The sequence below is a fragment of the Paenibacillus sp. P4_E11 genome, assembly GCF_056401635.1.
In genome coordinates, this window is record NZ_JBFUIX010000027.1 from 1 (window position 1) to 57,671 (window position 57,671).

Annotated in this window: 46 protein-coding genes and 1 other annotated feature (1 of these 47 running past the window's edge); of the genes, 38 read left to right on the forward strand and 8 right to left on the reverse strand. The window is 51.5% G+C overall.

Annotated elements, in window-relative coordinates:
- On the reverse strand, positions 1-1,958 hold a 1,958-nt coding region (locus AC1DWB_RS12820; RefSeq protein ID WP_477541459.1), incomplete at its 3' end, for a DNA topoisomerase 3.
- A 181-nt stretch (positions 1,959-2,139) separates the two neighbouring features.
- Here AC1DWB_RS12820 and phnC point away from each other — a divergent pair.
- From phnC to phnE (AC1DWB_RS12835), 3 genes are read left to right on the forward strand one after another with little or no spacing between them, the layout of a single operon-like run.
- Positions 2,140-2,913, forward strand: a complete 774-nt coding sequence (phnC, locus tag AC1DWB_RS12825; RefSeq protein ID WP_477541460.1) for a phosphonate ABC transporter ATP-binding protein — start codon at positions 2,140-2,142, stop codon at positions 2,911-2,913.
- Positions 2,910-3,722 carry a phosphonate ABC transporter, permease protein PhnE gene (gene phnE, locus AC1DWB_RS12830; RefSeq protein WP_477541461.1) on the forward strand — a complete coding sequence of 271 codons (813 nt, stop codon included), beginning with the start codon at positions 2,910-2,912 and terminating at the stop codon, positions 3,720-3,722. The genes phnC and phnE (AC1DWB_RS12830) overlap by 4 nt, the downstream gene beginning before the upstream one ends.
- On the forward strand, positions 3,719-4,522 hold the full coding sequence (gene phnE, locus AC1DWB_RS12835) for a phosphonate ABC transporter, permease protein PhnE (protein WP_477541462.1): 804 nt from the start codon (positions 3,719-3,721) through the stop codon (positions 4,520-4,522). The genes phnE (AC1DWB_RS12830) and phnE (AC1DWB_RS12835) overlap by 4 nt, the downstream gene beginning before the upstream one ends.
- Positions 4,523-4,597: 75 nt before the next feature.
- Here the strand turns inward: phnE (AC1DWB_RS12835) and AC1DWB_RS12840 are convergent, their stop codons facing one another.
- Positions 4,598-5,512, reverse strand: a complete 915-nt coding sequence (locus AC1DWB_RS12840; RefSeq protein ID WP_477541463.1) for a phosphate/phosphite/phosphonate ABC transporter substrate-binding protein — start codon at positions 5,510-5,512, stop codon at positions 4,598-4,600.
- A gap of 135 nt (positions 5,513-5,647) precedes the next feature.
- Between AC1DWB_RS12840 and AC1DWB_RS12845 the strand changes: the two genes are divergently transcribed.
- The 4 genes from AC1DWB_RS12845 (at position 5,648) to AC1DWB_RS12860 (ending at position 9,750) form a co-directional block, all read left to right on the forward strand.
- Entirely contained in the window at positions 5,648-7,240 is a 1,593-nt protein-coding gene (locus tag AC1DWB_RS12845) for a bifunctional metallophosphatase/5'-nucleotidase (RefSeq protein WP_477541464.1), read from the forward strand.
- Between the two features lie 36 nt (positions 7,241-7,276).
- Positions 7,277-8,146 (forward strand): 5-oxoprolinase subunit PxpA, encoded by an 870-nt coding sequence (locus AC1DWB_RS12850; protein ID WP_477541465.1) that lies wholly within the window; start codon positions 7,277-7,279, stop codon positions 8,144-8,146.
- A gap of 484 nt (positions 8,147-8,630) precedes the next feature.
- A complete protein-coding gene (locus AC1DWB_RS12855) occupies positions 8,631-8,921 on the forward strand; it encodes a CD3324 family protein (RefSeq protein ID WP_477541466.1) in 291 nt (96 codons plus the stop codon).
- Positions 8,922-8,982: 61 nt separating this feature from the next.
- Complete coding sequence (locus tag AC1DWB_RS12860) at positions 8,983-9,750, forward strand: hypothetical protein (RefSeq protein WP_477541467.1); 768 nt, start codon at positions 8,983-8,985, stop codon at positions 9,748-9,750.
- Here AC1DWB_RS12860 and AC1DWB_RS12865 read toward each other — a convergent pair whose 3' ends face one another.
- Positions 9,751-10,299: a DUF6886 family protein gene (locus AC1DWB_RS12865; RefSeq protein ID WP_477541468.1), complete on the reverse strand. Its 549-nt coding sequence runs from the start codon at positions 10,297-10,299 to the stop codon at positions 9,751-9,753. It abuts the gene before it with no gap.
- A 163-nt stretch (positions 10,300-10,462) separates the two neighbouring features.
- On the opposite strand from AC1DWB_RS12865, the gene AC1DWB_RS12870 reads away from it, so the two are divergent.
- From AC1DWB_RS12870 to AC1DWB_RS12910, 9 genes are all read left to right on the forward strand, one after another.
- Complete coding sequence (locus AC1DWB_RS12870) at positions 10,463-10,654, forward strand: hypothetical protein (RefSeq protein WP_477541469.1); 192 nt, start codon at positions 10,463-10,465, stop codon at positions 10,652-10,654.
- Positions 10,655-10,737: 83 nt separating this feature from the next.
- On the forward strand, positions 10,738-11,121 hold the full coding sequence (locus tag AC1DWB_RS12875) for a response regulator (protein WP_477541470.1): 384 nt from the start codon (positions 10,738-10,740) through the stop codon (positions 11,119-11,121).
- A 26-nt stretch (positions 11,122-11,147) separates the two neighbouring features.
- On the forward strand, positions 11,148-14,186 hold the full coding sequence (locus AC1DWB_RS12880; protein ID WP_477541471.1) for an ATP-binding protein: 3,039 nt from the start codon (positions 11,148-11,150) through the stop codon (positions 14,184-14,186).
- On the forward strand, positions 14,170-15,909 hold the full coding sequence (locus tag AC1DWB_RS12885; protein WP_477541472.1) for a diguanylate cyclase: 1,740 nt from the start codon (positions 14,170-14,172) through the stop codon (positions 15,907-15,909). The genes AC1DWB_RS12880 and AC1DWB_RS12885 overlap by 17 nt, the downstream gene beginning before the upstream one ends.
- Positions 15,910-16,133: 224 nt before the next feature.
- Positions 16,134-16,532 carry a DUF2203 family protein gene (locus tag AC1DWB_RS12890; protein WP_477541473.1) on the forward strand — a complete coding sequence of 133 codons (399 nt, stop codon included), beginning with the start codon at positions 16,134-16,136 and terminating at the stop codon, positions 16,530-16,532.
- Positions 16,533-16,579: 47 nt separating this feature from the next.
- Positions 16,580-18,250, forward strand: coding sequence for a copper resistance CopC/CopD family protein (locus AC1DWB_RS12895; RefSeq protein WP_477541474.1), 1,671 nt, complete (start codon positions 16,580-16,582; stop codon positions 18,248-18,250).
- A gap of 114 nt (positions 18,251-18,364) precedes the next feature.
- Complete coding sequence (locus tag AC1DWB_RS12900) at positions 18,365-19,165, forward strand: sensor histidine kinase (RefSeq protein ID WP_477541475.1); 801 nt, start codon at positions 18,365-18,367, stop codon at positions 19,163-19,165.
- A 23-nt stretch (positions 19,166-19,188) separates the two neighbouring features.
- Positions 19,189-19,869, forward strand: a complete 681-nt coding sequence (locus AC1DWB_RS12905) for a response regulator (RefSeq protein ID WP_477541476.1) — start codon at positions 19,189-19,191, stop codon at positions 19,867-19,869.
- Positions 19,870-19,949: 80 nt separating this feature from the next.
- On the forward strand, positions 19,950-20,573 hold the full coding sequence (locus AC1DWB_RS12910) for a YcnI family copper-binding membrane protein (RefSeq protein ID WP_477541477.1): 624 nt from the start codon (positions 19,950-19,952) through the stop codon (positions 20,571-20,573).
- A gap of 72 nt (positions 20,574-20,645) precedes the next feature.
- Here AC1DWB_RS12910 and AC1DWB_RS12915 read toward each other — a convergent pair whose 3' ends face one another.
- The gene (locus tag AC1DWB_RS12915; protein ID WP_477541478.1) at positions 20,646-21,632 is read right to left on the reverse strand and encodes an MFS transporter; all 987 of its coding nucleotides are present in this window, start codon (positions 21,630-21,632) and stop codon (positions 20,646-20,648) included.
- 454 nt (positions 21,633-22,086) lie between these two features.
- Here AC1DWB_RS12915 and AC1DWB_RS12920 point away from each other — a divergent pair, with 454 nt between their 5' ends.
- From AC1DWB_RS12920 to AC1DWB_RS12980, 13 genes are all read left to right on the forward strand, one after another.
- Positions 22,087-24,135 (forward strand): ankyrin repeat domain-containing protein, encoded by a 2,049-nt coding sequence (locus AC1DWB_RS12920; protein ID WP_477541479.1) that lies wholly within the window; start codon positions 22,087-22,089, stop codon positions 24,133-24,135.
- Between the two features lie 50 nt (positions 24,136-24,185).
- Positions 24,186-25,322, forward strand: coding sequence for a GntR family transcriptional regulator (locus AC1DWB_RS12925; RefSeq protein WP_477541480.1), 1,137 nt, complete (start codon positions 24,186-24,188; stop codon positions 25,320-25,322).
- 488 nt (positions 25,323-25,810) lie between these two features.
- Positions 25,811-26,455, forward strand: coding sequence for a cyclase family protein (locus AC1DWB_RS12930; RefSeq protein ID WP_477541481.1), 645 nt, complete (start codon positions 25,811-25,813; stop codon positions 26,453-26,455).
- 44 nt (positions 26,456-26,499) lie between these two features.
- Entirely contained in the window at positions 26,500-27,468 is a 969-nt protein-coding gene (locus AC1DWB_RS12935; protein ID WP_477541482.1) for a C-terminal binding protein, read from the forward strand.
- Between the two features lie 22 nt (positions 27,469-27,490).
- The gene (locus tag AC1DWB_RS12940) at positions 27,491-28,258 is read left to right on the forward strand and encodes an SDR family NAD(P)-dependent oxidoreductase (protein ID WP_477541483.1); all 768 of its coding nucleotides are present in this window, start codon (positions 27,491-27,493) and stop codon (positions 28,256-28,258) included.
- A 225-nt stretch (positions 28,259-28,483) separates the two neighbouring features.
- On the forward strand, positions 28,484-29,488 hold the full coding sequence (locus AC1DWB_RS12945; RefSeq protein WP_477541484.1) for a zinc-dependent alcohol dehydrogenase: 1,005 nt from the start codon (positions 28,484-28,486) through the stop codon (positions 29,486-29,488).
- A gap of 61 nt (positions 29,489-29,549) precedes the next feature.
- Positions 29,550-29,816: a binding site (T-box leader), on the forward strand.
- A 49-nt stretch (positions 29,817-29,865) separates the two neighbouring features.
- Complete coding sequence (gene pheS, locus AC1DWB_RS12950) at positions 29,866-30,900, forward strand: phenylalanine--tRNA ligase subunit alpha (RefSeq protein WP_477541485.1); 1,035 nt, start codon at positions 29,866-29,868, stop codon at positions 30,898-30,900.
- 27 nt (positions 30,901-30,927) lie between these two features.
- The gene (gene pheT, locus AC1DWB_RS12955; RefSeq protein ID WP_477541486.1) at positions 30,928-33,372 is read left to right on the forward strand and encodes a phenylalanine--tRNA ligase subunit beta; all 2,445 of its coding nucleotides are present in this window, start codon (positions 30,928-30,930) and stop codon (positions 33,370-33,372) included.
- A 236-nt stretch (positions 33,373-33,608) separates the two neighbouring features.
- Positions 33,609-36,710 (forward strand): hypothetical protein, encoded by a 3,102-nt coding sequence (locus tag AC1DWB_RS12960; protein ID WP_477541487.1) that lies wholly within the window; start codon positions 33,609-33,611, stop codon positions 36,708-36,710.
- A 10-nt stretch (positions 36,711-36,720) separates the two neighbouring features.
- On the forward strand, positions 36,721-37,272 hold the full coding sequence (locus AC1DWB_RS12965; RefSeq protein ID WP_477541488.1) for a CvpA family protein: 552 nt from the start codon (positions 36,721-36,723) through the stop codon (positions 37,270-37,272).
- Positions 37,273-37,536: 264 nt separating this feature from the next.
- Positions 37,537-39,333 (forward strand): ABC transporter ATP-binding protein, encoded by a 1,797-nt coding sequence (locus AC1DWB_RS12970; protein WP_477541489.1) that lies wholly within the window; start codon positions 37,537-37,539, stop codon positions 39,331-39,333.
- Positions 39,333-41,162, forward strand: a complete 1,830-nt coding sequence (locus AC1DWB_RS12975; RefSeq protein WP_477541513.1) for an ABC transporter ATP-binding protein — start codon at positions 39,333-39,335, stop codon at positions 41,160-41,162. Before AC1DWB_RS12970 ends, AC1DWB_RS12975 begins: the two co-directional genes overlap by 1 nt.
- 149 nt (positions 41,163-41,311) lie before the next feature.
- The gene (locus AC1DWB_RS12980) at positions 41,312-43,246 is read left to right on the forward strand and encodes an ABC transporter ATP-binding protein (RefSeq protein WP_477541490.1); all 1,935 of its coding nucleotides are present in this window, start codon (positions 41,312-41,314) and stop codon (positions 43,244-43,246) included.
- A gap of 59 nt (positions 43,247-43,305) precedes the next feature.
- On the opposite strand, the gene AC1DWB_RS12985 is transcribed toward AC1DWB_RS12980, so the two are convergent.
- Both AC1DWB_RS12985 and AC1DWB_RS12990 read right to left on the reverse strand, forming a co-directional pair.
- On the reverse strand, positions 43,306-43,710 hold the full coding sequence (locus AC1DWB_RS12985; protein ID WP_477541491.1) for a cupredoxin domain-containing protein: 405 nt from the start codon (positions 43,708-43,710) through the stop codon (positions 43,306-43,308).
- Between the two features lie 158 nt (positions 43,711-43,868).
- A complete protein-coding gene (locus tag AC1DWB_RS12990; RefSeq protein ID WP_477541492.1) occupies positions 43,869-44,234 on the reverse strand; it encodes a phage holin family protein in 366 nt (121 codons plus the stop codon).
- Positions 44,235-44,487: 253 nt separating this feature from the next.
- Between AC1DWB_RS12990 and AC1DWB_RS12995 the strand changes: the two genes are divergently transcribed.
- From AC1DWB_RS12995 to cysK, 7 genes are all read left to right on the forward strand, one after another.
- Positions 44,488-46,851 carry an endonuclease MutS2 gene (locus AC1DWB_RS12995; RefSeq protein ID WP_477541493.1) on the forward strand — a complete coding sequence of 788 codons (2,364 nt, stop codon included), beginning with the start codon at positions 44,488-44,490 and terminating at the stop codon, positions 46,849-46,851.
- A gap of 153 nt (positions 46,852-47,004) precedes the next feature.
- A complete protein-coding gene (locus AC1DWB_RS13000; protein ID WP_477541494.1) occupies positions 47,005-47,685 on the forward strand; it encodes a PspA/IM30 family protein in 681 nt (226 codons plus the stop codon).
- A gap of 173 nt (positions 47,686-47,858) precedes the next feature.
- Complete coding sequence (locus AC1DWB_RS13005; RefSeq protein WP_477541495.1) at positions 47,859-48,278, forward strand: DUF350 domain-containing protein; 420 nt, start codon at positions 47,859-47,861, stop codon at positions 48,276-48,278.
- 107 nt (positions 48,279-48,385) lie between these two features.
- Positions 48,386-48,925, forward strand: coding sequence for a hypothetical protein (locus AC1DWB_RS13010; RefSeq protein ID WP_477541496.1), 540 nt, complete (start codon positions 48,386-48,388; stop codon positions 48,923-48,925).
- 194 nt (positions 48,926-49,119) lie between these two features.
- The gene (locus AC1DWB_RS13015; RefSeq protein ID WP_477541497.1) at positions 49,120-49,935 is read left to right on the forward strand and encodes a metallophosphoesterase; all 816 of its coding nucleotides are present in this window, start codon (positions 49,120-49,122) and stop codon (positions 49,933-49,935) included.
- Positions 49,936-50,175: 240 nt separating this feature from the next.
- Complete coding sequence (locus AC1DWB_RS13020; protein WP_477541498.1) at positions 50,176-51,471, forward strand: MFS transporter; 1,296 nt, start codon at positions 50,176-50,178, stop codon at positions 51,469-51,471.
- 86 nt (positions 51,472-51,557) lie between these two features.
- Entirely contained in the window at positions 51,558-52,487 is a 930-nt protein-coding gene (gene cysK / locus AC1DWB_RS13025) for a cysteine synthase A (RefSeq protein WP_477541499.1), read from the forward strand.
- Positions 52,488-52,657: 170 nt separating this feature from the next.
- Here cysK and AC1DWB_RS13030 read toward each other — a convergent pair whose 3' ends face one another.
- Positions 52,658-52,795: a hypothetical protein gene (locus AC1DWB_RS13030; protein WP_477541500.1), complete on the reverse strand. Its 138-nt coding sequence runs from the start codon at positions 52,793-52,795 to the stop codon at positions 52,658-52,660.
- A 138-nt stretch (positions 52,796-52,933) separates the two neighbouring features.
- Entirely contained in the window at positions 52,934-53,326 is a 393-nt protein-coding gene (locus tag AC1DWB_RS13035) for a hypothetical protein (protein ID WP_477541501.1), read from the reverse strand.
- A 181-nt stretch (positions 53,327-53,507) separates the two neighbouring features.
- Between AC1DWB_RS13035 and AC1DWB_RS13040 the strand changes: the two genes are divergently transcribed.
- Entirely contained in the window at positions 53,508-54,626 is a 1,119-nt protein-coding gene (locus tag AC1DWB_RS13040; protein ID WP_477541502.1) for an ABC transporter ATP-binding protein, read from the forward strand.
- Between the two features lie 78 nt (positions 54,627-54,704).
- Positions 54,705-57,671, forward strand: the 5' portion of a protein-coding gene (locus AC1DWB_RS13045) for an extracellular solute-binding protein (protein WP_477541503.1). It continues 30 nt past the right edge of the window; the window shows 2,967 of its 2,997 coding nt (coding positions 1-2,967); its start codon is at positions 54,705-54,707; the stop codon falls past the right edge of the window.

The following is a 57,671-nucleotide window of genomic DNA, read 5'->3' on the forward strand; positions in this document are numbered from 1 at the left end:
CGCTTGGCGGCGCCCGGCGCATCGGCCGCCGCCTCGAAGGCGGTCTTGGCCGCTTGCGGCTGCACGCGCACCTTGTCCACGATGGAGCGCGTGAACTTCTTGACGTTCTCCATGAACGTCGCGTCCGACGCTTGTCCACGCGAAATTTCATGCAGCCGGCGCTCCCATTGGCCGGTCATCTCCGGCGATGCGAGCAGCTCTACGCCTGCGCCGCGAATTAGCTCAATCGCAGCGCGACCCTTGGTCGTGATGAGGATGCGCTTGCCCTGCATGTCCACATAGCCGACCTGCTTCAGCCGTTCGATGATCGAGGCGCGAGTAGCCGGCGTGCCGAGCCCGGAATCCTTCATCGCTTCGCGAAGCGCCTCGTCTTCCATTTGCCGCCCGGCACTTTCCATCGCCTTCAGTAAGGTGCCTTCCGTATAAGCCTTCGGAGGCTGTGTCTCCTTCTCCTTCGTCTTGGCATCCGAACAACGGACCGGAGCCTGGGGATCAAGCGCGAATGGAGCCTCGACTAGCTGCTCCTCCGCATCACTGCTTCCTGCGCCTCCACCCTCTGAGGTTCCCTCAGCATCGGAAGAAGCGCCATCCTTCTCACCCTTTTTCCCGCCGCCTCGTTTGCCACGAGAAGAATGATCTTCGTCGCCCTCATAGACGACCTTCCATCCCTTGCTCAGCACTTGCTTGACGATCGTCTTGAACCGTTCCTTCTCTACCTCGGTAATGACCGTATGCACCTTATACTCCGCAGGCGGGTAGAAGTGGGACAGGAACCGCTTGACGATCAGATCGTACAACTTCTGTTCGTCGGGACTGAGGGCGCCGGCCCTCTTGCCTGTTGGCAAGATCGCATGGTGATCTTCCACCTTCTCCGGATTGCATACACTACGGTTGTTCACATGAACGAATCGCTTATTGGCACCTTGCACAAGTCCCGCATAGTCAGTTCCCCGCAGCGTATCCAGGGTACGGTGCATCTCCGGAATGTTCTGCTCATTTACATAGTTGGAGTTCGTCCGGGGGTAGGAGATTACTTTGTGCTTCTCATACAGCCCTTGTGCGACGTCAAGCGTCTTTTTGGCAGAAAAAGCAAACTTGGCATTGGCCTCCCGCTGCAGCAGCGTCAGATCATACAATTTCATCGGATATTCCTTCGTATCCTTGACCTCGTACTCGGCGACTATGCCGGGCTTGCCCTTGACCCGCTGCACGATATCGGCTGCTTTCTCCGGATCGGTCATCCGTTCGCCTTGCCAGTTGCCTTTGTATGTAAGCGGTTGTCCACCCTCGCCTTTCTGATCGAACCAGGCTTCCACTTCATAGAACTTCAGCGACGAGAACGCCTCAATCTGCTTCTGACGATCATAGACGAGCGCCAGCACCGGGGTCTGCACGCGTCCGACGGACAGCAGCTCCTTATGCTTGGTCGTAAAAGCCCGTGAGCCATTCATTCCGATCAGCCAATCGGCTTCGCTTCTCGCCCGTGCTGCCCGAGTCAGATTCTCATACTCCGCACCATCCTTCAACTGCTCGAAACCGCGCTTAATTGTCTCTGGTGTCAAGTCAGAAATCCACAACCGCTTCACGGGCTGACGCAGCCGGAGATGCTGCTGGATATAAGCGAAGATGAGCTGCCCTTCCCGTCCGGCGTCACATGCATTCACAATGGCATCGCAATCGGCCGCAAGCGTCTTGATTACCTGCAGCTGGTCTTTCGTTCTGATGTTCGGCAGAAGCTTGAACGCATCTGGAATAATAGGCAGGTCGAGAAAATTCCATTTTTTATATTTATCGTCGTACTTGTCAGGTTCGGCCAGCCCAATCAGATGCCCGATCGCCCATGTGATGACGTATTGCGAGCCTTCCAGGTGGGTACGCTTGTTAACAGCCCTAGGGTCAATCGCGGCGGCTATATTGCGTCCCATGTCCGGTTTTTCGGCTATAATCAATGTTTTCACTTCGTTCTCCCCAATATGGTAGGCATCGTTTGTACAGCTTGTCCTCCTGATCTTAACATAAATCGACCACAACCGTCAGGAGCAAGTCCGAAGCAAGCCCCTTTACAAAGCCAAAATAATAGACGTGGAGCAGGATGTCGAATAAAATAGGAATGTAGTCGAATTGACGGAGGGAACATGAATGATTGAATTTCGCAACGTATCCAAAGTATATCCTAACGGCACGATCGGGTTGAACAACCTGAATCTTAAGATTCAGCCTGGGGAGTTTGTCGTCATCGTCGGATTATCCGGCGCGGGCAAATCGACCATGCTCCGCTCGATCAACCGCCTCCACGATATAAGCCAAGGGGAAATCGTTATTAACGGGCAGTCCATCACGGCAGCCAAGGGTGAGACGCTTCGCCATATGCGGCGTGGTATTGGTATGATTTTCCAAAACTTCAATCTGGTCAAGCGTTCCTCGGTGATCCGCAACGTGTTGTCCGGTCGCGTAGGGTACCATCCGACTTGGCGTACGCTGCTCGGCTTGTTTCCGAAGCGGGATGTACAGCTATCCATGGAAGCGTTGGACCGTGTGAATATTGTCGAAAAAGCTTATATCCGGGCAGATCAGCTCTCGGGCGGTCAACAGCAACGTGTATCGATTGCAAGGGCACTCGCCCAGGAGGCAAAGATCATATTGGCGGACGAGCCTGTAGCCTCGCTCGATCCGTTGACGACCCGCCAGGTTATGGACGACCTGAAGCGGATTAATCAAGATCTCGGCATTACGACGATCGTGAACTTGCATTTTATCGACCTGGCCCGCGAGTATGCGACCCGTATTATTGGTCTACGAGCAGGTGAGCTAGTGTATGACGGACCGGTGTCTGAAGCAACTGACGATGTGTTCTCAGCTATATACGGGCGCGCCATCAAAAAGGACGAGTTGCTGGGAGTGAACGAGGCATGAATTCGACCAGCTCTGGTTCGGCTCCTAACACCCGTACACCCTGGCCGACGAAACCGCCCAAGACGAAAGCGATTGTTACGGCTGTCTTAATGTTAGCCCTGCTTATCGCCAGTGCCTATAAGACGGAAGCTACACCTTACGAGTTGATCATGGGTATTCCCGAAATGTTCAGCTTACTCGTGGATATGTTCCCACCCGACTTTTCATATATCGATGTGATCTGGAGTCCGATGCTGCAGACGATTCGAATGGCTGTGATCGGGACTACAATCGGGGGAATACTAGCGATTCCCGTGGCGATATTGTCAGCCCGCAACATTACGAAATCGCCGTTCTTGAACGTCCCGGCCCGGTTCATCCTGAACTTGGTACGGACCATTCCGGACTTGTTGTTCGCGTCTATATTCGTTGCCGTCTTCGGGATTGGGCCGGTGGCCGGTATACTGGCGCTTATCTTCTTCTCCTTCGGACTTGTCGCGAAATTGACCTATGAGTCGATTGAAGCGATCGATCCGGGTCCGCTGGAGGCGATGACGGCAGTAGGGGCGAGTAAAGTGCAGTGGATTCACTTCGGTGTGATTCCGCAAGTTACAGCCTCCTTCATGGCGTACTTCCTCTATACATTCGAAGTGAATGTGCGTGCTGCGGCTATTCTCGGGTTAGTCGGCGCAGGTGGGATCGGGCTATTCCTGGACCGTTCCTTGAATCAGTTGCGATACGATCGAGCAGCAATGATTATTTTGTTGACACTTGTGATTGTATTGATCATTGATTATGTGAGCACGAAGGTACGGGGGAAACTGCTATGAGGAATGGAACTGTGATGCCTGTCAAGCCCGCCAAAGGGCGAATTCGTTTCTGGCTCGTTGCTATATTTATACTGATCGTCTACATCTGGTCGTTCATGGGGATTCCGTTCGAGGGAATCAAGGAAACAGCGGGCGCCGTGTCCAAGGCGATTGGGAAGGGCTTCCTGCACCCGGATTGGAACTACATCTACTTGCGTGAAGGCGAAGATTTGCTGCGCGGTCTGTTGGATACACTGGCGATTTCCGTGCTTGGGACGTTCATCTCTGCGATCTTGTGTGTGCCGTTCGCCTTCTGGGCCGCTAACAATATGAGCAAACGCAACTCAGTCACAGCAACAGGAAAAGTAATGCTCAGCATCATCCGTACGATACCGGAGCTCGTCATGGCGATCTTGTTCATCAAAGCGGTCGGCCCGGGCGCATTCGCCGGTGTGCTGGCGCTAGGCCTGCATTCTATCGGAATGCTGGGCAAGCTGTATTCGGAGGCAATCGAGAATCTGGACCTGGGTCCTGCTGAGGCACTAACCGCAAGCGGCGCCAACCGTCTGCAGGTCATCTGGTTCGGGGTATTACCACAGGTGCTGCCGGAGTTCTTCTCCTTCACCTTGTACCGGTTCGAGATTAATGTGCGTTCGGCAGCGATCCTCGGGATGATTGGTGCTGGCGGGATCGGTACGCCGCTTATCTTCGCTCTGGAAGCGCGCAGTTGGCCGCGAGTAGCCATTATCCTGTACGGCATTATCATCATGGTTACGCTGATCGATTGGATTTCCGGTTATGTTCGGAGAAGATTGGTATAACGCCTGGCAATCCAAACAAAAGACGACCGGATTTCCGGTCGCCTTGTTTTTATCCTAATGTGTTAGCGAGCTTGCTTACTTTTGCCCAACTTTCTTGGCGTAGTCGCGGACGATGTCGAAGTTCTTGTCTTCCGAAGCTACGTAACCTTGGTGGGAGTATACTTCAGAAATAATTTTTTTGCCTTCTGGATCTTTACCGATCGCGATGAAAGCATCTTGCAGCTTTTTACGGAAGTTGGCATCCATATCGGAACGAACGCTGATTGTATCGTTAGGAATTTTCTCTGTGAACGCAAGTACGCGAGTTTTGGCAACAGCGTCTGGAACGTCCTTCATTTGCGCACGGATGTCCTGGAACACAGCAGCAGCGTCAACTTCGCCGTTCAGTACAGCCAATATCGCTTTATCATGACCTTTTACCGTGATTCCTGTTACATCCTTCTCTGGGTTAAGACCTTCTTTCAAAAGCGTGGCAGCCGGCCATACATAACCTGCGGAAGATGTTACGTCCTGCCAAGCAACTTTCTTCCCTTTCAAGTCTTTAACTGTTTTGATCGGGGAATCAGCTTTTACGACAATCATCGACTTGTAGTAATCTACAAGCTCGGTAGTAGGTTTGCCAGTTGCATCTTCGACTCCGAAGCGTTGAGCCTGAAGCAGAACGTCTGCTGCTTTCTTATCATCGTGCGCAAGAACATATGTGTTCGGCGGGAGGAAGCCCACGTCCACTTTTTTGGAAGCCATAGCTTCGATAATGGTGTTGTAGTTGGTCGAGACGGATACTTTCACCGGGATACCGAGTTGTTTCTTAAGCAGTTCCTCAAGGGGTTTCGCTTTTGCTTCTAGTGTCTCAGCATTTTGCGAAGGTACGAACTGCACATTTAATTCTTTTGGAACGTAGTTTCCTCCGCTCTTCTTACCACAACCGGCCAACATACCGGCAGCAAGAACGACGGACAAGCTGATGGCAGTAATTTTGCCAAATTTCATGTTTGAACCCCTCCATTGTATAGTGGACAACATAGGAATCATATCACGATTCGACAAAAAAGGGTATTGGTCCCTATGTTAAGCTATTGTAATTGTGTAAAAAATGTTGAATTATTTTGAAGGAGCTGCATGCAGTTGTCTAAATTCTCATCCAATCGTCGTCTTGTCGTGACCCTACTGGAAACGAGCGACGTACATGGCAATGTAATGCCCATTCACTACGCCAATAATAGGACCCATGAAGTGGGGCTGGCCAAATTAAGTACATTGATTCGTCAGGAGCGAGACAAAACGGGGCAGTTGCTCTGGATTGATAATGGCGATGTAATTCAAGGAACACCCCTTGCCTATCATCATGCCCGGTTGGACCCGCAGCCACCGAATCCGATGATTCTCGCTATGAATGCGATGAAAGCAGATGCGGCTGTACTAGGCAATCATGAGTTCAACTATGGAAGGTCATTGCTGGACAAAGCGATCGGAGAATCGAGTTTCCCCTGGCTGGCCGCTAATATTGTGAATCAGCACACAGGAGAACCTGCATTCGGCCAACCTTTTCTAGTAAAGGAATTGGAAGAAGGCATTCGCGTCGTTGTATTGGGACTTTGTACCCCCTTCATCCCGAATTGGGAAAATCCGCAGCATATAGAAGGACTGGAGTTTCAAGATGCGGTGGAAGCAGCCAAACACTGGGTGCCAAAGCTGCGGACTGAGCATAAGGCTGATCTGATGGTAGTCGCTTACCATGGGGGATTCGAGCGCGATCTCGATTCGGGACAACCCACAGAACCGCTGACGGGTGAGAACCAAGGGTACCAGCTATGCATGGATGTGCCTGGTATTGATGTACTGTTGACCGGGCATCAGCATCGAGCGATTGCAGGCAAACACATTAATGGCGTTGTAGTGGCTCAACCTGGGCATCGCGGTGAAAATGTAGCCAAAGTGAGTGTCACGATGGAGCAACGGGAAGGGCGCTGGTGCGTAGCGAGTACGCAGTCGGAGCTGTTGTCCGTTAACGGGGTGGAAGCAGACGAGACGATACTGGCGATGATCGAACCTTATGAGAAGATAACCCAGGAGTGGCTCGATACTCCGATGGGACGGGTCGAAGGGGATATGGTCGTGTCTGATGCGATGCAGATCCGACTGGGTGACAGCCCGCTGATTGAGTTTATCAACAAAGTGCAGATGGATGCGGCGCAGGCGGATATTTCGAATACCGCATTATTCGCTGACGACTCCCCGGGTATTCCACCGAATGTGACGATGCGAGATATTGTGTCGAACTACATTTACCCGAATACGCTCAAGGTGATCCGGATTACGGGGCAGGACATGCTGGATGCGTTGGAGCAAACCGCTACCTACTTTCAGACGAGTACGGGTGGTGGGGTTGCAGTCAGTCCGGATTTCATGCTTCCGAAGCCGCAGCCATACAACTATGACATGTGGGAAGGCATTTCCTATACGCTGGATATAAGACGGCCTGCCGGACAGCGGGTGCTGGATGTGTATGTTAAGGGAGAGCCGGTTGGGCTGAAGCGGGAGTACGATGTGGTGATGAACAATTATCGTGCTGGCGGTGGCGGGAACTATTTGATGTTCCAGGGCAAGCCGGTTGTGAAAGACATTCCGACCGATGTATCGGAGCTGATTGCGGACTATATATTGCAGCGCGGGACGATCCAGGCTACTTTGGATCATAACTGGAAAGTGATTTACTAGGTTCATAGCAGGCTTGTTTAGGAAAGGGCGTAAGGCATGGCCGATTACTTGGGAGACAAGCGTGCGGACAGGCAAGTGGACGGGTTGTCGGCAAGCGGGACCGATGAGATATTCGTTATCGAACGGCTGGGGGACACGGGTGTTGTCATCCGCTTCGGCCATCGCATCGATCCAGCCATTCATCGCTGTGTACTTGAGCTGAACGCCGATGTAGGGGAAGGGTTCGGCGTTTATCGACTAGGCGTCGACGATGAATTGCTGCGTCTTGTGACGTCGGCGAATATTGCCTGTGGCTTCCACGCCGGTGATCCGGCGACGATGAGAGCAACCGTGCGGCTGTGCCTGGAGCATGGCGTCGGTATCGGCGCACACCCTGGCTTGCCGGATCGGGAGGGCTTCGGACGCCGCGAGATGGCGATCTCGCCGCAAGATGCTTACGACATGGTCGTTTACCAGGTTGGAGCCTTGCAAGCCTTCGCTCGAGCAGAAGGCGGTTCGGTGCGCCATGTGAAGCCTCATGGTGCGCTGTACAACATGGCGGCTGTAGACGTCGCCTTGGCTGAAGCAATCGCCGAAGCGGTGTATCACCTTGACCCGCAGCTCATCTTATTCGGCTTGGCTGGAGGAGAAGCCGTTCGCGCGGGTCGGCGATTGGGCTTGCGCACGGCGGACGAAGCGTTCGCCGACCGACGGTACAACGCTGACGGTACACTCGTTCCGCGTTCGCGCCCGGATGCGTTGCTGAACGATCCGCTAGAAGCGGTCGCTCAGGTACGCCGACTGCTAAGCGCCGGAACTGTGCAGACGGTATGCGTGCACGGAGACACACCCGAAGCACTGCAGTTCGCAACTGCAGTACGCCAAGCACTTGAGGCGGACGGATTGAGTCTGCAAGGGATGAGTTAGCGCGGAAAAAACAAGTATAAGCAAACTTTCCCCTTGAGCGTTTTTTGGAAACGCGTTAATGTAGAAGTGGCGGCAGTTTGAACGGTGCTCAGCGGGACAGAAATTTCCCTTCCAGCTAGAAATTTCTTCTTGATGAAACCCGTTACATTCAATATAATTGGTATGTTACCAAAATGTTTCCAAAAAACGACTATGGTGAGAGGAGGATGCGGTATGTTTCACGCTTGGGCCAACAAAATCAATGAGGTGCAAGACTTTTAATTGAATACAGCCGATTCGAACCTGATACCAGATGCGTAATGCAACTATAATTTAACGGCAGGCACGATGTGGGTATCGTGTTTTTTTATTCCCATTTTTTCAAGCAAAAGAATACAAAAATATACATAGGAGGTGTAAAGGATGAAAGCATTCAATGATTTCCAATTCGCAATGACAACTACTACTACAACTATAACATCCAATTACAGGGAGGTTTTCATCAGTGAGTTACAAGAACGGAAAGGACTTTCTTCCGGCTAGCTTGCTTAAGGAGCTGCAACAATACATTCAAGGGGAACTCGTCTATGTACCAAAAATGGAGAAGACCCGCGCCGGATGGGGCGAGAACAACGGGACGCGCAAGCTGATCGAGAAACGCAACCGCGAAATTTTCCATATGTACAACAGCGGTTCATCCGTGCTGGATTTGATCCAGCGATTCCATCTGTCGGAAGACAGCATCCGCAAAATTATCGTCAAAACACGTGACCTACTGCAAAATGTAGCCAAATAGATGAGAGCAGAGCCGAACCTGGACTCTGCTTTCTTTTTTACCAGACCAAGGAGGACCCACTATGCAAGCTGAACCGATAAACCGAGAAGTCATTATCCATACAATTAAGGAACAATTCCTTCACGACGAAAGAGTGCACGCCTTCTGGCTGGAAGGGTCTGATGGTACGAACCGATTAGACGCATATTCTGATCTTGATATTGTGCTTGATGTTGCAGACGGGACAGAAGAAGCTATCTACGTGCTACTCGAACAAGCACTCCTCACATTAAGCAGGCTGGACATCGTCCATGGTCCTGAGCGGCACAGCCCCAAGCTATTGTACAAGGTTTATCATCTTGAACATACACCGCCAACCCTATTGCTGGACGTTACGATTCAAAGTCACAGCAGGGAGTTCGCTTTCACGGTGGAAAACGAGCACGAGCAGCCCAAAGTGATTTTCGACAAAACTTCCGTCATTCGTTTCCGGCATGCGAATTTCGAAGTGATCCGAGCATCCCATCGTACTCGCATCACCCAATTGGAAGGGATGTTCGAGCAGCAGATTCGCGCAATCAAATATGCAAAGCGAGATTTGTTCCTGGAAGCGCACGCGTATTATCACAAATATGTTCTGAATCCGTTGATCGAGCTGCTAAGAATGCAGTATACACCGCTCATCACGGACTATTATCTAGTCCATATTTCACAGCATTTGCCGAAGGATGTCATTCTACAGCTTGAACACTTATATCGGCTGCAAGACACGTCGGACATACTCCGGAATATCGAGTTAGCGAATGCACTATTCTATTCCACGAAAGAAGAGTTGCTTCATATTATATAATCAGCCCTTGACCGCATTCCTGAACCGAATCACGGAGAAGTCCAATGAAGACGTTTTGACCGCATCCCGAAGAGGTACAAGTGAAGGCGTGAATCGTAGCTCAGCTCCCGATTGAGCGATGCCGAGCAGTAAATCTCCAACTGGCTCCACATGCAAGGGAACGATCTCTTTGGTGGATACATAGTACCCTGCTGTTCCATCGATTGAAGTGAAGTGGTCATCGGAGAACTTATAAACGTACAGTTCGACGTCGCGAATCCGGTTCAGCCATCCAGACTCCACAACTATGATCTTGTCGGCCGCCGATCCATCGAAGAAGCGTGCGATATCCTCCGGAGTTGCGCTATCTGACCTCGTGTAGATGACCCGCGGGCAGTCCCGGGGAAAATAGTAGTGTACAGATCGCTCGGCATCGAGAGCCCACACGACGGATGGATTGTTAGGTAACGTCATGGCCGGGCGCGGAACGAACCTCTCTATCGTACAGTCTTCGCTGAAATGATACTTCAGTTGATTCATCTCCTTGTCCACGGGACTTCTTGTATTCATCGTGCCAGATCGCGCTGCATTATTCCATGGATTTTTTTCCTATTAATAAAAGTGTAAGGCTGGAGGGAAATACCTGAAACGCAGCGAACATAGTAGTTAACAAGGAAGGTTGGTGCAACTAAGACCTAATTAGCATCACCCATCTAGGAAGGGGGAGAGCCATATGCTTTCTACGGATCAGAGAAAGCTCATACTGGCCGTTCTGCAAAAGGAAAGAGGGCGACTACTGTCCAAATTCAAGGGGAAGACGCTGGATAAGACGATTGATGATCTCTCTCAGATGCTGAGGAATGAAGTTATCAATGACAGCGACCCGAATAAGTCGATTGTATGGAAAAGAGATAAGAAGAAGTAATACATATCAACGTAGTCAAAAGTGATCCGTACAAGAAATAATGAAAGTGATATAATGAAGGCTGGTAAAAGGGGGAATGTACAATGGCTGCTATCAAACTATTATTAGCGGACGATGAAGCGGCACTGCGCTTCTTATTAACTGAGACGTTATCCGACGAAGGATATGAGATTACAGAAGCGGAAGACGGTGGCGAAGCGATGAAGCAATTGCAGGAGGAGACTTTCTCGATTGCGATTCTCGACTATATGATGCCGGAGAAGACCGGTGTAGAAGTGTGTGCATGGCTACGAAACTCGGATAGTCCGAATCGGAACATTCCGGTGCTGCTGCTTACGGCGAAGGCGCTGGAGAAGGATAAGGAGCTTGCCAAGGCGGCAGGCATTACGCAGTACATATTGAAGCCATTCAGTCCGCTTCAACTGATTGACATCGTCGAGAGCTATGTTTCGGGAGAGCAAGCTTAACGGCCGAGGAGAGGGAACGAATTAACATGAGTCTTTCAAGCAAGGGATTGGCCTATAAGGTATCCGCGCTCATTATTACCGTTATGGGCCTGTTTGCGATTGTAGTCTTGGTTGCGGGTCTGTATATGAGTCAGCGCATTAATACTACGCGCGATCAGATGGAGGTGGAGTTGGATGACCAACTGAGAATCGAGCGGCTGCATAGCGATTCTCAAGCGCTTATCTCGGATTTACGGGCTTTTTTGGCTTTTGGTCGAGATGAGTTTATTGCAGATTTTGATACTAGACGTGCTGAATTCTCCGATCAACTGGTTACGTATAATATGTCCCAGCTCGGAAGTCAGGAGCCTAAGAAGATAAAGCTGCTGGAATCCGTTCAGACAACGTGGGACGCATACGTGCTGTTGGCCAAACAGTCCGCAGAGTTGAAAAAGGCAGACGATACCGATCAGATTGTGAAGAACTCCGAATCGATGACAACTAAGATCGACAGTATCAACACCAGCTTCTTCGAGCTGTCTTCCTTGAAAGAGAGCAGGGTTGAGAAACTGCTGAATGACAACCGCCGTGAAACGAGGCTAATGGTTGGTATCCCCATCTTTGTTGTGCTGGGATCGGCTGTGGCCGGATGGTTCCTAGTACGTTTCTTGAAGAAGCGAGTCATTGTTCCGTTGATCGAAGTGGAGCAGGCTGTGGGTCAGATTGCCGCTGGCTCCTACGTGCAGGTCACCATGAACGGTCGAGTGGATGAACTGGGGCGACTCACTAGCGGCATCAATGGAATGTCGATAGAGTTGCAGCAGCGGCATATTATGTTGGAACATACGAATAAGGAATTGACGGATCAGCGGGACTTACTGGAGGCGCAGAACGAGGAAATTACCGCCCAACAGTTGGAACAAGAAGATATGCTGCTTAAGCTGACAGATCGCGAACGCGAGCTGGAGCACATTAGCTCGTATCAGGAGAAGCTGACCGGCTTTACCGATATGCAGATGTTTCTGGAGCATTCCTTGCGGGCGCTGCTTTATGCTGTGGGCATGGATGCTGCCGTCTTGATCAAGCCGAATACACGCACTGGAACTTATGATGTGCTGCACGCCAACGGGTTCCCGCCAGGTTATCTGCCCTCGACGTTCGACGAGTTGTTCGGTGTTAGTCGGCGTGTATTAACGGAGAAGAAACCGATCATACGCACCAGGCAGTTGTCCGAACGGGAACGGGGCATTCACTTTGGCTACGAGACAGCCGTGGATATCTATTACCCCTTGTTGGACGAGAAGCAGGAATTAATGGGGCTGCTGCTGCTTACTTCATATAGCGGGCTACAGACAACCGATGCGTCGGAGCGGATGACCAGTGGTCTGGTGCGTCAGTTCACGCTAGCCTACATGGCTCAGATGATTAATGAAGATCGCCGCAAGCAGGCCGAGCTGTTGGAAGAACTGAACGACGAGCTGTCGCAGGAGAAGGAGAGTCTTCAGGAGCAGCGCGATTTTGTGCGGCAAATTGTAGAGTCCGTTCACGAAGGTATGGTCATGACGGATAGCGACGGTGGCATCAAATTCACTAATGGCTGGATGAGCCGGACGTTTGGCATCGAGGAATCGCGGGTGTTTACAATCCGGGGCATTATTGATTCTCTGCACCCGAAGTTGGGGACACGTGGAACCTCGATGCGCCTATTAGCGGAAAGTGTCTTGTCCGGCAAGCTGGATAAGCTGCAAGAGAAGTTCACCATCGTTCAGGAGGACGGGCGTGAATCTCATTATGAGCTGTACGTGAATGCTGTGCAAGACAGTGCTGAGAGCGGGAAGAGCTATCTGTTCGTATTCCGCGACCGAACGGATGAGGAAAAGTCGGATGAGTTGAAAAATGAATTCATTAGTATTGTCTCTCACGAACTCCGAACACCGCTTGCGAGTATACTCGGTTTCATGGAAATATTGTTGCATCGTGATATTCAGAAGGAAAAGCAGCGGAAGTATATGGAGACCATCTACAAGGAAGCGAACCGGCTGTCCAGCTTAATTAACGATTTCCTTGATTTACAACGCATGGAGTCGGGTAAGCAGTCTTATCAATTCATCCCGATCCATATCGCAACGATTCTGCGAGATGTAGCAGACCAATGGCAGGGGAAACACAACCATCTCATTACACTCACACTTCCCGAATCCGGTGAAGCGATTGTCCTGGCTGATCATGATCGGATGACCCAAGTGATCCATAATCTACTAAGCAATGCAATCAAGTACTCCCCTTCCGCAGACCGCGTAGACATTAGGGTACTCATGCAGCAGAATCAGGTCGTGATCGAAATTCAGGATTATGGCTTGGGTATTCCGGACAATGCCAAGGATAAAATGTTCGCGAAGTTCTATCGCGTCGACAACTCGGATCGCAGACAAATCGGTGGAACAGGCCTAGGGTTATCGATTGTGAAGGAGATTGTGGAATCCCACCAAGGCACGTTGACGTATGAATCGATTCTGGGCCAAGGGACCACGTTCCGCGTCTGTCTGGACGCTTATGAAACGGTAGACTTGGACAATCATATCGTCATCGTAGAGGATGATGAGAATCTGGCGAAGCTCATTGCAGTATCCTTCGAGAAGCTGCAGCTTCCCACCGTCCACTTGCAATCTGCAGAAGCTGCGATATTCGCGCTGAAAGAAACGGCTGTCAAGCCGCCTTTGCTCTGTATCGTAGACATTCAGCTGGAAGGACACAAATCCGGATGGGATTTTATTGCGGAGCTGATCCGACGTCCAGGCTATGAGTTCACCCCGATTATTGTATCCACGGTTCTTGAGCAGCCTAAGCACTTTCACGAGACGGAGACGGAGAAGTTTCTCAAGAAGCCGTTCACCGTGGAACGCTTGCTAGAACTAGCCGAGCATTTGATCAACAGAGGGAAGGAGCATTCAGCTGTCGTCTTCCCGGTGCAGAATGAACAGAAGCTGGCCAATTCCTTTGAACAACTAGGCATTCGCGTGAAGGGTATGAAAGTAAATCAGGACATTATCGAAGTGGAAGTGAACAACGATGAGAAGGCAACCTAAATCGTCTGATCCGAACAAGAAGCAGAGAAGTGAGCAGTTGATCACGGAAGGCAAGGAACGCTTCTTGTACACCATGGAACAGCAACTCCAACAATTGGATGAATTGTTTGCTCAGCTGGAATATGCGCCGAATTGGCAAGGTGCCGAGCATTGGTACCGCATCCTGCATACGATCAAGGGCAGTGCTCCGGTATTCGGACTTACGTCGATCGGGAAGCTGGCCGATACGCTGCTGCGGGAGTGGGAGTGGACCCAATCGGAAACTGCCACTAGCTTGAACGCGGAAACATGGCCACATCAAGCTTCTATCAGCCTGCATAACAGTAGCAGCGCCCTGCACATGTTGAAGTTGGAGCGGGATATAGTGCTGCGCGAGCTGCAATTGAACGCCAACAACGAACAGGGTTCCAAGACCGGCAATATGCTTATGAATAGCCGCATTCTGTTCATTGACGACGATCCGGTCCTTCGCTCGTACTTGGTCAATCGTCTGGAGCTGGACGGCTATATTACAGAGGATGCTGAGGATGTTGAGACAGCGCAGCGCATGCTGCGTGAGCATCATTACGACCTGATTCTGCTTGATCTGATGATGTATCCGAAGTCAGGCTACGAGCTGTTCCAGTTCCTGCAGGACGACCCTACACTCAAGTGGCTGCCCTTGATCGTCTTGTCGGCCAGAGACGATGTTAACGACAAAGTGAGCTGCCTTATGCTCGGGGCGAGTGACTATTTGACCAAGCCATTTCGCTATGAGGAACTGGCGGCACGGATCTACAGCTTACTCAATCGGACCAAAAACTTCGAGCAGATGGCGTTCCGCGATGCCTTGACCGGTGTGTACAATCGAAGATATTTCGACCACCATATCGAACTTGAATTGCAGCGAGTCGAGCGTTATCCGGCTCCGATCTGTGTCGCCTTCATCGATATTGATCGATTCAAATACGTGAACGATACGCATGGCCATGCGATTGGCGATCTCGTTCTGCAAGGTCTGGCTCATCTCGTTCAGCAACGGTTGCGTAGCACGGATGTGCTCGCCCGGTACGGCGGAGAAGAATTCGTCGTTTTGATGCCTAATACGACAGGTGAGCAAGCGGTCAAGCTGCTGAGCAAAGTACTGCAGCATGTCCGCGCGAATCCGGTTGCCCAGCATGAAGGCCGCTCGTACTCGATTACCTTCTCCGCAGGCGTAGCCGACTGGGAACCGGGGATGTCGATCCCGCAGTGGATTCGTACCGCTGACGAAGCGATGTATAGTGCTAAAGAGCAAGGCCGCAATCGTGTACTGCTAGGCGGACTCGAGGGTGCCGCGAAGATGGATATGGAACAACCGATCGTTTCGCCGAAGAAGGTGCTAATTGCGGATGACGATGATATATTGCGCTCCATCGTAGCATCCCGATTGGATGCGTTACCGATTGAGATTGTGGAAGTGAACGACGGTGAAGCCGCGTACCGCTATTTGCTGCAGCATGAAGTGGATCTGTGTATAGTGGATGGTGTTATGCCACGTATGGATGGCTTGACTCTTCTGCAGAAGTTTCGGGAAGAGCCCGTCTTCCAGGATCGATCGATGCGAGTGTTGATGCTATCTGGCCGCAAGCGGGACGACGATGTGGCCAAGGGGCTGGAGTTGGGGGCAGACGACTATATGTCGAAGCCGTTCTCGCTCTTGGAGCTTGAGGTGCGCGTCAGACGGTTGCTTGGTTTGGAGTAGTTGATGGCTTGGTGAAAGAATGACCTCTGGAATGATATCATCGTCCCAGAGGTCTTATTCTATTTTACGAGTTGATCCTGATGTCCCCGATTCTATTCCACTGCCAGAGGAGCTTGAATTTACGAATTTGTCACACTTCATCATGCAACATTCCACATCGATTAGTAGCCAGGTTTATCTTGTCCGCGTGATTTGATACAATCGTGGAAGGAGGCGAGGACAGGATGGAACGCAAATGGTTTACACCCGAGGAAGCGAATGCGCTGATTCCGCAGATTCGCGAAGAAATTACGGCATTGCAGCAAATCAAACATAACTTCGAGCAGAAGTACAAACATCTGCAGAAGTGGAAGGAAGCCGGGGCAATCTCGTTGGACGGTGGAGATCCGTTCTTCCAGCTCGAATGCGAGATGGAGTTTCTGCAGCTGGAAGCGCGCACGTTTATTCAGAGCGTACACATGAAAGGCGTCCAATTGAAGGACATCGACCGGGGGCTTGTGGATTTTCCCGCTATGCACAACGGACAGGAAGTACTGCTCTGTTGGATGCAGGGGGAAGACACGGTCTCGCATTATCACGGTGTAAACGAAGGTTACATGGGGCGTAAGCCTCTTGAAGAATAGAAGCATGGACTACAATTTGAGATCTGTTAGATCGGAGCATATATACAATGAATAGGTTGAATTTCTCTCTCCGCAGTTGGGCGCGTTTCGCCCTGCTGCTGCTTGCTGTGCTTACACTGAGCGTAGGCTTCCTGGGAATCGCGCAGCCAGCATCGGCTCACTCTATGCTGACCAAGGCCGATCCTGAGCCGAATTCCCGCCTGGACAAGTCGCCGGAGCAGGTTACGTTACTGTTCAACGAACGGTTAGAGTCGGAGTTATATTATATCAAGGTGTTCGATGAGCTCGGCCGGCAGCCGTTGAAGGAGAAAGCCACTCTTTCGCAGGATCAGAAGACATTGAGTTTGAAGCTGCCGACTCTGGATGAAGGGCGCTACACGGTGTCCTACCATGTAGTCTCTGCGGACGGGCATCCTGTAGAAGGGGCCTATGTACTCACTGTAGGCCAACCCTCAGGCGCAGCGGACACAAGCTCCGAGCAATCGCTGCATGCCGGGCATGGCGGTCTCTCATCCAATATGAGCCTAACGGACGTATTGCGTTATTTGTTCCGTGTTGTGTATTACATCAGCCTGTTGACGCTCGCAGGATTCGTATTCTGGGGGATGTTCCTACGCCCTGATGTTCTCAACAAGACAGAATCCTTGTCCTTTTACCGACATTGGTTGTTGTCCCTTCAACGGATCCACCTCATCGCTTTGCTAGCGTTTATCTATTTCCATTACAAGGATTTGCTTGGAGATGGGGGGACAAGTCAGTTACTGTCCCTGTTCACTGGAACGTGGGTAGGTCGCTCATGGCTCATAAGTCTGCTGCTCATTCTCATTGGCTTTGTAGTCTTGCACCGGAACAAGATCGTCGACGGCGTATGGGTCGGCCTTCTGCTAGCAGCCAAGAGCGTGAACGGACATGCTATGGGCTATTATCCACAATGGGTGACTACAGCGCTCGATTGGGTGCATCTGGTGGCCGGCGCCGTATGGGCAGGAGGGCTGTTGTTCATTATTACGGCGTGGAAGCCACATAGATCAATGGTTACCGAATTCCTGCCTCGCTTCTCGCGTGCGGCGTTGGTATCGATCATTGTGCTCATCATTAGCGGGTCCATCTCCGTACTTATTTACCTGCCTTCCCTGAAATATTTGCTCTATTCGCAATGGGGAAAGCTGATGATCGCAAAAGTCATCTTCGTGGTGATGGTTTTGTTGATCGCTGCCGGCATCCGCTTCGCTATGAAGAAGAACAACGAGAAGGATTTGAAGGATTACTTGAGAATGGATTTGGCCGCTATGGCGATTATTATCACCTTGGTCGGGCTGCTCACATATATAAGTCCGGTTCCGCCGAATGAGCCCTTGTATTGGCATCAGATGGGTGAGGCCGTGCACATGACGACGAAGATCAGTCCGAAGGTGCCAGGGGATAACCAGATACAAGTGGATATATGGGTTCTGGAGAAATCGGGCAAGCCCAAGCAGGTCGAGCTGAACCTGCACAATCAAGATAAGAAGGAGCTGGCTCCGATTGCGGTGCCTCTTGTTCAGACTGCTGTGCTGAAGGAGGAGGACACGTTCGAGGATGAGGAGCGGTACGTGAAATACACGTATAAAGCGTCCGGGCCGTATATCCCGTTTGCAGGCAATTGGGTCCTGGAATTCCGCGTGTTGGACGGGCAAGACGAGGAAACGGTATACAACAGTCCGATGCGTGTTTACTAAAAGCGAAGCATCGCGTCACTTTTGTGGGGTAATAGAATCGGGGTCCCCGCAAAGTACCCGGCATATGCATCGAAGCATCACGTCACTTTGTGGGGTATTTAGGAGGGTTTCGTTTTGTCATTACGCATGCTGAAGTGGTTCACGATACTATTGCCTCCATTAGTGATCGGCGGGTTCGAGTTGATCCGACACGAGCTGCTGCTTCGGTATTTGTCCATGGAGGCAGGCAACTTATACATCATTATTCTAACCTTCCTGCTCTCGCTCGTCTTCGCCAACTGGATGTTTCGCAACATCGAGGAGAAGAACGCCAGCCTGTCGCAAGAACAGGCCAAGCGGGCCGTATACGAGGAGCGGGAGCGGCTGGCGCAGGAGCTGCATGACAACATTGCCCAGAACTTGTTCTACTTGAACGTTCAGTTGAAGAAGGGTAAGACCGAAGAAGCGCAATCCGCTGTTACGGAGATCGACCATCATTTGCGGCAAGCAATCTTCAATCTGCGATCTTTGCCGGAGGATGGTGTCTCCTTCCAGGACCGTGTGCTGCATTGGGTGCAGCAGTGGGAAACGATGACCGGTGTCGACGTCTCGAAGCGGATGGAATGGGAACATGTGAGCTTATCTTCAGCGGAGCAAGTACAATTGTTCTCTATCGTGCAAGAGGCGTTCACGAATATTCGCAAGCATTCGCAGGCGGCTAATACGGAACTAATATTGAGCGAAGACGAGGATGGCTGGACATTGTGCATTAGAGATGACGGGCAGGGGCTCAACGTCTCAGATGCGGGACCGAATCAATATGGAATCTCCATTATGCGCAAGCGTGCCAAAGAGCTTGGAGCCGAGTTCGAGATTCACTCGGTATTGACCGGCGATACAGGGACGGAAGTCATCATCCGCAAGAGCAAGAAGTAGATGTACAGGAAGGGGACTTTACAATGGTCCAATATCGGGTGCTGATAGCGGACGATCATCCGCTGGCCCGCAAAGCTGTACGCAGCCTGCTAGAAGGTGATCCACTGTTCGAGATCGTGGGAGAAGCGACGAATGGACAAGAGGCGCTGGTCTTAAGCGGTAATCTGCAGCCGGATCTGGTGCTGATGGACATTCATATGCCGGTCGTCTCTGGACTGGAAGCAACGAAGCAGATCAAGCAGGTGCATCCGCACATTCGTATTGTGATGTTGACGGTATCCGATCATGCAGCCGACTTATTCTCGGCCATTCAATTCGGGGCGCAAGGCTACTTGCTCAAGAACATGGATCCAGACGATTGGCTGGCCTATCTTCACGCGCTGCTGGATGAAGATTCCGCAGTTTCGCGACGGCTGGCTGACAAGCTGTTCCATCATTTTCGCACGGGTGCAGTGCATGACGGAAGCAGCTCGCAGCCAGATCCCAGTATCTTGACACCTCGCGAACGCGAGTTGGTCATGTGTGTCTCCTCGGGGGAGACGAATAAGCAAATTGCCGAGCGGCTCATCATTGCCGAGAATACCGTGAAGAATCACCTTAAGAACATTCTGGAGAAGCTGCAGTTGGAGAATCGCGTCCAATTAACGGCTTATGCCGTCCGTCATGGTCTGACACACAACCTTCAAAATCGCTCAGGAAAATAGCCCAGTCGAGTCATTCTCAACTTGTCTAATATTGACTACAGTAGTAATGTACGATTTATTCAGAAACAGGGGATGATGAGATGAAAAAAATAACGACCATGCTTTCCGCATGTTTTCTGGCGATGATGTTGTTCGCAGGAATGGCGAGCGCACACGTAGTTGTATATCCGCAACAGACGACTCAAGGTGTATATGAGAAGTTTACCGTCCGGGTACCAAGTGAAACGCCGAATACGAATACAGTGAAAGTGGAGATCAAATTTCCTGACGGCGTATCTGTATCCCGAGTGGAACCGAAGTCGGATTGGAAATACGAGCTGAGCAAGGATGCCACTGGCAAAATTACCGGCGTAGTGTTCACCGCTACAGGCGCTGGTCTATCAGCTACTGAATTTACGGAATTCAACTTATCTGGGAAGGTAGCGGCTGACGCCAAATCACTGTCCTGGAAATCCTATCAAACATACAAGGACGGCAGCGTGGCCGAGTGGGTTGGTGCGGAAGGGTCGCAGAAGCCGGCTTCCGTCACGACGGTCAAGGCAGCGGCTAATGCCGATGCAGGCGGACATGACTCTGGTAAACAGGCGGCGGCAGACGCAGGCACGGCAGACAAGGACAGCAACTTGCCGCTGATCCTGTCCATCGTCGCGGCTGTGCTGGGTGCACTGGCTCTAATCGTATCGCTGACACGCAAGACGAAGTAAACCGTAGATGACAAACGGTGGAGATGGGCTAACTTTGGTTAGTCCTGCTCCACCGTTTTTTTGCGATTGGGTTCAACCAGCCGACAAACTCACTTCCGTCTGATTGGTGGAAGTAGTCTCATACCGCCGATTCGGCAGCCAGCGGTACGAGATGAAGAACAGCATACGTATCCCCGCGATGAGGCAGAAGCTGGCACACAACGGCAGGAATAGCAGGATCGCACCGGATAGCAGCGGCCCCAGTGTGCTCCCGACATGTATGACTAACTGGAAGTCCGAGAAGTACGCCATCTCTTTCTTGTGCTTCTCGGCGTCACGCATCATGAGTGTTTGCGAGGATACATCCGCAATCGCTGCCGTCAGTCCGACCCATGCCTGTATCGTGAGCAACAGCCAGAAGGAGTTCACGAATCCGTATGGTATTACGGATACAGCCATTCCTAGTATTGCGGCGCTGTATAGGGGCATAGCCCCGAATCGTTCCATAAGCTTGCGTACGAAGGGGAGCGAGAGGGCAGAGACGATCCCCGCCACAACGACGAAATAGGCAATTTGGGAGTTCGTGAGATGAAGTGTCTTGATGTGATAGATGGTGAACAGCGGCGGAACCATCGACATCCCGGTATTGTTAAGTCCCATCCACCACATTCGACGATCGCATTCCTGGAACGGTCGCACCCAAGTGAAGTGCAGCTTTACTCGTTCACGTGGAGCCAATCCGGCAATAAGAGCCATCCCGGTGAAGGTAGATAAGCATCCAATCAGCATAGATGCGACATAATTATAAGGGAACCAGGCATCGGAGGCATCCAGCGCCTGCCCGATCATGAAACTGCCGACGGTTACGACGACAATGGCAATGATCTTGACCCGACTGAATAAGGAAGGGAATTGATCGGGAGCAATGACGCGCCTCAAGATAGCAGGTTGTTGAGCAGAAGTGACGATAACCGAGATCGCATTGATGCTCCAGAATACGAACAGCACCGGAATCGGATTCGGCAGCAGGATGGATAAGGCCATGCAGATGAAGGCGAATTGACGGATATAGCCGCTCACGAGGAACACACCTCGGGTAACAGGCAACTGGCGAGTCAGGAACGCTAAGGATAAAGCACAGAAGAAGGCGGGGAGGGAGTTGGACATGGCAATTTCGAAGTCGCTGGCCCCCAAGCGTGCGATCAGAACGCCAAGGAATGTGAAGAAGGAACACTCTTAATATTTTGCAGGACGGCATCCAAATATATTCTTGTCTCGGCTTTCATGCTGTTCATAACCTTTCTCGGCAAAATGCTGGGAATTCAGGCGGATTGTCACGATTTCATCGTCTTGATTGTTAGCTTACTCCCCTCTGACATTGATAAACATGGACATCTCCCGCAGAAAGCATGGATTATCTGATCGTTCCCATATACAGCATTACTACTGGAGTTCATTCGGATTTCCTTCTACCATTTCAATTAGAGAATGATATACTTGATGGCGAGGGAATATGAATGAAGGAGGCCATGCTGTGAACAAACGATTAGTAGTTCCGATCTTCGTCGGTATGATAGGCCTCCTGCTGGGAAGCTGCGAACAAGCACAGAAACCGGCGGTCGCTCCGACTGCCAGCACGAATATAAGTCCGATGCCAAGTTCTGCCAGTTCCACGCCAGTCCCAACTCCAACGCTGGTGCCGAATGCAACCCCCCTTCCATCGGTTGCACCTCTTCCCGGTATTGCCATTCCGACGGCATCGCCGGCCAAGACCGTAACACCTGTAAGTCCGTTCATCCAACAGCCTGCTAGTATTAAACCATCTGGCAATCCGAAGCGAGATGCAGATTTGAAATATTTGCAAGACACCGTTACAGAAATTGATGTACACAATAAAGAAATGCTTAAGCTCAACCCCGACTACAAGCAGGTAGTAAGGGATCTATCTGCGATGAACCCAACTAACCATGACGACGATAAAGCGGATCGACTGTTCCAAGTAGCAGAGATGAAAGACACGCGACTAGTAGCTTGGAACACTTTTATGGTGAAATACGATCATTCCGCGATTCTAGTATTGGACATCACAACAGGCAGCTACATAACCTTGAACGAGTGGCGTACTGGAGTGCCGAGCAAGAAGAAGAGCTGGGACGTGCGTCTTGGTAATCATACCTATGAAGTGACGGTATCCATAGATGATCAGATGGGCCTTAGCCTGGAAGCGAACGAGGGAGGGAAGCTGTACAAGCTGAACAAAGAGTCGTTCGGTGCCGCATCCACATTGGATGTTAACTCGCTGGATAGCGGCATGGGGGCGAGAACGATACTAATATCAGCTGATTCCGGTGGATCAGAGGCAGGTCTTAATTCGACGGTACTAGCGATTGATTCGAAGTCGGATCAGTTAATCCTAGCGCCAAATCCATTCCGAACCCTTCATGCAACTCGATTGTATGACTTCGTTCCCCTAATTAAAGACAAAGCACTGAAAGAATGGGTAACCGGCAAATATATGGGGTATCATACAGCGCAATTCCAGACGTATACCGCAACAGGCGCGGATGCAGGAAAGGTCAGCTATACGATAGGCCGTAATCCGATTCTGGTGTCTGGGCAAGCCGAAGTGAAGTATGACGCAGATACCCAGTTGTTCAAGCTAGTTTCTGTGACGAGTGCATCTTTCCAAGACGCTCTTACCAGCCCCTCTTGCCGAAACATTGTCCGGGTTCAAGATCCAGAGTTCGGAGATATATTGGCTTGGTCTGAGACCAAATCAATCTATCGGTTCGCTGCGATTAATGCGACTTACCTAGCTCAAGCAGCAGCTTGTGGGGAGACGTTAGATAAACCGCTCAAGAACGGGTCTTCCTACTTAATCGAGACGATCGTGCGATACGACGATAAACCGGAGTTGTTGAAATATTTGCTGGACAATTGGAAATTATCGATGAATATTCGTGACAAGAATGGAATTTCCGCCTATGCGATCGCACTTGCCGTTGGGGTGAAAGACCCATTGCTTTTGAATCGTTTTCGTGAAGGGATGCCCCCGGCTCAATTCGATGAGGAGGGACAAGCCGCTAGGCTCGCTTTTCATGGGAGCAAGATTTCTTTGGAAGAGATCAAACTTATGGTCAAAAACGGGGTTAACGTGAACAAGAACATGTCTGCCTACGCTTATCTGCTCCCCGAGAAAGATCCGGACTATATGACAGGGACGATACTGGGCAGCGCAATCTCGAATAATGACTATGAAAAAGCGAAGTGGCTGCTGGAAAATGGCGCGGATGCCAATTTGGTGTTCGGGTCCGGGGAAAACAGCAGGAGTCCTCTGCGGGCTGCTTTGGCCAAAGATATGAAGATGGCGGAGTTATTGCTGCAGCATAAAGCGAACCCGGATGAAGTGTACGCTTCCTTTACGGCAAAAGTGTCATTGCTGGCCGGCAACCGTTGTTTTCCAGATAAAGTGTCACTGTTGAAAAAATACGGGGCGAACAAATGGTTGCTGTCCGACTCGGACCATGCCATAAAGACCGATTATAAGACAGAGGAAGACATTATGAAGCTGGCTTGCAAGTAGGTGGGTTAGCAGAAAATCAACAAAGAACATCTTGCTTGGGAAGGAAGCTCATGATGCGTTCTAGCACACCGCTCTATTCACAAATCCAACACTATATTATCGATTGTATCCGCAACGGAGAATGGAAGGTCCATTCCCAGATTCCGCCGGAGCGGCTGTTGGCTGAACAGTTCAATGTCAGCCGGATTACCGCAAAGAATGCCGTCGTTGGTTTGGTTCATCGAGGTTACCTGTATAGGCATCGGGGGAAAGGTACATTCGTGGCGGAGACTAGCGATTCGCCAATCTCTGCAGAGGGAGTGCAGCCTGAACCCGCCTCGTCGCAGCGGCCGAACAGGAAACGAATCGGATTTCTCATTCCCTGGATGGAAGCGAGGTACAGCTTCCGCTTGTTAGCCGGGATTGAGGCAGAGCTAGACAGACGCGGGTACCAGCTCATCTTCCGGCACATCTCCGATAAAGAGCATGAGTCCCAATCCATTAGTGAATTTCTCGAAATTCCTGTGGATGGATTCATTATCGTGGCGAGCCCGGGGGAGCATTTCAACGATGATATTATCCGGCTCATTCTCGATAAATTCCCAGTCGTTCTGGTCGAGAAGACGATGAACGATATGAGGACGAACGGTGTGTATTGCGACACCCAACGTGTGGGGGCTCTAATGGCGGGGTTTCTCGCTAGCTGTGGGCATACCGATCAGGTTGGGCTGATCGCCTACCCGCCTGAGTATACGTTTGGCATGCGGGAGCGCATCCAAGGGTTTCGTGCCGGACTGGCTGAACATGGAATGGCTGCACTGCCCGACGAACATATCTTGTTGCTTCCCGCGCAACTGCTGGAACAATACTATGCGCAGGAGCCAGAAACGGCACCCGCGGAACTGCTCGAGTTCATCGCAAGCCATCCATCACTTAGGGCGTTAGCTACCGCCGATGCTCTGCTGGCACAATTGGCAGGGATCGCCTGCGTGCAATTGGATCGTGCCGATATTCGCATCGTTTGCTGCGATGAACCGACATATAACCGTAGCGGGATGCTCCCCGACGCCTATGTCGATCAGATGCCGCTCTCCATGGGAATGACTGCGGCGCAAATGCTTATGGATGCGATAGAAGGACAGTCCGAGCAGCAAAAGACGATGATGGCCCCGCGATTGGTGAGTGATCTTTCTTCTCCAAAATTATAGGTCGTGGGGGAGAACGAGGCTATTCTTTTCTTTGGTTGACGTCCAATAGTTCGCCCACTCAGGGTAAATCAAGCAGAAATCATGTATATTTGCAGGAATATCCTCGAAATATAGGTAAACGATAAAAAAATGATGGAGTAATTGCAGAATTTTCTATCCACTAACTCAGTATTGCGTTCGGCTGATTACCTTTCGGTGCGGTTACAGCTGGCAACCACCTTTTCGCATATAACGATTGCTGGGCTCAGGTATGATGGTCGATGCCAGACTGCTTTCATGAAAATATTAAACGTCCCGGTTCCGTTCGTAAGAATGGATCGGGACGTTCTTCGTCTTAAGATCATCAGGAGGCTATCTATTTTCTTTATCGAACAAATTGGATATATAAAAATCGAAAAATAAAGTATAAAAGATATATTGACTTAATATAATTGTGTTGTAGTATTGAATTGTATCATACGGTTACAATCCGAAGGGAGGAAATGCAGTTGACCAGAAGGTTCATTGATTTATCGATGGATATTTATCATGGGGCTCCTACGTTTGCTTATGATCCCAAGTGTGCGGTTATTGTACACAATACGACGGACACAATTGGATATAACATTACCCAATTATCCATGAGTACGCATCAGGGCACACACTTGGATGCGCCGTTTCATTTTCTGGACGATGGGATCACGGTAGAGCAATTGGATTTGCACAAGTGCATGGGGGAAGCCATACTGGTGGATCTGAGTTATAAGAAGGCCAAAGAGCCGATAGAGATTGCAGATTTTGCTGCGTATGACGACCGAATTGGCGAGGGCAGTCGGGTGATTTATCGTACGGATTGGCACAAGCAGTTCCCGCAGCCGCACTATTTCTCGGATTTTCCATATATGACAGTCGAATTAGCCCAATGGCTGGCTGATCGTAAAATCGGCATGATTGGCATGGATGTGCCAACACCGAATCCTGATGACTATGTAAGCGTTCACAAAATTCTACTCGGTGCTGAAATTGTCATCGTGGAAGGATTGGCGCATCTCGCGGATATTGCGAATCAAGAGTTTTTTTTCATGGCGGCCCCTCTACGTATTCGCGGTAGAGACGGTTCACCTGTCCGGGCTTTGGCTATGATTGACGACTAACAGTTGGATTGGATACAGAGGAGAAGAGGGAGGAGACCGTATCAATGACTGAATATGTGGTGGCGGTAACAGATTATGGGTTTCCTGATCTGACACCGGAGCGGGAAGTTCTGGAGCCGCTAGGATTCCGGTTCGTGACGGGACAGTGCAAGACAAGTGAGGATGTACTTGAGTTATGCCGTGATGCAGATGCTGTCCTCACGCAGTGGGCGCCGATGACAAATGAAGTAATAGCGGGCCTGGAACGGTGCCGATTGATCGTACGCTATGGCATCGGCGTGGACAATGTCGATTTGGAAGCGGCCAAGCGACAGAGCATTCCGGTGGCGAACGTTCCCGACTATGCAATCGATGAGGTTGCCGATCACGCCGTTACGTTGCTGCTCAGTTCTGTGAGGAAAGTTCCTCAGGTCGTCTCACGGGTGCGGAACGGAATATGGGAGATCGCCCCTTGTCGACCGATTATAGGCCTGCAAGGAAGAACCGTAGGCTTGGCCGGATTCGGTAATATTGCCAGAGCAGTCGCGAAGCGGCTGCAAGCATTCGGTTTGCATGTGATCGCTTTCGATCCGTTCGTTCAGGATGATGTCTACGCCTCGCTTGGCGTTGGCAAAGTGGAGTGGGATGAGCTGCTGGAACGAAGCGATTTCCTATCCGTTCATCTTCCACTCACGGCCACAACGAAGCATTTGTTGAATCTAGAAGCTTTTCAGAAGATGAAGAACACAGCATACATCGTGAATACGTCCAGGGGCGGGGTTATTAGTACGAATGATCTGGTTACAGCGTTGCAGGAAGGACTAATCGCCGGTGCGGCATTGGATGTTCTGGAGGAGGAGCCAATTGTCGTAGGACATCCGTTGCTCGCTCTGGAGCAGTGTCTGATTACAAGTCATTGCGCCTGGTATTCCGAGAGTTCCTTGTCCAGACTGCAGCACTTCGCTGCCTTGGAGATTAAGCGGATGTTTTCCGGTGAGCAACCTAAGCATATTGTGAACGGTGTAGGGAGATAAACGATAAGGAGATGAGCTGCTCATGCGCGGATTGAAGGGGAAAACGGCCGTCATTACGGGCGGCGCACGGGGGTTGGGCGAGGCGATCGCTGACCGCTTCCATGGGGAAGGGTGCACAGTCTGGCTGTTGGACATAGATCCATCTGGCTTGGAAACGGTGAAGCGGATCAAGGACCGGAACGGCGGAGGTGCGATCCACTTTGTACAGCTGGACATTGCTGATGAGTTACAGGTAGCGGACGCCGCTTCAAGGATCGAACAGGAAAGCACTAGTGTCGACATTCTGGTGAATAATGCAGCGGCCTTCGTATTCAAAGGAATCGATGCGACACACGAGGATTGGGATCGTATCCTGAACGTTAATATCAAAGGCACATCAACCGTAACCAAGTATGTGGCTCCCATGATCGGAAAGTCAGGGGGAGGCGCTATTATCAATCTTTCGTCGATAAGCGGTTTTGTCGGGCAGCCTGAATTCGCAACCTACAATGCGACCAAATTTGCACTGCGCGGATTGACCAAGTGTTGGGCGATTGACTTGGCACAGCATCATATTCGTGTGAACTCGGTTTGCCCAGGGTATATTCGCACGGATGCGTTTGAAAATTCTTGCATCGCCTTGAACCGCGATATCGATGAGGAAGACAGACGCGTATCTGAATTCCATATACTAGGCAGGCAGGGTAAGCCGGAAGAAGTAGCCGGGGCAGTCGCTTTTCTTGCTTCGGACGATGCCTCCTTCATTACCGGCACCGACCTGCACGTAGACGGTGGGTATTTGGCCAAGTAGAGAAGTAGAGGCTGTCGATTGATAGAGGGAAAACGGCCGTTCCAAGTGAAAAAGGACCCCTTCAGCTCAAACATCTTGTTTGAACCTCCTTTGATTGTAAAAGGGATTTCGCGGTATGGAGGTTCAAGCCAAACTCGCCGGGGTCCTCTTTTTCACTTTCCACTCCTTTAACCACAATGAATAGACAGCCTCAAGTAGTGAGTTAGTAGGAAGGAGCGAATTATTTTGAAATCGTTAGTATATAAGGGGCCTAGACAGCTGGAGCTGCAGGAGACGGAAATGCCGGTTCCAGGACAGGACGAAGTGTTAATCAAAGTAGAAGCTGTCGGGATTTGCGGCAGCGAGTTGGAAGGCTACTTGGGGCATAGCTCTGTGCGTGTCCCTCCACTCATCATGGGTCACGAGTTCTGTGGCGTGGTGGTTACGCCGGGTTCATCCTCTGAGAGATTGCAAGCGGGAGACAGGGTGGTAGTCAATCCGCTGATCGCTTGCGGGCGATGTGACCGATGCTTGGCAGGTAGACTGAACATTTGCCGCCAACGTCAGATCATAGGTATTCATCGGCCAGGTGCATTCGCGGAATACGTCACGGTCCCGCGGGCTAATGTTTACCGGGTTCCGCGGGAGATGGACCCCCAGCTCGCTTCACTGGCTGAGCCGCTCGCCGTATGCATTCATGCGCTGAAGCTAGGTCCGGGATTGATCGAGCACCTGGTTGTGATGGGGGCAGGCCCAATAGGTCTTCTTACCGTACAGGCGGCATTGAACATGGGAGTCGAGAAGATTGTAGCGGTGGACCGGCAGCCTGCGAGGCTGGAATACGCTCGGAATTTGGGGGCGATCCCCGCAACTCCGGAACAGCTGGAGCTTATCGCCGGTGAAACATTCGGATCTAGCGGTGTTGACACGATTATCGATTGTGTAGGCGTGCAGGCCACACGTGAGCAGGCGATGCTATTGGTTAATCCAGGTGGAACGATCGTGATGGTTGGCCTAGGTCAAGATCAAAGCGCCTTGTCTATGAACCATCTGGTCAGACAGGAGCTGTCTGTGCTCGGTTCGTATACTTACTCAACTTCTGATTTCGAGCAAGCTGTGGAACTGCTTGTGAAAGGTAAGATTACCGCTGACRATTGGATCGCGAGCTGCGAATTGGAAGAGGGGCCGGCCAGCTTCGAATCATTAGTCGAGGGGCGCGCGGCCGCAGGTAAAATCATCATGACCTTGTAGGGAAGTCCATAGCTTCCTTGGTACTTGCATCCCGGCCGCAGTTTGCATATAATGTTGTATAACAAATGCGTGGACGGAGAAGAGTAAGCAGTGCTTCCTTACAGGGAAGAGGCGCCGCAGATTGAGAGCGTCTCTATGGAACAGGCCGCTGAAGTTCACTCCCGAGCAGTCCTTTGAACCTATTTCGAAAAGTTCACTTTTTGGGGTAGCATTAGAAGGTACCGGTTCCGAGCCGTTAATCGATCAAGTGAAGCTGAGGTCAATGCCGTTCCAGCAACGGGTTGGCAAGCTTAACAAGGGTGGTACCGCGAGCACAATCGTCCCTTACCGGGAGATGGTGCTCTTTTTTGTTTGAATTCAAGGAGGAGGGTATGGAGATGAAGGATCGATTACAGGCTTTGAAGGTTGAAGCGCTGCAGGAATTGGGGCAAGTATCGAGCAGCCAACAGTTAAACGACTTGCGTGTGAAATATTTGGGCAAAAAAGGGCCATTGACGGAAATATTGCGTGGTATGGGCGCATTGAGCGCAGAAGAGCGTCCGATTATCGGTCAGGTAGCGAATGATGTACGTGCTGCGATCGAGGAAGTGATCGAAGCGAAGCAAGCGGAATACCAGCGTCAAGAAACCGAAGGCCGTCTGCTAGCCGAGACGATTGATGTGACATTGCCTGGCCGTCCGTCCGAGCTGGGAGCGGTGCATCCGCTGAACAAGGTCATTCAGGAGATTGAAGATATATTTCTAGGAATGGGCTACACGGTTGCAGAAGGGCCAGAAGTCGAGAAAGACTACTATAACTTCGAGGCGCTCAACTTGCCAAAAGACCACCCCGCTCGCGATATGCAGGATTCGTTCTATGTAACCGAGGACATTCTGATGCGGACCCATACGTCGCCGGTGCAAGTGCGAACGATGGAGAAGCGCAACGGTGAAGTGCCGGTTAAGATTATTTGTCCAGGCCGCGTGTACCGCCGCGATGACGACGATGCGACTCACTCCCATGTGTTCACACAGATCGAAGGGCTTGTTATCGACCGTAACATTCGCATGAGCGATCTGAAGGGAACCTTGCTGCAATTCGTACAGGAGATGTTCGGCAAGCAGACGCAAATTCGCCTCCGTCCGAGCTTTTTCCCTTTTACCGAGCCTAGTGCTGAGGTGGATGTGTCCTGCATGATGTGTTCCGGTCATGGCTGTCGCGTCTGCAAGCATACTGGTTGGCTGGAAATTCTCGGCTCCGGGATGGTTCATCCCAAGGTGTTGGAGATGGCCGGTTACGATCCTAAGGAATACAGCGGCTTCGCATTCGGAATGGGCGTTGAACGGATTGCGATGCTGAAATATGGCGTGGATGATATTCGCCATTTCTACACGAACGATCTGCGATTCTTGAAGCAATTCGTGCACATATAAACGATTGGGAAACGGAGGGACAAGAAGATGAAAGTATCCTACAAATGGTTGTTGGAATACGTGGATTTATCCGGGTTTACCGCGTCGGAATTGGCAGAAAAATTGACTCGCAGCGGCATCGAGGTCGATGTGGTGGAGAACCGCAACAAAGGCGTGGAAGGCGTTGTGGTCGGTTATGTCAAATCGCGGGAGAAGCATCCCGATGCGGATAAGCTGAGCGTATGTATCGTAGATGCGGGCCAGGACGAAGACCTGCAGATCGTCTGCGGTGCGCCTAACGTGGCAGCGGGCCAAAAGGTTCCGGTTGCAGTCGTGGGAGCGACGTTGCCTGGCGATTTCAAGATCAAGAAGGCGAAGCTCCGTGGAATGGAGTCGCAAGGCATGATCTGCTCGGCCAAGGAGCTGGGCTTGAACGATAAGCTGCTGCCCAAAGAAATTCAAGAGGGCATCCTTGTGCTACCCGAAGATACGAAGATCGGGGCGTCCATTCTGGATGTGCTCGCGATTGACGATGAAGTGCTGGAGCTCGATCTGACGCCAAACCGCTCTGATTGCTTGAGCATGTTGGGCGCGGCTTACGAGATCGCGGCGATTCTGGGTCGGGAAGTCACGCTGCCGGATAGCGAGCAAGGTCTACACGCGTCCGCAGTCAAGGCCGCCGATCATATCGGCGTCCGCATCACGGCCGCCGAGCAGTGCTCGCACTACGCCGCTCGCCGCATCGAAGGCGTCCACATCGGCCCGTCGCCGCTGTGGCTGCAGAACCGCTTGATGGCGGCAGGCGTCCGCCCTATCAACAACATCGTCGACATCACGAACTACGTGATGTTGGAGTATGGGCAGCCGCTGCATGCGTTCGACGCGGAGAAGCTGACGAATGGCCAGATCGATGTGCGTCTCGCGAACGAGGGCGAAAAGCTTGTCACATTGGATGACGCAGAGCGCGAGCTAACACCGAACATGCTGCTTATAACCGACGGCGTGAAGCCGGTGGCAATCGCAGGCGTTATGGGTGGGGCTAACTCCGAGGTGACACGTGACACCACGACGCTCGTACTCGAATCCGCTCGCTTCGCCGGAGGATCCGTACGGAAGACGTCCCGCCAGTTAGGTCTGCGCTCGGAAGCGAGTGTGCGCTTCGAGAAGGAAGTAAACCCGGAAGCGGTCATTCCAGCTTTGGACCGTGCAGCATCACTAATCGCCCAATATGCAGGAGGGCATGTGAACGAAGGGATCGTCGAAGCCCGGACGCTAGAGCCGCAGCCAGTGGCGATTGAACTGCAACTTGCGAAGATCAACAGCTATCTAGGGACTGAGTTGTCTCAGCTGGAGGTCAAAGTTATCTTCAACCGTCTGCACTTCTCTTACGAGGAAACAGCAGAAGAAACATTACTCGTTCATGTTCCATCGCGCCGTGGAGACATTACACGTGACGTCGATCTGATCGAAGAAGTCGCTCGTCTATACGGTTACGACAACATTCCAACGAGCTTGATTCAGGGTGTAACAACACCTGGATCGCTGACGAGGGAACAACGTATTCGCCGAACGCTGCGGGCATTGTTGACGGGGAGCGGCTTGCATGAGGTAAGCACTTACTCATTCACACATCCAGATCAGATTGCACAGTTCCAGGGCATGTACCCGGCCGCGCAACCTGTGAAGCTGGCGATGCCGATGAGCGAGGAGCGAAGCACTTTGCGGACCAGCTTGATCCCGCATCTGCTGGATACGGCGGCATACAACCGGAATCGGAATACGAATGATGTGGCTATTTTCGAAATCGGTAAAGTGTTCGTTAGCTCAGAAGAACGTTTGACGACCTTGCCGGATGAGTTGCTGATGCTTGGCATTCTCTGGACAGGCAAGCGAAGCGGCGAGCATTGGGGCGGCAAAGCACAGGCCGTAGATTTCTATGATTTGAAAGGGATTTTCGAAACCGTGATTGCCGACCTTGGGATTCAAGGATTGCGCTATTCAGCTGCACAGCCTGATGGATTCCATCCGGGGCGTACGGCTGAAATCACGATTGTCTCGGAACGAGGTGTTACTTTAGTCGGCCGAATCGGTCAACTGCATCCTTCGTTGCAGCAGGCCAAAGATTTGGATGATACTTATGTGCTTGAGGTAGAGCTTCAGCCGCTCTTCGATCATGTAGATTTCGGAATTGCGTACGATCCGCTTCCTAAGTATCCGGCTATCGGCCGAGACATGGCCATTGTTGTGAACCGAGACGTGCCAGTCGGCGATATTTTGGCCAAGGTACGTGAGACTGCAGCTGCTCTGTTGGAATCGATTGAAGTGTTCGATTTATATACGGGGGAACGACTGGGAACGGACAAGAAAAGCGTTGCGTTCGCCCTTGTATACCGTCATTCGGACCGTACGTTGACAGATGAGGAAGTTAGTGAGCTGCATGGCTCTGTAGTGCGGGTTTTGGAAGAAACATTCAGCGCGGAATTACGCAAATAGGAAGGAAATAAGACCGGTCACATCGAATGTAATAATAACGTCGATGGGCCGGTTTTTCTATGGAGCAACACCGCCTTGTCGCGACGAACGATTCCGGGGACCGGAACGAGAACGGAAGGGAAGGGCACGCGATGAAAAATGGCGAAAAAATACGCGTTTCAGTCGATATATACGGACATACATATAAACTTCTTACTACAAATAGCGTTGGTTACGTAAAACGAGTTGCACAGTATGTGAATGATCAGATGCACCAGATTGCGGCAGGTTCACAACGACTGGATATGCCACGAATTGCTGTCCTGGCTGCAGTTACGATGGCCGATGAAGCGTTGAAAATTCAGACCTCAATGGAGCAGCAGACGGCAGAGCTGGAAGAAGCTGAGCGACTGAAGAGCGCTTATGCGGAGCTGCAAGAACAGGCTGCCTTGAAGGAAGTCGAGTATACGACCGAGCTGAATGCGATAATGGAACGTGAGCAGAAGCAGACGGAGGAGCTGGAGCGTGTTCTCGAGTTGTACGATGCTGAGCGCCTAGAACAGAAGCAGCAGACTGCACAATGGAAACAGCAGGAGCAACGTTTGACCGAGGAAATCACCGGATTGCAGCTAGCCCAGCAGAAGGCTCAGGAGAATAGCTACGCTCAACAAGAGCTGTATCTGGAGCGGGAAAAGCAATTGCTGCAGGATTTGCGCGAACAGCAAGAGGTGCACCAGCAACTGCAGGAAGAGCATCGACGCTACCAGCAAGAACAAGGCGAGTTGCTTAGTATCAGCGACCAGGAACTGATCGAGCTTAAGCGACAACGCGAGGAGCTGGAGCACGAGATCGCACGTGCACGGGCGGAGCAGGAGCGGAGTCGCGAGCAACACGAGCGTCAGGCGACTCAGGTGCGCGGGGAGCTGGAGCAGAGCCGAGCGGAATTGGCGAATGCTCAAGCGGAGCAGGCGAAGCAGCGTGAGGAGCATATGCGAGAAGCGGCGCAAGTGCGTGCGGAGTTGGAGAAAGCACAAGCGGATCTGAAGCGAAGCGGCGAGGAGCAAGTGGAGCTGCTGCGTCTGAACGAGCAGGAGCAGGAGCAGAGCCGAGCGGAACTGGCGAAGGCACAAGCCGAGCAGGCGAAGTTGCGCGAGGAGCATGAGCGTGAAGCGGCGCAAGTGCGTGCGGAGTTGGCGAAAGCACAAGCGGAGCTGAAGCAAAGCGGTGAAGAGCAAGTAGAGCTGCTGCGTCTGAACGAGCAGGAGCAGGAGCAGAGCCGAGCAGAGCTGGCGAAGGCACAATCCGAGCAGGCGAAGTTGCGCGAGGAGCATGAGCGTGAAGCGGCGCAAGTGCGTGCGGAGTTGGCGAAAGCACAAGCGGATCTGAAGCGAAGCGGTGAGGAGCAAGTGGAGCTGCTGCGTCTGAACGAGCAGGAGCAGGAGCAGAGCCGAGCGGAACTGGCGAAAGCACAGGCAGAGCAGGCAAAGCAGCGTGAAGAGCATGAGCGAGAAGCGTCGCAGGTGCATGCGGAGTTGGCGAAAGCACAAGCGGAGCTGAAGCGAAGCGGTGAAGAGCAAGTAGAGCTGCTGCGCCTGAGCGAGCAGGAGCTGAGTGAGCAGAAGCGTCAGCGTGAAGAACGCGAACGCGAAGCAGCAAGGGTGCGTGCAGAGTTGGCGAGTGCTCAAGCGAAGCTGACGAAGCAAAGCGAGGAATATGAGCGTGAAGCAGCACAAGCGCGCGAGGAACTGGCAAAAACTCAAGCTGAGCAGAAGCGAAGTGGAGAAGAGCAAATGGAGCTGCTGCGTATAAGCGAGCAGGAGCTGAGCGAGCAGAAGCGTCAGCGCGAAGAGCGTGAGCACGAAGGTGCGCAGCTACGCGCCGAGCTGGCAAAAGCTCAGGCGGAGCTGGTGCGGAGCGGAGAAGAGCAAGCGGAACTGCTGCACATAAGTGAGCAGGAGCTGAGTGAGCAGAAGCGTCAGCGCGAAGAGCGCGAGCACGAAGGTACGCAGCTACGCGCCGAGCTGGCAAAAGCTCAGGTGGAGCTAGCGCGGAGCGGAGAAGAGCAAGTGGAGCTGCTGAGTCTGAGCGAGCGGGAACTGGAACAGAGCCAAGCCGAGCTGGCGAGAGCACGAGATGAGCTGACGAAGCAGCGCGATGAATATGAGCGCGAGTCGGCGCAAGTGCAAGCAAAGTTAGCGAAAGCTCAAGCAGAGTTGAAGCGAAGCGAAGAAGAGCAAATGGAGCTGCTGCGTATAAGCGAGCAGGAGCTGAGCGAGCAGAAGCGTCAGCGCGAAGAGCGCGAGCACGAAGCAGCGCAGCTACGCGCCGAGCTCGCGAAAGCTCATGCAGAGCTCAAGCGAAGCGGCGAGGAGCAAGCGGAGCTGCTGAGTCTGAGTGAGCAGGAACTGAAGCAGAGCCAAGCGGAGCTGACGAAAGCACGAGCAGAGCAGACGAAGCAGCGCGAAGAGCGCGAGCACGAAGCAGCGCAGCTACGCGCCGAGCTAGCCAAAGCTCATGCAGAGCTGAAGCGAAGCGGAGAAGAGCAAGTGGAGCTGCTGAGTCTGAGCGAGCAGGAACTGGAGCAGAGCCAAGCAGAGCTAGCGAAAGCACGAGCAGAGCAGACGAAGCAGCGCGAAGAGCGCGAGCACGAAGCAGCGCAGCTACGCGCCGAGCTAGCCAAAGCTCAAGCCGAGCTGGCGCGGAGCGGCGAGGAGCAAGACGAGCTGTTAGGCTTGAGCGAACAACTTCAGCAGCAGACGGAAGCGGAGAAGACGCAGCTAATGCAAGACTTACAACAGTTGCAAGCAGAAGCCGAACGACTCCGTAAGGCGAATGAGCAGCTACAGCACGGGCAAGAGCTGAAGCGGAAGTTAGCAATGGAGCAGGAGCAGAAGCTACTCGATCAGATCCTAGCCCAGCAAGAATCCCACAAGCGCGAGCTGAGTGTCGCCGAGCAGCAGGGTCATGCGGCGCTGAAGGAGACGGAAGCAGAGTGGCGAGAGAAGTTGCGGCAGGCGGATGAGCAGTTGCATAGCATGCATCAGCAGGTTGAGCGAGCAGAAGCGCAAATCATCGCGATAGAGCAACAGACAGAAGGCTGGCAAGAGGCGGCAGCGGCGCAGGCGGAAACCGAGTGGTTGGCTCGCTTCGAAGAAGCGGAGAAAGAGTGGAGCGAACAACTCGAGCAAGTCCGAGACCGCGAACGATCGCTAGTCGAGCAACTCGAGATTGCCGAGAATACATCGGGTCATAACGACGAGCTGGAAGAGAAGTACCGCAAGCTTCAGTCGGAGTACGCCAAGCTGAAAGTCGAATTCAATGAGTGGATTGAACTTGTTGATATTGTAGAGAAAGAATAAGCGGTGGCAGATGCATTCATATAACGTGTTAGATGTTGTTGTTGCCGTAATCATTGTGGGCGCCATTCTTCTCGGTTACTACCGGGGGTTTGTCGCCCAGCTTGTGTCTATAGCTGGTTTCTTCATTGCCTACCTCGTTGCCTACTTGCTGTACGACGAGCTCGCAGCTGTATTGTCTCGTATTCTTCCTGTTCATTCGTTCAAAGCAGTAGAGCAGTACGCTTTTATTATCGAAGGTCTGAACATCGATACGTATCTATACAACGCGATCAGTTTCGCTCTTCTGTTCTTCGTAACCAAGATTGGATTGACGGTAATAGGTCGTGTTTTGCATTTGGTAACCAAGGTTCCTGGAATCCGAGCAATTAACAAATGGTCTGGGGCGCTGCTAGCTTTAGTTGAAGCGGTTCTGATTGTAGTAATTGGTGTCCATGTAATGGGTGCGCTGCCTTCTGAATCCGTGCAATCCGTACTGGAGCAATCCAAGATAGCTGCCTACATCATGGAACATATGCCCGAAGCAGCTTTGAAACTGCAGCAATTGTGGAGTGCAAGGATATAAACCAAGCTCAACTCACCAGTTTCATTTTTTGCCAAAAATATGATTAGATCAGTCCACAGACGGAGATGTTTACAGGCTGTGGGCTGTTTTTTACAGAATCAGAAAGTATAAACTTCGAGAGATTGCATCCTGATTCGGCATAAAAAGTTACCGCTAAAGACGAACCCGCTTCACCGAGTTGCTCCGTTAGGAGCTTTTTTTATACGTAGAGGTAGTGGTAAAATAAGGTAGGAGAAGTTACGTCACACAAACGGGAGAAGATCCATGAAGATTACCGCTAGAAAATATGCAATCGCAGATATGCTGAGGATTCCGTATCAATGCTCGCCTGTCCTGACTGTATTAGCGGGGGTGCTGATTGTGCTTGGAGGTCTAGTCCCGACCTTGCAGATCGTGGTCACAGCCCAGTTCATCGATGTCGCGATATCCATTGTAAGTGACAAAGCGGCCACTAGCTTGATTTATCCGTCGTTGTTCGGTGTCGTTGCGCTGATTGCGTTCATGTGGATTTCCGGGGAGCTGAAGAAATTCGTCCAGGTGCGTTTGGAGCTCGCCATACGGGAGAAGTTCCGCACAGCCATCGTCGAGAAGAGGGCGAAGCTCGCCTACCAACACATCGAAAATCACGAAACATGGGATCTTATATCCCGGGTTTCGGTCAATCCGGAAACCCAGATGAAAACGGCGTATACCGAGCTGTTGTCGCTCGTATCGACGATCATGCAAGTCGCCGGGATTCTAGTCTTGCTCGTCGCGCAGGTGTGGTGGGCCGCGTTGTTGATCGTAATGTTCTCCGTACCATTGTTCGCTCTCGCCATCAAGAGTGGTAAGGCCAACTATCAAGCCAACCGGGAAGTATCCAACGTGAAGAGGCGAACTGAATATCTTTCCGTTGTGCTCTCCGGCCGTGACAGCGTGGATGAACGGACGTTATTCGGGTACAGCGAAGCGATCAACGACACATGGTACAGCCAATATGAGACAGCCCGGAAAATCGAATTCAGGACCGAGCGCAAATGGTTCGTCAAGATGAAGACAGGCAGCGTGTTGACCGCACTTATTTCCATCCTCATTATATTCGTACTGCTGAACCCTGTATTGTCTGGCGAGCTAACGATTGGGATGTTCATTGCGCTAGTCAACGCTGTATTCGGACTGGTCCAGTTCATGTCCTGGGAGTTTACCCGGAGCGTAGATCAATTGGCCAAGAACAAAGAATACTTGAACGACTTGACCAGCTTCGCTGCGTTGGAAGAAGATGAGGGCGCAAGTGCACCTCCCGCGTTGCCACCCCCAGCCTTTCAATCGCTTGAATTCCGTGATGTTAGTTTCACTTACCCGGGCATGGATAAGAGGATTCTGGACGGCATGAGTTTCCGAATTGAAGCCGGGAGTCATTACGCTTTCGTAGGCATTAATGGAGCGGGGAAGACGACCATTACGAAGCTCATTACAGGGCTTTACGATAAGTATGAAGGAGAAATCCATCTTAATGGCAAGAACTTATCTGAGTATAGCCAGAGTGAATTGAAAGCGTTTTATTCGGTCGTCTATCAAGACTTCGCCAAATATTTCATCTCGATGAAAGAGAATATCGCGGTAGGGGACATCAATGGGATGGCCGGCGGGAGTACCTCGAACCGCATTCAGTCGACGATCGATCATGTCGGTCTAGGTGATGCGGCCAGTAAGCTGCCCCAAGGTATGGATACACCTCTCGGTAAGATCAAGGAAGGTGGACAGGACATATCGGGAGGCGAGTGGCAGCGGATTGCGATGGCTAGAGCCATCATGAATCCAGCACCATTGCGAATACTCGACGAGCCGACGGCCGCTCTGGACCCTATAAGCGAAAGCAAGCTGTACGAGGAGTTCGAGCATATCAGTCAAGACAAGATGACTCTATTCATCAGTCACCGTCTGGGCTCTACCAAGCTGGCGGATGAAATATTCGTTATCGGTGACGGTCGCGTCATCGAAAGCGGCAGCCATAGAGAGTTGATGATCCTTAACGGGATTTATGCAGAGATGTACGAGAGCCAAAGGAGTTGGTACCAGTGATGAAGAACGATACGAATGTTAAAGGTAAGCCCATATCGCTGGCCGTCATCCTCATCAGGCTGTTTCCTACATTCATCATGGCCTATCCCGTTATGTTCATCTTGATCAATATGATCGCGGTCGTTCATGGGGTATCTTTTGGCGTTATCACGTATGTGTCCAATCTGTTCTTCGACTCAGTCGCCGATGCAGTTTCGAGCCGTGCTACGTTCGGCAGTGGGGCTGAAATCGTGTTATGGATGGGGGCAGCATTAGGCGCGACAACGATCGGTACGCAAGTTTTTAATGGCCTTCATAATTTTATGGGCAACACGTTCATAAAGAAAATGAAGGGTTACTTAAGCGTACAAATCAACAAGAAAACAGCGCGTATTGATCCAATATCCTACGAATCTCCAGCCATGCTAGACGATATTAACAAAGCGAACGAGGGCATGGGCAACAGCATGGGATTGGTTTTTCAAAGTATTACGATCGTCACTTTCTATGTTCCCTACTTCCTGTTCATGGGATGGTATCTGTTCACACTTAAGCCCATTCTGGCACTGTCAGTTGTACTTGTATTCGTCCCGGTGTTCATCAGTCAGTTGATTCGAGGCGTCTTGTTTGCCAAGCTTGAAGACCATGCTGCTCCGATCCGACGTGAATATGAATATCTCGAGCGGTGCATCTGTGATCGGGAGTACTTCAAGGAAACCCGGATATTGGGTGCTTTCGGATTTTTTCGCGATCTGTATCAGTCGACGTTGGCACTATTAGGGAAGAAGGTTTGGCAGGCTGAGCGCAAGGCCGGATTGATGGAGCTTGCTATGAAAATGTTGACGTTGGCAGGCTATTTCGGAGTGCTGTATTTATTGTTTGCAGCAATGCTACAGGGAGATATTACGGTTGGAGCTTTTGCAGCCGTATTTGCATCGATCGGACTGATGTTCGGCATTATGGAGGAAGTGATCTCTCAGCATATTGGCAGGATGACTCGGAACTTGGGTACGGTAAGAAACTTTATTCGATTTATGGATTTGCCTGAAAGAGAGGGTAAGGATTTGCCGGTAGACGCTGGTAGCGGGATAGTTCTGGACAACGTGAGCTTTCGCTATCCGGGAGCCGAGGCTGATTCCTTGTCGGGCATATCGCTTGTGGTCAGGCAAGGGGAGACGATTGCCATCGTTGGTGAGAACGGAGCGGGCAAGACGTCTCTTGTCAAGCTGATGACAGGGCTCTATCTTCCCGCAGAAGGTGCTGTACGTCTAGGCGGTGTCGATACGAAGGAAGTATCAGGTAGAGCAATATATAGCGGGATAACGGCGGTGTTTCAGAAGTTCCAGCGGTACAAGATGACGTTGGACGATAACATCCGCATTAGTCAGACGCAATCCCGCAAGCAGCCTGCAGCCGAAGATGATGATCGATTACGCACTGCGGTTGACCAAGCGGATCTGGATACGGGTCCGAACAATTTCCCGCAAGGATACGACACGATGCTGTCCCGTGAATTCGATGGGGTCGATCTGTCTGGCGGCCAGTGGCAACGCGTTGCGATTGCTAGAGGGTTCTATCGTGCTCATGGGTTGATTGTGTTGGACGAACCTACTGCGGCCATCGATCCCATCGAGGAAACGAGAATCTACAACAAATTTGCCGAGATTTCGAATCATGCCACATCAATTATTGTAACCCACCGTCTAGGTTCAGCTAAGATCGCAGACAGGATCGTTGTGATGGACCAAGGGCGAATTGTCGAAGTCGGCACTCATGACGAACTGATGCGGACGGGTGGCAAGTATGCGGACATGTACCAGGCTCAAGCCCAGTGGTACGCGGTCGTATAGTGACCATACTGAACTCCACGCATGAAGGACCCGGCTCCAGGCCGGGTTTTTTCTATTCCTACACACCAAATTCACATCAACCCTCCTATAATATGAATTGCCAAATACCAATGGTGGATACGGTTATCGTGTAAAGGGGGAGTGAGGGTGTGAATCATTCGCAGGATTCCAACAAGACGATGGGACGAAACAAGCAGCTAGTGCGTCGATATTTGCAATTCGTCAAGCCTTACAGGTACTATATCGTAGCGATTGTGGTGCTCGGATTGCTTCAATTCATCGTCCCATTAACAGGCCCGTGGCTGACCAAGATCATGATCGACGACGTGCTGGGACAGTCGAATTCCGAATGGACGTTGAAGCAGATCGTATTGATATTTGCGACAATCTATACGATGAGTGTAGTCGTAACGTTCATACGCAACAACCTGACATCTCGTCTTGGAAACCGCATGGTTGCAGGAATTCGCAGGCAGCTGTATGAGCATATCCAGAGCTTGTCACAACGGTTTTACGACAGCAGGCAAGTAGGAAGTATTCTATCTAGGGTTATCAATGATGTCAACGGGGCGCAGAACTTGATCGGATCGAATGTTATCAATGTAGCTTTCGATATGATTATGGTCATTTTTGCTGCCTTTTTCTTATTCTCGTTGAACTGGAAGCTTGCTTTAATGTCGTTGTGGATACTGCCGATCTATTACTTAACATTTACGAACCTGAACGTGCGAATTCGCTTTGCTTCCCGGTCGGTCAACCGTCAGATGGAGCGCATATCGGGGGTGCTGGTGGAACGCATATCAGGCATGAAGATCGTCCAGTCCTTCAATCGCGAACAGACAGAGCTGGAACGATTCGATAAGCAGACGGATCAGCATGTCCATCATGCCTTGACCGCGCAGCTTCTCTCGAACACGCTGGGTCGGATCAGTCAGGCGGTCGGATATTCGGGGACGTTGATCACGTGGGCGGTCGGCGGTTTTTTCGTAATGAAGGGTGAATTGACGATTGGATCCCTGATTGCCTTCAACGCTTATTTGGGTCAGCTGTATGGTCCCATTCAACGCTTCGCAGAAGTGAATATAACGATTCAGAATGCGATGACGAATATAGAACGCATCTTCGAGGTGCTGGACATCGAGCCTGACGTTAAGAACGTGGAAGATCCCTTGCCGTTGGTGCAATGCAGGGGCGATATACGCTTTGATCAGGTTGCGTTCACTTATGTAACAGAGTTGCCTGTGCCCAAGGATAAGAAGGGATACGATCCGGACATCGTCGAGCGGCAGAGACCACCCAAAAACTTTTATTGGCTGCCACCCAAGACCAAACCGGATCCTCTCCCAACTTCGATCGAAACGAGGGTAGCTCTTCAGAACATCAGCTTTCATGCCAAACCTGGACAAGTCATAGCTTTGGTTGGTCCGAGCGGAGCGGGTAAATCGACATTGATCAACTTCATTCCCCGCTTTTACGATGTGGATGAGGGTGCCGTTTATTTGGACGGCCGGAATATTAAGGAATATGACATTCATGATTTGCGGAAACATATAGCGATCGTGCTTCAGGACAATGTTCTGTTCTCGGGAACAGTTTATGAGAATATCGCGTATGGTCGACCAGATGCAACGATGCAGGAAGTGCATGAGGCGGCTGGTTCAGCGAACGCACACGCCTTCATTATCGAATGGGAGAAGGGTTACGACACGGTACTGGGTGAACGCGGCATGAGACTGTCGGGTGGACAAAAGCAGCGGCTTGCCATCGCCCGGGCCTTGCTCAAAAATCCGCGAATTCTAATACTAGACGAAGCAACATCAGCCCTGGATGCCGAATCGGAAGCTCTTGTAACGGAAGCGTTGAACAATCTGATGGATAACCGCACCACATTCGTGATTGCCCACAGACTCGCCACTGTCGTAAGGGCGGATCAAATTATCGTAATTGACCATGGCGAAATCGTCGAATCAGGTACTCATGTGCAGCTGTTACAGTCAGGTGGATTATATCGTGAGCTGTATGAAAAGCAATTGAAGGCGATGCGTCCGGAAGGGCTGGAGCAGGTGTTAAGTGAGGTACAGTAATGAGTTTTCCCAAATACAAAAGAGCAGCCTATAATTAGGCTGCTCTTTTCATTAACCGCTTATTCTACTACAATTTTGGCTTTCATCTTACCATGATCAGCACCGCATGGAATGCTGCATTGAATATCGTAAGTGCCGGCTTTTTCGAATTTGTATTCGACGGTTTTGTTCGTGCCGACTTCAAGATTGATACCAGATGCTTTAACACCGTGTGCGCCGTCCGTGCTGGCTAGTGTTACTTTGTAAGTTTCGCCTGCTTTTACTTTATATTCGGCCTGATCGAATTTCCAGTTGGTTGCTGTGATTTTCAATTCTTTAGCTGACCCGGATGCTGGTGTTGCTACAGCCCCTGGAGAAGCTGCTGGTGTAGGTGTTGCGGATGGCTTGACTTCTTCTTTCTTGCTGCATGCTGCGATCGTGAAAATAACAGTTAGTGCCATAATTGCTACGATAATCTTTTTCATCAAAAAACCCTCCGTTTATTGGAAAATGATGACTGCCTAATTCATTGTACACTATTGCGGCAGCGGAGGACGTGACAGTGTTGTGAATTTATTGGCTGCAACGAAAAAAAAGCCTGCCCAGTTAGTTGGACAGACTTGTAAGCATCAAGATTTGGTGCCTAGGTAGCGTTCTTCTCTCTCTTCGTTGCATCGAATGGCGTACTGACTGGAATGAACAGGTCGATAATCCCGATGACCAAGGCAGCCAGGATGGCACCAATCATAGATACGGACACTCCGCTCACGATGAATTGGGCGAACCAGATAATCGCGGCGCTAGCGACAAATCCGACGATTCCTCGCCCGAACGGGGTAATACGTTTGCCGAAGATGCCCTCAATAATCCAGCCGACCACGGCAATGACAAGAGCCAGGAAGAATGCGCTCCAGAACCCGCCGATGCTGAAAGCCGGTACAATCCAGCCAACCACCATCAAGACGATTGTGGCCACAACCAAACGGACAAGATGACCCAGGAAATGCATGATGTATCCTCCTTCAAGTATTTTGGTTATTTCCGTTCGCGATTATTGTTTGCTAATTCGGCGGAAGTATTAGTCCCACATGTCGGCAAAAACAGTTATATTTAAAAATTAGCAGTCCCGAAAAAGTGATTACCATGCGCTTCTAAGGGCTTTTTACCTTATAGAAGGAAGTCGGGGAATAGCAAATCATCAATCAGTTCGGCTATAATAATAAGGAGAAGAAAGGGTTTTGCAACTCAGGAGGGGTCCTACAGTGAATACGAAAATTTTACATACATTGGAGTTTGCCAAAATAACAAGGAAGCTTATGGAGCATGCCGCAACGTCGCTTGGAAAAGCACTTGCTGAAGCGTTGCAGCCGAGCTCTGACCTAGAGACGGTGAAGCGGCTGTTGCAAGCTACGGATGAATCTGTAAAGGTCGACCGGTTGAAGGGCGGCGCTCCGTTCGGTGGAATCCGCGATGTCAAGCCTGCCTTGCAGCGAGCTCGTATCGGAGGCATGCTGAACACTGCTGAGCTACTGGACATTGCCAACACGGCGTCAGGCGGGCGTAGATTGAAGCGGTATATTCAGACCGTGCATGAAGGCGACCCGATCCCAAGTCTTGTCGAGGTATGCGAGACGGTCGGTGACCATAGCGAAGTGGATCAAGCGATTCGGGCTTGTATTGATGAGTCAGCCGAAGTGATGGATAGCGCCAGTCCGGAGCTTGCCAGAATTCGACATGAGCTGCGCACAAGTGAATCGCGAGCTCGCGACAAGCTGGAGCAGATGATCCGCACTTCCTCGGTTCAGAAGATGCTTCAGGATTCGCTCATTACGATTCGCAACGACCGCTATGTCATTCCCGTCAAATCGGAATACCGCAGTCACTTCGGCGGCATTATTCATGATCAATCTGCTTCTGGCGCTACCTTGTTCATTGAACCGGAAGCTGTCGTCACCTTGAACAATAAGCTGCGCGAGCTCAAGATGCGGGAAGAAAAGGAAATCGAAAAGATTTTGCTGCGTCTAACCGACATTGTAGCTGAGGTTGCCGAGGAGTTTCGATACACGGTCGAAGCGTTGGCCGAACTCGATTTCATATTCGCCAAGGCGGGTCTTGCTCGCGAGTTGAAAGCCACATGGCCGATCATGAACGATCGCGGCTTCATCAAGATCAAGAAAGGCCGCCATCCCCTCATTTCCCCTACAGCAGTCGTACCGCTCGATCTGGAGCTGGGGAATCAGTTCTCGACCATCATCGTGACCGGTCCGAATACCGGGGGGAAGACGGTCTCGCTCAAAACCGTTGGTCTGCTCAGTCTGATGGCGATGTCAGGCCTGTTCATACCTGCCGAGGACGACAGCCAGATGTGTGTGTTCGATTCGATCTTCGCGGACATTGGTGACGAGCAAAGTATTGAACAAAACTTGAGTACATTCTCCAGTCATATGACGAATATTATAAGCATCTTGAGGGATATGACACCCAAGAGCCTTGTCCTGCTTGATGAGTTGGGGGCCGGGACCGACCCTTCTGAGGGCTCTGCGCTTGCCATCGCGATGCTCGAAGACATTCATCAGTTAGGCTGCCGCACGATTGCGACGACTCATTATAGTGAGTTAAAGGCTTATGCGTTCGAACGAAAAGGAATTATTAATGCCAGTATGGAATTTAATGTACAGACGCTAAGTCCGACATATCGGCTGCTCGTCGGTGTGCCGGGGCGAAGCAATGCGTTCGCCATTGCTGAACGGCTCGGCCTGCCGCGCCGGATCATCGAGACGGCGCGCGGGCAAGTGGGCGAGGACGACCTCCGCGTCGAGTCGATGATCGCCTCGCTAGAGGCGAATCGCGCGACCGCTGAGGCGGAGCGCCGCAATGCCGAGCAGCTGCGCGGCGAGGCGGATAAGCTGCGGCGGCAGCTCGCGGACGAGCAGCAGCGCTTCCATGAGCAGCGCGACAAGCTGCTCGCCCGCGCGGAGCAAGACGCGCGCGATGCCGTCGCCAAGGCGCGAGCGGAGGCCGACGAGGTCGTCCGCGAGCTGCGGCGACTGGCGCTGGAGGAGCGCGGCGCGGTGAAGGAGCACAAGCTGATCGACGCCAAGCGGCGTCTCGATCAGGCCGTGCCCGAGCTGCGCGACAAGCAACCCCAGCGCGCCGATGCGATGCGGAAGGCTGAGGCGGTGGAGGCGGGCGACGAGGTGAAGGTCGTCCACCTGAATCAGAAGGGGCACGTCGTGGAATTGGTCAATGACAAGGAAGCGATGGTTCAGCTTGGAATTATGAAGATGAAGGTGAGGCTTGATCAGTTGGAACTGATCAAGTCCGCACCCGCCAAGCCGGTACAGCAAGTAGCGGCGACAGTCAAGCGCACCCGCGACGACAATGTTCGGATGGAACTGGACTTGCGGGGCTCCAATCTGGAAGAAGCGATTGTAGACACCGACCAGTTCCTGGATGAGAGCTTCCTGAACAATCTGGGACAAGTTTTCATCATCCATGGCAAGGGAACGGGTGTGTTACGTACAGGGTTGCAAGAGTACTTCCGCAAGCATAAGCATGTGAAGAGCTTCCGTCTTGGCAATTACGGTGAAGGCGGCGTAGGTGTGACTGTGGTCGAATTGAAATAACATTTTTATGATTTCATCATAAGGAATGAAACCGTCTGAGCTGTAATGCGTATGAAATGGATGTAACGGTAACGATCAACGTGCTTGCAAGCCGGATGATGTTAAGGATGACGATTTCAACCATAAACCACTATATGCGGGAGGAAATGAACAATGGGAGTATTTAAGAGATTACGTGATATGACAATGGCATCGATCAATGACTTGCTGGACAAAGCGGAAGATCCAGTCAAGATGCTGAACCAGTTTCTGCGTGATATGGAAGAAGATATTCTGGAAGCAGAAGCCGCAGTCGCGAAGCAAATCGCCATTGAGAAGAAATTCAAGCAGCAAGTTGAAGAATCTCAGGATTTGGTTTCTCGCCGTGAGGAACAAGCTCTTAAGGCGCTGGAACAAGGTAACGAGGATCTCGCTCGCCGTGCGCTGCAAGACAAGAAGGAACAACAAGCGAAGCTCGATGAATTCACCAATCAGCATACGATTGCCAAGACTAACGCAGATCGTCTTCGCAATCAACTGGATGAAATGAAGGACGAATTCAACAAGATGAAGTCCAAGAAAGATCTACTGGTAGCACGTGCAGAGGCGGCTAAGGCGCAGAAGACGATCAACCAGGCTATGTCTGGATTCGGCACCGATAATGCAGCCAAAGGCTTCGATCGTATGAGCGAGAAGGTGCTGCAGCTGGAAGCGGAAGCCGAAGCGAGCAGTGAAATCCGTTCTTCCAACCGATCCCTTGATGATGAGCTGAGCCAGCTCGACAAGACAGGCGGCGTGGAAGACGAGATGGCGGCGCTGCGGGCTAAGCTGGCAGCAAAAAATAACAAAGCGTAATCGTAATATCTGTATTTGAATGTGCTATAATGGTTGCAGAGAGACCGCGGAAAGCGTTGCTTTTCCGGTCTCTTCAGCCATTTAACTCTTGTTTTGTTTTGCCTTTCGGGGTCCCCGGATCGCCTTCTCCTAGTGGGTGCGGGGTGTTGTTGAGAAAGGACGGCTGATAATCGATGGTTGAGGAAGTGGATGTGTTAATGGCGAACCCGTATTTGGAAACGCTAGCTTTTTTCTCTGTGGCTATATTGGCTCTTGTCGTGTTTTTGGCTATATTCGAGTTTGTAACCCGTTACAACGATTGGGCCGAGATTAAGAAGGGGAATATCTCAGTTGCCATGGCACTCGGCGGGAAGATATTCGGGATTTGCAACATATTCCGATTTGCTATTCTGAACAACGATACGATTCTGCACTCCTTAATTTGGGCTAGCTTTGGTTTTGTGTTGCTGCTGGTCACTTATTTTATATTCGAATTCCTGACTCCCGTGTTCAAGATCGATGAGGAAATCGAGAAGGACAACAAAGCGGTTGGGTTGTTATCGATGGTCTTATCGGTTGGTTTATCTTATGTAATTGGAGCGAGTGTGACATAATGAGATGAAGTATTTATGGGGAACCCTGTTCGCCCTTGCGCTTGTTTTTTTCGGCATTGGCGTGTACTATTTAATGAAATAACGTGAGTAAAGGGAGGGCTGAGGGCATGAACGATTCGCAGAACGCGATTTGTCCCTGGTGCCAGACCGAGATCGTGTGGGACGAGGAATTGGGTCCGGAGGAACAATGTCCGCATTGCCTAAACGAGCTGTCCGATTATCGTAGTGTGAATGTGCTAGGCACAGACGACGAGAACGGAGCTTATGTGGATGAGGAAGAAGACGAAGATGAAGTCACAGTCGAGAGCCCAGTGGAGTCATCTGCTTCTACAGCCTTGGGATCGGATGACTTGTACACGATATCTTCGTACGAGGCGGCCTCCCGGCATTTGATGGACCGGCAGGACGTGTATACGGATTGCGGCGTATGTGGAGTTGAGATGCTGCATATGGGAACACTGGAGCCTGCAGGCCTTGCGAAGCTCCCGGAGGGTATGTCTGAGCTGCAACCTCCCCTGCTAGGTGGTAAGCTGGAGTTGGATGCTTTCGTCTGCCCGACGTGCTTCCGTGTGGAGACGAAGCTGACGGACCTCGCAAGAATGAAATTTGTGCAGCAACTAACCGATCTGGGTAATCCGGATCATTGAGGACAAGCTTGATCGCTAGACAGCCGAACGTTACGACGGGTCGGCTGTTTTTTTTGACAATTCAGAAAGTATAACTTCGCTGATTGTTCATTGTCTCGGCAAACGCAAGGCGTCAAAGGACGCCGTTAGGCGTTTATCCTTGTAGGATTCCCATTCGTTAGTGTGCTTGACACGACAGGAGAGGAGCGCACAACATGACATTTGTAGGAGTTCTTAGTATTGTAGGAGTTGCGATTGTTGTGTTAGTCTATTTCGTCTACCAGACCTGGATAGTGGAGCGGAGACAGATTACGCTCGATTCCCAGCTCGGAGGCGAGGTTACGATTGTCCAGTTGTCTGATCTTCATGGCAGGACCCGATTTCTGAATGGGGGAATTAGCCGCATCGTGAACCGGATGAACCCCGACATTGTATGTGTGACAGGCGATTTGACGAACCGGCTAGAGCAACTACCCAAGGTGATCCGCGAGCTTGAACGTATACACTGCAACCATATTTATTTCATCCCCGGCAATCACGAATGGTACGAATATTCGCTCCTCCGCAAACGATTCTATAGCCGTGAGCAATACGAGGAGACGAAGCGCAAGCTCGGATTAGCGGGAATCGTCGTACTGGAGAATGAATATGCTGTGGTACAGACGAACGGTGGTCGTGTCGCCATCAGTGGATTTGATAATTCGTTTTACGGAAACGAGAAGCCATTCCACATTCCAAGATCTAAGAAAACTTTATACTCCGTTGCGCTCGGACATTCGCCGAGTATTGTTAGCTTTCTGAAGCGCAACGCCATTGATTACGATCTGCTGCTGGCTGGTCATACACATGGCGGGCAGATCAATCTGTTCGGGTGGAGCTACGGGTCCTACCGACGTTATCATGTCGGCTTGCGCAGCATAGAAGGCAAGCGCTGGTTCTACATTAACCGGGGGTTGGGTAACGTGCATCTCCCTATTCGGATCGGCAGCCGCCCGGAGATTACGGCATTCCGGATCAGTGGGAAGCAGTGATCTGCTGGGGTAAGTGGTAGGGTAAAAGATACGGGTCCCCGCAAAGTAATCGGAATATGCAACGGAGATTCGTGTCACTTTGTGGGGTAAAGATACGGGGTCCCCGCAAAGTAATAGGAATAAGCTGCAAAGGTTTCGCGTCACTTTGTGGGGTAACTTTAGCATGATTCGGTCAAAGTGGGGAACGTTATAAGAAGTCGCCGAATGGCTGGCAATTCGAACAGAACATAGGTGATCTTCATGCATACGAAAAACCGCTCTTGGATGAATGCAATGAATTCCGAGCGATGGAATGAAAATGATCATTCCGCTGCGCCTCAACCCCGCAAACCGCGCGCTCATCTGAACAGCCAAGCATGGCTGCTGCTCCTTGTGAACGGGTTGTTCGCGGTAGCCAATGCTTTATCGGGAACGTTCGTCAATGTGTACATATGGAAGGTGAAGAACGATTTCGCGCTGATCGGCTGGTTCGCTTTCTCCAGCCAAGTAACGATGGCCATAACGTTTTGGTTGGCGGGCAAGTGGGTGAAGGAAGGCAACAAGATGAATGCTCTGCGGCTGGGTGTCGTTATATCCGCGGTTTTCTACTTACTCGTCCTATGGCTGGAACGATCAGCGGTCGATTGGATCGTCCCTCTGGGTATGGTGCAAGGACTGGCTTCAGGCTTTTATTGGTTGGCGTTCAATGTGGTGTATTTCGAGATTACGGACGCTCAAAACCGGGATCGGTTTAACGGTTGGGCTGGTTTACTCGGGTCTGGTGCGGGAATGATTGCTCCCTGGATTTCGGGATTCGTCATTTCACGGTTGACAGGCAATACAGGCTACCGTTGGATTTTCGCGGTCTCGTTAGGGGTATTCTTGCTCGGTGTAATCGTTAGTTTTTTTCTCAAAAAACGCAAGGTAGAAGGGTCATACGAGTGGTTGCTCGGCTATCGCGCATTGGTGGCAAGTGAAGGGCCGTGGCGCAAAGTGTTCGTGGCTTTAATTGGTCAAGGGATGAGGGAAGGCGTATTCGGCTTCATCATTGGACTCTTGATCTACATCGCAACGCAGAGCGAGATGAATATCGGCAACTTCTCCTTAATCACATCCGCGTTGGCGCTCGTGAGCTTCATGATCGTAGGCCGATTTATCAAACCGCGGTATCGCAAATGGAGCATGCTGGTCGGGGTTGTCGCGATGATCGCCGTTATTGTGCCTTTTTTCTGGTCAATCAGCTATAAGACTTTGTTAATATTCGGTATAGGAACGGCTCTGTTCATCCCGTTCTATATCATTCCTATGACTTCTTCTGTGTTCGATTTGATCGGTAAGGATGAAGAAAGCGCCAGACAGCGTGTTGAGTATGTGGTCATGCGGGAAGTGGGGTTGAATATCGGGAGGATGGCGGGTACGTTATTGTTCATTCTTGTAGTCTCTCTTACCGGTGCATCGCCATTGTCGCTCAACTGGCTGCTGCTCGGGATCGGAAGTTCTCCCTTGCTCGCCTGGTGGTTCATGAGAAGCAACCTTGTGCCCAAGACAATCAAGTGAATTCCGATAAACTTACAGAGGTACACACTCAAGTGGTGTGATATAATGTAGGTGTTACTTCATGGGAGATGGGAGAGGGCGGTCTTATGAACCGAAGAATGGTGAATGATGTTACCGAGCTGATCGGGGACACGCCTGCAGTAAGGCTGAACCGAATCGTTGGGAAGCAGGATGCGGAAGTGGTTGTGAAGCTGGAATATTTCAATCCTAGCCGCAGCGTGAAAGACCGCGCGGCTTTTAATTTGATTGCACGTGCGGAGCAGGATGGTCAGCTCCAGCCGGGGGCTACGATTATCGAGCCGACGAGTGGGAACACCGGTATAGGACTTGCGATGAACGCCGCTGCCAAAGGCTACAAGGCAATCATGGTCATGCCAGACAATTCTACGAAGGAACGCATCAACATCTTGAAAGCATATGGTGCGGAAGTGGTGCTGACTCCTGCTGCAGAACGGATGCCTGGCGCGATCCGCAAGGCGGAGGAGTTGCGTGATCTGATCCCTGGCAGCTTCATTCCGCAGCAGTTCGAGAATCCGGCGAACCCGGACATTCACCGCACAACGACCGCTCGCGAAATCTATGAGCAGATGGAAGGGCGGTTGGATGTGTTCGTCGCCACCTCGGGGACAGGCGGTACGATTACCGGCACCGGTGAGGTGTTGCGCGAGCTTATTCCCGGCATCGAGATACTCGTCGTCGAGCCGAAGGGCTCGCCTGTGCTGTCCGGTGGACAACCAGGCCCGCACAAGCTGGTCGGCACGAGCCCGGGTTTCGTTCCGGCGATCCTGAACACTTCGGTCTACGACCGCATTATTCAGGTCGCTGACGAGGACGCGATCCAGACGGCTCGCGATCTCGCTACGAAGGAAGGCATCCTCGTCGGCCCATCGGCCGGGGCTTCGGTCTGGACCGGGCTACAGGCGGCGCGTCGCCTTGGCCCTGGCAAGCGGGTACTATGCATCGCGCCGGACACCGGCGAGCGGTATTTGAGCATGGGCATCTTTGGTGAAGTGTAAGTATAAATTTGGATCATAAGAGGCTGGTTCCGGCTAATGAAGCTGGGGAGCAGCCTCTTATTTTTTGTACGTATGTACCAACTCCTACCCCATCGCCTACCAAAGAACATTGTGCAGTTGATGTGGAGCGCAGGAGGTATTCGTATACTTCGCCCACTGGTGGCCGTCGATCACAACCAATAATCCAGTGCCTTCTCTTCCAGAACATATTCGTGATAACGCTGATTGCCCTTGTCCAAGGGTCGGATTAGGCGCATCTCCATTAGGTTGCGCAGCACGTTGCGGTTAGCTTCGTGTTCCATATTCAACCAGGAGCCCACATCTTTTAGACGAAAGGGTCGATTTAAACGCAAGGCATAGCGGATCACTTCACGTTCGTACACTGTCAGTTCTGTGTTAGCCTTCCCTTGCACCGCGGAATATCGACCTAGCAATTCATATACGACTCATTGACAGGCATCCGGTTTTTTATTCAGCTCATCCCAAGAGAATGGAATATACTTGTACCCATACATGGCGATCGTGCGTACACGTGCCCGTTCGAAACTGAAGCGGTCTCGAGTGATATTCTCAGCATGCGCCACGTATCCCTCGCTCTCAAAAGCAAGCCCGAGTGGTTCGTAGAAGATATCAATGTAGATTTTTACTCCCGATGCGCTGACGAGCTCATACTCCAGAATTATACCGCGGAACGATTTCAGCACCGGCCAAATGATCTCTCGCAGCAATTTTTTCTCACCAATTAAATCTTTCTTCAATAGCTCCAGTCTTTGCCCCTTCGCTGTACGCTGCTGTTCTTTCAAAAACAACTCAAACTCCTGCTCAAACCTGTCGAACATGGATAGTCTCCTCCTGGGAATAAAAATGGGCAACAAAAAAGCCGTCTGCTCTCGAAAGAGACAAACGGCGTGTGCTTCACACAGTTCAAAAACCTTCACACCAAATTCATGTGCGGTCCTATACAATGTAGGTATAAGCTGGTAAAGCGTTTACATCCGATTAATCGGGAGGGTGTTTGCTGTGTCGCGCATTTTATTCAATCATGTGTTCAAGATGTATGGGAAAGAAAAGCTGCCGGTCGTGAAAGATTTCAACTTGGAAATTAGCGACAGGGAGTTCATGGTGTTCGTAGGTCCGTCCGGCTGTGGCAAATCGACTACGCTACGGATGGTGGCCGGGCTCGAAGATATTAGCAAAGGCGAAATTTACATCGGCGATAAGCTGGTCAATGATTTGCCGCCGAAGGACCGGGACATTGCGATGGTATTCCAGAACTACGCGCTTTACCCGAACATGTCGGTGTACGAGAACATTGCGTTCGGGCTTCGCTTACGCAAGTTGCCGAAGCATGAGATCGACACGGGTGTGAAGCGGGCGGCGCGCGTTCTCGAGATCGAGCAGTTCCTCGACCGCAAGCCGAAGCAGCTGTCGGGGGGACAACGGCAGCGGGTTGCGCTCGGGAGAGCGATTGTACGCGAGCCGGAAGTGTTCCTGATGGACGAGCCGTTGTCCAATCTGGATGCCAAGCTGCGCGTACAGATGCGCACAGAGATTATTAAGCTGCACAAGCAGCTCGGGGTTACGACGATCTATGTGACCCATGACCAGACCGAAGCGATGACGATGGGCAACCGGATCGTCGTCATGAAGGACGGGATCATTCAGCAGGTCGACACTCCGGAGCAAATCTACAATAATCCGGTTAATACGTTCGTGGCTGGCTTTATCGGTTCACCACCGATGAATTTCATCCAAGGCCGACTTGAAGAGCATGAAGGACGGCTGGAATTCCACACGAATCGCTTCGCCCTCGAGATCCCTCCTGGCAAGGCGGCAGATCTACGTAACAAGCGGCTTGTTAACAAAGTGATCCTGCTTGGTGTGAGACCCGAGAATGCGAGTGTCGAGTCGATTATGTTCGAGGCGTTCCCGAGAGCCGTTATCACCGGCGTGCATCTGCTAAGTGAATTAATGGGTGCGGACCGCTTTGCGTACTTGGATATTGGCAGCAAAACGAATCTGGTTGTCCGGGTCAATCCGCGCAACATGTTCGATGAAGATACGAAGATTGAAGTGGCGATCGATATGAGTAAGGTGCTGTACTTCGATGTAGATACAGGAGCGCGCTTAATCGATTAACGCATCAAAGCCCAGCTTCACTTTTTTGGGGAGAAGTTGGGGAAGATGGGGTAAAAATAGGAGGAGGTAATCATTTTCATGAGCAGAAAATGGACCCTATGGCGTCCAACGGCGATTCTCGTGATGGCTGCTGCCGTAATCGTCTCCGGCAACCTTCCCACTTCGGTCGGACCCGCCTATGCCGATAATACAGCGCCTCCTGCATCCGGAGCCGCCGATAAGAAAGTGCCTGCACTGAATGACGAGCTAGGCGCTTACTACCTCGATGTATTGGCCGATTGGACACAGAAAGGCTACAAGCCGACCACACAAGCTCCAGTTATCGTTCCTGGTGCCTCTATCACCTCGCAAGCCGACAACAAACTCGCTGCTGTTGGATCGTACGAAGGAAAATCAGGTGTTCTGGTGTGGAAGAGTGATCGGGAGAACTGGATCGAATACGAGGTCGACATCGCGCAGGACGGTTTGTACGAGATGGCCATGTCGTATCATCCCTACAATGATCCAGCCAAGTCTACCGTATCGGCGAGCCGGCATCCGGCGATTCTGGCGCTGCAAATCGATGGGATCTATCCTTACCGCGAAGCCCGTGCCTTAACGTTCAAGCGGAAATTCAAGGATGATTTCCCGGTCAAGAAAGCGGAGAACGGCGACGACATTCGTCCTCGTCCCACGGAGCTGAACGAATGGATCAATGAACCAGTCGTCGACTCGGCTGGAGGTTATGAGGAGCCGCTTCAATGGTACTTGACCAAGGGCAAACACAAGCTGCGCTTCTCGGGTTCGTCGCCGATCGTCATTGAATCGTTCGCGTTCAAGCCGACGACGACCTTACCGGATTACAAGCAGTTATCGACGGCGCGCTCTGTCAAGCAGACGGAAGCTGCCAAGGCGGCAGTTGTGCCTACGGTCCAAGCGGAGCAGGTGGCATGGAAAAACGACGTCGCCATTCAGATGGTAGCGAATCAAGACCCGTTGAACTTACCCAAAGCGGGCGGCTATAACATTTTCAATACGCTTGGTGGCGACCGCTGGCAAACCGGGGGACAAACCGCTGCATGGACGATTGATATACCGGAGACGGGGCTGTACCAGCTCGCTATGCGTTCGTATTCAGGCTTCGCATCGAACAAGGCCGTATTCCGCACGATTGCGATTGACGGGAAAGTTCCGTTCAAGGAGCTGCTTGCCTATCGGTTCCCTTACTCTATCAAGTGGCAAGGAACCGTTCTGGGAGACGAGAATGACCACCCCTATGAGTTTTATCTGGAGAAGGGTAAGCACACGCTCAGTATGACGGCCACCATAGGTCCGTTCCAGCCTGTCATCGTGCAAGGGGAGCGGGTGACGAACCTGCTTCGTCAGGTCGATGAAGAAATCCGGGCGATGAATGGCGGTCAAGTGGACAAAAACCGTACCTGGAAAGTAGTAACCGACTTCCCCGAGCTGCCCAAGCAGTTAGAGGAAACGAAAGTGCAACTGCAGAAGATGGCTGATATGATGCTCGCGGCGAACAAGCAGCGGGACAACACGGTACAGACCATTGAAACGACGATGCAGGATTTGAATGACTACCTGAAGCATCCCAATGAAATTCCGTATCATATGGACGATATATCCAGCATGATCGAGCGAATTGGAGGGATACGAGAGATTCTCGTCCGCTCACCGCTCATGCTCGATCAAATCTATACGGTACCGGCCGGAAAGTCTTTTCCGAAGATGGTGGCTAACTTGTGGCAGCGGATGGGCGGAACGTTCAAAGGATTTATCTACTCCTTCATTCGCAAGGAAGACATCAACAAAGTTGACGACGACACGTTGAACGTGTGGGTTAACCGCGGCCGCGACTATGTCAATCAGTTGCAGGAAATTGTGAACGATACGTTCACCCCGCAGACCGGTATCAAAGTGAAGGTGAACCTGCTACCGAATGAGGGTCTTCTCGTACTGGCCAATGCTGCAGGTCTGTCACCGGACGTAGCGCTCGGTCAGCCGCAGGACAAATCAACTGATTTCGCGATGCGCAATGCGTTGCTCGATTTGTCCCAATTCCCTGATTTCCAACAGACGGCGAAACAGTTCGCACCAGGTGCGCTGCTGCCGTTCTACTACAATGGCGGGTATTATGCACTGCCAGAAACACAATCGTTCAAGGTGTTGTTCTACCGCAAGGACATCTTGAAGCGGCTTGGGCTGAAGGTGCCGGACACATGGGATGAAGTGTATGAAATGCTGCCGACCTTGCAGCAGAACGGCTATAACTTCTTCGTGCCGCCGACCGACAATCTCCCTTTCTTTTACCAAAACGGGGCAGAATACTTCACCAAGGATGGCATGAAGACATCGATGAATACGCCGGAAGCGTTCAAGGGCTTCAAGCAATGGACCGATCTATTCAACATCTATGATTTGGAGAAGCAAGTACCGAACTTCTTCCAGCATTTCCGCAAAGGCGATTTCCCGATCGGTGTTGCTGACTACAATATGTATGTCACGCTTTCCGTTGCGGCGCCGGAGTTGGCGGGTTGGTGGGGAATTGCACCGATGCCGGGTATGAAGCAGTCGAATGGGACAGTAGAGCGTTGGGCGGCTGGCGGACAATCGACCGGATTCATCTACAAATCGTCGAAGCATCCGAAGGAATCGTGGGAATTCCTGAAGTGGTTGCTGTCGGCCGAAACGCAAGAGCGCTATGGCTCTGATCTGGAGTCGTTCAACGGGATTGCCTTCCGCTGGAATACAGCGAACATCGAGGCATTTACGAAGCTGCCTTGGCCGAAGGACGACTTGAAGGTCATTCTGGAGCAATGGCGATGGTATAAGGAAATGCCGAACTTGCCGGGCTCGTACTTCTTGCCCCGCGAACTGAGCAACGCCTGGAACCGCACCGTAATCAATGGTATGAATTATCGCGAATCGTTGGAGGAAGCGATTGATAGTATTGACCGTGAGATGGAACGCAAGGAGCAGGAGTTCGGGTTCGTCAGCGCTGACGGCAAGGTACTGAAAACGCTCGACCTGCCGCAAGTCACAACACCGTGG

Bases quoted from the DNA above. Each gene is read 5' to 3' on its own strand.
- phnC (WP_477541460.1), top strand. From the start codon at position 2,140: ATGATTGAATTTCGCAACGTATCCAAAGTATATCCTAACGGCACGATC.
- phnE (WP_477541461.1), top strand. From the start codon at position 2,910: ATGAATTCGACCAGCTCTGGTTCGGCTCCTAACACCCGTACACCCTGG.
- phnE (WP_477541462.1), top strand. From the start codon at position 3,719: ATGAGGAATGGAACTGTGATGCCTGTCAAGCCCGCCAAAGGGCGAATT.
- AC1DWB_RS12840 (WP_477541463.1), bottom strand. From the start codon at position 5,512: ATGAAATTTGGCAAAATTACTGCCATCAGCTTGTCCGTCGTTCTTGCT.
- AC1DWB_RS12850 (WP_477541465.1), top strand. From the start codon at position 7,277: ATGGCCGATTACTTGGGAGACAAGCGTGCGGACAGGCAAGTGGACGGG.
- AC1DWB_RS12860 (WP_477541467.1), top strand. From the start codon at position 8,983: ATGCAAGCTGAACCGATAAACCGAGAAGTCATTATCCATACAATTAAG.
- AC1DWB_RS12865 (WP_477541468.1), bottom strand. From the start codon at position 10,299: ATGAATACAAGAAGTCCCGTGGACAAGGAGATGAATCAACTGAAGTAT.
- AC1DWB_RS12870 (WP_477541469.1), top strand. From the start codon at position 10,463: ATGCTTTCTACGGATCAGAGAAAGCTCATACTGGCCGTTCTGCAAAAG.
- AC1DWB_RS12875 (WP_477541470.1), top strand. From the start codon at position 10,738: ATGGCTGCTATCAAACTATTATTAGCGGACGATGAAGCGGCACTGCGC.
- AC1DWB_RS12880 (WP_477541471.1), top strand. From the start codon at position 11,148: ATGAGTCTTTCAAGCAAGGGATTGGCCTATAAGGTATCCGCGCTCATT.
- AC1DWB_RS12885 (WP_477541472.1), top strand. From the start codon at position 14,170: ATGAGAAGGCAACCTAAATCGTCTGATCCGAACAAGAAGCAGAGAAGT.
- AC1DWB_RS12890 (WP_477541473.1), top strand. From the start codon at position 16,134: ATGGAACGCAAATGGTTTACACCCGAGGAAGCGAATGCGCTGATTCCG.
- AC1DWB_RS12895 (WP_477541474.1), top strand. From the start codon at position 16,580: ATGAATAGGTTGAATTTCTCTCTCCGCAGTTGGGCGCGTTTCGCCCTG.
- AC1DWB_RS12905 (WP_477541476.1), top strand. From the start codon at position 19,189: ATGGTCCAATATCGGGTGCTGATAGCGGACGATCATCCGCTGGCCCGC.
- AC1DWB_RS12910 (WP_477541477.1), top strand. From the start codon at position 19,950: ATGAAAAAAATAACGACCATGCTTTCCGCATGTTTTCTGGCGATGATG.
- AC1DWB_RS12925 (WP_477541480.1), top strand. From the start codon at position 24,186: ATGATGCGTTCTAGCACACCGCTCTATTCACAAATCCAACACTATATT.
- AC1DWB_RS12935 (WP_477541482.1), top strand. From the start codon at position 26,500: ATGACTGAATATGTGGTGGCGGTAACAGATTATGGGTTTCCTGATCTG.
- AC1DWB_RS12940 (WP_477541483.1), top strand. From the start codon at position 27,491: ATGCGCGGATTGAAGGGGAAAACGGCCGTCATTACGGGCGGCGCACGG.
- pheS (WP_477541485.1), top strand. From the start codon at position 29,866: ATGAAGGATCGATTACAGGCTTTGAAGGTTGAAGCGCTGCAGGAATTG.
- pheT (WP_477541486.1), top strand. From the start codon at position 30,928: ATGAAAGTATCCTACAAATGGTTGTTGGAATACGTGGATTTATCCGGG.
- AC1DWB_RS12965 (WP_477541488.1), top strand. From the start codon at position 36,721: ATGCATTCATATAACGTGTTAGATGTTGTTGTTGCCGTAATCATTGTG.
- AC1DWB_RS12970 (WP_477541489.1), top strand. From the start codon at position 37,537: ATGAAGATTACCGCTAGAAAATATGCAATCGCAGATATGCTGAGGATT.
- AC1DWB_RS12975 (WP_477541513.1), top strand. From the start codon at position 39,333: ATGAAGAACGATACGAATGTTAAAGGTAAGCCCATATCGCTGGCCGTC.
- AC1DWB_RS12985 (WP_477541491.1), bottom strand. From the start codon at position 43,710: ATGAAAAAGATTATCGTAGCAATTATGGCACTAACTGTTATTTTCACG.
- AC1DWB_RS12990 (WP_477541492.1), bottom strand. From the start codon at position 44,234: ATGCATTTCCTGGGTCATCTTGTCCGTTTGGTTGTGGCCACAATCGTC.
- AC1DWB_RS13000 (WP_477541494.1), top strand. From the start codon at position 47,005: ATGGGAGTATTTAAGAGATTACGTGATATGACAATGGCATCGATCAAT.
- AC1DWB_RS13005 (WP_477541495.1), top strand. From the start codon at position 47,859: ATGGTTGAGGAAGTGGATGTGTTAATGGCGAACCCGTATTTGGAAACG.
- AC1DWB_RS13010 (WP_477541496.1), top strand. From the start codon at position 48,386: ATGAACGATTCGCAGAACGCGATTTGTCCCTGGTGCCAGACCGAGATC.
- AC1DWB_RS13015 (WP_477541497.1), top strand. From the start codon at position 49,120: ATGACATTTGTAGGAGTTCTTAGTATTGTAGGAGTTGCGATTGTTGTG.
- AC1DWB_RS13020 (WP_477541498.1), top strand. From the start codon at position 50,176: ATGCATACGAAAAACCGCTCTTGGATGAATGCAATGAATTCCGAGCGA.
- cysK (WP_477541499.1), top strand. From the start codon at position 51,558: ATGAACCGAAGAATGGTGAATGATGTTACCGAGCTGATCGGGGACACG.
- AC1DWB_RS13035 (WP_477541501.1), bottom strand. From the start codon at position 53,326: ATGTTCGACAGGTTTGAGCAGGAGTTTGAGTTGTTTTTGAAAGAACAG.